Genomic DNA, 57,671 nt, shown 5'->3' on the forward strand with positions numbered 1-57,671 from the left:
CAGGAAGAAATATCAGCAAAAGGCATAATCTTCAGCGAAAACCGCATGATTCACGGACCACCAGCGCGGGCGGTAAAATAATGCGTTTCGCCGGCTCCCGGTTCCCCTGTATCCGGCTGAAAAGCAGCTCGCCGGCCTTACGCCCTATCTCCTTCGCGGCAACGGAGACGGTAGTCAGTGCAGGCTGTACCAGCCCGGCCTCGGTAATATCGTCAAAGCCCACCAGGGCAAAATGACGTCCCGGCTCGCGTCCCATTTTGCGTAAACACTGCATAACGCCAAGGGCAACAATGTCCTGGTAACACACTGCCGCGGTAATCTGCGGATGGTTCATCAACAACGCTTCCGCCACGCGTGCGCCATCACTCTGGCTTGCCTGTGAGGTGACGATCCATTCGGGATTCGGCGTCACACCATACTCCAGTAATTTACTGGTAAATCCGCCGATACGCTGAGCGCGAGACCCCGAATTCAGGCTACCGCCGATAAAGGCAATCTGACGATGCCCCATCCTCAGTAGATGCTCTGTCGCCATTTGGGTGCCAAGGAAGTTATCGGTTCCCACAAAATCAAAGTCCGGATCGTTTAGCGGTCGCACGACCATAATTGCCGGAATATTGCGTCGCTTAAGACCATCGAAAAAGGCCTGCGGGGTTTCTCGCGCGGCACACAGCACCATGCCACAGACGTTGTTACGCATCAGCGAATCCACAAACTTTTGCTGTCGCTCGGACGACTCTTCGCTGTTTGCCAGAAACAGCAGAAGGTCGTGGCGTTCCATCTCATGGCTTAGACCTGCCGTCATTTCGCCATAAAAAGGGTTCGTGATGTCATGCAACAGGAGCCCCACCTGATTACTGCTGCGGTTTCGCAGGTTGGCTGCCGTCTGATTGTAAACATAGCCCGATTCATCCAGCGCCTGAAGTACGCGCTCCCGGGTCCGTTGCGAGATCCGCCCTTTATTACACAGCACCATTGATACGGTGGCGGTTGAAACCCCGGCGCGTTTTGCCACATCAGCCAGCGTGATACCCGTCATGATCGCTCCTTGTCGTTCACATCAGATTAATCGAATAACCTCAATTTTGCACTTTTGCGCGTGAGCCTCTTCACATAATGGCCGCCTTTTCGCCACTTATCGCCAGAACTGGCGGGTTAATCGCGTTAATCATCCTTCCCAAACAAGGTTAATCGAATAACCTTAAGCAACGAAGACGGAGAGAAAAGATGGCAACTTACGATAAATTCCCGGAAGTCGCAGTAGAGGGGTATGACGATTGTGCCTGGCAGGGCTGGGACGCGATTGTGCGCGAGCTTACCCGCAGAGCGGGTCAATATACACGCACCGTGCTGGTCATTGACTGCTACCCCGGCGTCAGGCTGGAGGAACTGGAGACAAAACTGCTGCCAGCATTGGGGGCCACGCTGACGCTCAATGCCGAACGGATGCGTCTCGACGAACACGCTTTAAGCCGGTTGCTGGCCCGACATCTCACTGACGACCGCGTCTTCGGCGTGCTCTCCTGCCACCAGCTCGAGGAATTCATCGACCCGGTGAAACGCGAGGCGTTGCAGGCGCAGGTCGAACGGTGCCGCGAAGGGATAATCGTTATTTACGGGCCGGGTGCCGCGCTGGTTAATGCAGGCGATATTCTGGTCTACGCCGATTTACCGCGCTGGGAGATCCAGCAGCGCATGCGCAGCGGTGAACTGGCTAACTGGGGCGCGGCGAACCAACACGAGGATATTCTGCGTCGCTACAAACGCGCCTTTTTCATTGAATGGCGCGTATTCGATCGTCACAAAACCCCGCTGCTACGGCGTACTGATTATCTCCTGGATACCACCCAGGCGGATAATCCGGCCATGGTCGGCGGCGATGCACTGCGCGCCGGGTTGCAACACACCACCCAACGTCCTTTTCGTGTAGTGCCCTTTTTCGACCCCGGCGTCTGGGGCGGACAATGGATGAAACAGAAATTCGATCTCGATCCCTCTGCGCCTAACTACGCATGGTGTTTTGACTGCGTGCCCGAGGAAAACAGCCTGTTGCTTCGTTACGGCGCGGTGCGGATCGAGATCCCCTCTCAGGATTTGGTGCTGCTGCATCCCCGGGCGCTGCTGGGTGAAAAAGTGCATGCCCGTTTTGGCGCGGAATTTCCCATCCGCTTTGACCTGCTTGATACCCTCGGCGGGCAGAACCTGAGTTTTCAGGTGCATCCGACCACGGAGTACATACAGCAGCATTTTGGTATGCATTACACCCAGGATGAGAGCTATTACATCCTTGAGGCAGAGCCAGGGGCTCAGGTGTATCTGGGTACCCGAACGGGTACCCGGCCCGAAGAGATGCTGGACGACCTCAGACGGGCCAGCCGCGGTGAAAAGCCGTTCGACGACGCCCGCTTCGTCAATCATCTTGCGGCGAACAAGCACGATCATTTTTTGATCCCCGCCGGTACGGTTCACTGTTCTGGAGCAGGAACCGTGGTACTTGAGATCAGCGCCACGCCTTACATTTTCACCTTCAAGCTCTGGGACTGGGGACGGCTGGGGATGGATGGGCAGCCCCGCCCGGTTCATCTGGCGCATGGCGAAAAGGTGATCGACTGGCAACGCGATACGCAGTGGGTCGAACAGCATCTTGTGAATCAGTGTGAACCCCTCGGCGAAGGCACCGGCTGGCGCGAAGAGCGGACCGGGCTTCACGAACGTGAATTCATCGAAACGCGTCGCCACTGGTTCAGTGAACCGGTGACGCACTCCCCCCACGGAGGCGTGAATGTCCTTAATCTTGTTGAAGGTGAAGAGGCGACGGTAGACAGCCCCGGCGGCGCATTCGCCCCGTTCGTCGTGCACTACGCAGAAACGTTTATCGTCCCCGCTGACGCAGGCGAATACCGTATTTCTCCGTCAGGGCCGAGCTGCGGTAAATCCATTGCCACCATTAAAGCCTGGGTAAGAGGTTAACCATGATTCACATTATTGTGGCGACACACGGCCCGCTGGCCACCGCCCTGCTGGAAAGCGGAAAAATGGTGTATGGCGATCTTCCTCATCGACAGGCGGTATGTCTGAACGCACAGGCTGGCATAGCGGGGTTTCGCCGTGATTTCGCTGCGGCATACCACCGCGCAGATGCGGGCGCAGACGGCATCGTCGTCCTGTGCGATATGCAGAGCGGAACGCCCTGGAATGTGGCCTGCGAATACGCGTTTAATCCCCAGACGCACCCGCCGGTCGCCGTGGTGGCAGGAGTCAACTTCCCCATGCTCTTGCTCACCGACGACATCCTGATGGCCCGGGATGTCCATGCCGCCGCCGCGCAGCTCATCGCATTAACGCAGCCCACCCTGGTTCAGGCAAAACGGGTGGAATCCGCCCAGAACGACGATTTCTAAGGAGCTTATATGAGCATTTCGTTTGTACGTATTGACGACCGGGTGATCCACGGGCAGCTCGTCACACGCTGGGCCAAAGAGCTGCCCTGTGATGGCATCGTGGCAATTGACGATGCCGTCGCGGCCGATCCGCTGCTCTCGTCGGTAATGAAAGGCGCGGTGTCAGATACCAGAGTGTGGCTGTTCGATACCCTGACCGCCATCGAAAAGCTGCCGAAAGTGATTGCCAGCGATAAGCGTTACTTCGTGATTGGCAAATCGCCTGTCACCTTGCAACGTCTTGAACAGGCTGGCATAAGCCTGAAGAGCGGCAATGGCAAAATTAACGTCGGGCCAATGAGTGCCCGCGCCAACACCATCACCATTGGCCCTAATCAGTCCGTAACGCCAGAGGAGGCAGCAGCCTTTGACTGGCTGACTGAACAGGGGCATGCCATCGAGTTTCGTCTGGTGCCCGATGCCAGTTTTTACAGCTGGCAGGACGCCCGGCAAAAACTGAAATAAGGAGCGCATGATGATTTTCGAAGCTTCTCTCATCGGTCTGCTTTGCTATCTCGGTGCACTCAGTAGTCCCTGGCTGTTTGGCCTGACGGGAGGCTGGTATCTCATCTCCCGCCCGCTGGTTTCGGGGATGCTGGTGGGCCTGATTCTGGGCGACGTTAAAACCGGGATCATGATTGGTGTGGCGGTGCAGGCCGTTTATATCGCGATGGTCACCCCCGGCGGTTCAATGCCTGCCGATCTCAATTTTGTCGCTTATCCTGCTATCGCGTTGGGGATTCTGTCGGGCAAAGGGCCAGAGGTGGCCGTGGCGCTGGCGGCGACCATTGGCATTGCCGGAACGATACTGTTTAACGCCATGATGGTATTGAACTCGTTCTGGAACCACCGCGCCGACGTGGCGCTTGAGCTCGGGGATGAGCGCGGAATTTATCTTAACAGCGCGGTCTGGCCGCAGGTGATGAACTTTGTTCTGCGCTTTGTGCCGACGTTTATCGCCGTCTATTTTGGCGCGCAGTACATCAGCGGGTTTATGGACAGTCTGCCCGGCATCGTGCTTTCGACCATGAACGTGCTGGGGGGCATCTTACCGGCCGTTGGGATCGCCATCCTGCTTAAGCAGATCATCAAAAGCTACAGCATGCTGATCTACTTCCTGGTGGGCTTCATATGCATTGTGTTCCTGAAGCTCAACATGGTGGCGCTGGTGATTGTGGGCGCCCTGCTGGCGTTAATTCATTACAACTACAAGCCGGAAGCGCCGCAGGCTGTCACGCCGGGTAGGCCCGCCGACGATGAGGATGAATTCTGATGGAAGACCGTAAACTGACCCGAAAAGATCTGCGCCGCTGCTGGCGAGCGTGGATGATGCATAACCTCTCTTCGATGAGCTTCGAGCGTCTGGAATCGTTCGGCTTCTGTCTGAGCATGTTACCGGTCGCCCAAAAACTCTACCCGGATGCCGCCCAGCGCACCGAGATGCTGCGCCGCCACGCCTCGTTTTACAACACGGAGCCGCAGATCGGTGCCATCGTAAACGGTATGGCGCTTGGGCTGGAAGAGAAAAAAGCCAACGGCGAGCCCATTGATGGCGAAACGATCAATACCCTGAAGGTGGGGCTGATGGGACCAATCGCGGGGATTGGTGACTCAATGATCCCCGGCATGCTGATCCCCATTTTGCTGAGCATCGGTATGGCGCTTGCCGCCGGAGGAAATGTTCTTGGCCCGTTGTTCTACACCGTCGCCTGGCTGGCCATCATTATCCCGGGATCCTGGTTTCTGTTTCTGAAAGGCTATCAGATGGGCTCAGGGTCGGTCGAGATGCTGGTGAGCAGCAAGTCAACGCGACTGCGCGAAGCTTTGTCTCTGCTGGGTGTATTTGTGATGGGCGGCGTGGCGGCAAGCTACGTTAAGCTGGGCACCGGACTGGAATTTATCACCCGTGACGGGGTTAACATCCATGTTCAGCAGATGCTTGACGGTATCTTCCCGCAGCTATTACCGCTTCTGGTGGTTCTGGGCACCTGGTATCTGATGGCGAAACGTGGCGTCTCCCCGGTCAGGGCCATGATTGTGCTGCTTGCGCTGGCGGCGCTGGGCGTCGCATCAGGTCTGTTTGCCGGATAAGACAGCCGGGGCAATGCCCCGGTTTTTTATGGGTGGAAGTTATGCCACAGTTCGGCCACTTTATCCGGGCGAGAGATAAACTGAAAGCGAGCAGGATCGGCAATAAATTGAGTATAGACAGGCTCATCCGTCAGGCCGAATTCGCTGTAGCGACGCGGTGTGATCATCTGTAGCCGCCCCGGCAGATAATGCGTGTTGTGCTGCCAGATGATATGGCTCCCCTGCAGCAGCGGATACCAGGCCAGTCCTTTACGCGCCCGCACGGCATCATATTCAAAACCATATTCCCTGTCGCACCACGCACCGAAAGTCAGCGGTTCATCCGGCGAGGCAGAGATAGTGGCATGCCCCCAGCCAGGCGGAACCAGCACCTTTTCGCCCGGCCCGGCCAGTACGGCGAAACAGCGCCCGGGATCGTCCGCAACATACTCCTGCATATAGATAATGGCGCGCCCCTGCCAGATTTCATACAGCTCGGGCGGAGACCATCCGCTGTGACGGCTTTTACGGTGAACATGCCCCTGGCTGCGGATCGGCTCTTCACCCAGCGTTCCCGTCGCGTAGGTCACGACCCCAAACAGCAGCATGCGTTTTTTCAGCTCCTGCCGGTCTGCCAGACGGGCGACATCCATCGCAATAGCATAAACGTCTTCCGGCCCTGAGCAGTCAGGGTCCCGTAACGACGCGCGAATCTCATTAAGCGTACGGATCTCTGGCATCGGGCCAGTGACGTCCTCACCGTAGCTGAACCCCAGCGGGTGTCGGGTGATGGTCATGTCGAGCCCAAAGTTATCCATTCTGAACCTCCCAGCCACCGTCAGTGGCCAATACCCGCACGGCAAAACCGTGGGGTAACGCGGCATAGTCGTGTCCGGCGACGGCGGGCCAGACCGCGAGTGAAGAGAGCGTGGTCTCACCGGTATTGATTAAACGGTGGGCGGTAAAAGGCGCAATAATATGGACGGATCCCGGCATCACGCACTCCAGACGGGTTTCGCCGGATGTCGTCTGGAGTAAAAGCAGGCCACTTCCCCGCAGTCCAAAATAGACTTCGCCCTGTTCACGACGTTGATGAAAATGGCCGCGGGTCATAAAGAATTCCCGGCCGATTTTACCTGCATGTAAATGGGTAACGCCGACAAACAACGCCCCTTCCTGTGCAGGCGATTCCAGCATTTCGACGTCATACACCGTCTGATGCGGATCGCATTGTGCCCAGGCGTCTCGATCGGCAAACAAACCATTGAGATCGGCAAGGCGTGTGGATTTAAGAATAAGTGCGCCGCGGGCAAGTGTACCACTGGCCCAGGCCACCAGAGGCGGCAGGATAATATCTGAAGTCATCGTCTTCTCCGGCCCGAGGAGAACAACCCGCCCAGCATAACAATTTAAACGATTAACCTGCGCATCAAAGGCGCAATGTGTCAGGTGAATCACAGTTAATCAGCAATAAAAATGCCGGCCACTGACGTGGCCGGCATTCGGGTCATGCGCGAGGAAACTTACTCGACTTCGCGTGCGTCGATACGCAGCTCTTTCGGGACCTCGAAAACAATATTCTCTTCGCGTCCTTCCAGCGGGACCGCTTCGCCGCCGCCCAGTTCCTGCAGACGGGAAATCACGTTCTGCACCAGGATATCAGGTGCCGAGGCGCCGGCGGTTACCCCGACACAGGCCATGTTTTTCACCCACGCTTCCTGGATATCGCTGGAATCATCAATCAGATAGGCCGCTTTCCCCATTCGCTGCGCAAGTTCAGCCAGACGGTTGGAGTTAGAGGAGTTTTTCGAACCGACAACCAGCACCACGTCCGCCTGTTCAGCCAGAGCACGCACCGCTTCCTGGCGATTGGTGGTGGCGTAGCAAATGTCGTCCTTACGCGGGCCGACGATTTTCGGGAAGCGCTGACGCAGGGCGTCAATCACGTCCGACGTATCGTCAACGGAGAGCGTCGTCTGGGTCATAAACGAGAGACGCGTTTCATTTTTGACGTTCAGCGTAAACACATCTTCCGGCGACTCCACCAGGTACATCCCCCCTTCCGGGTTGCTGTACTGGCCCATGGTACCTTCGACTTCCGGGTGGCCGGCATGGCCAATCAGGATCGACTCTTCACCACGACGGCTGGCGCGCGCCACTTCCATATGCACTTTGGTCACTAATGGGCAGGTGGCGTCGAACACGGTCAGATCGCGGCTTTTCGCTTCGTTACGCACCGCTTGAGAAACCCCGTGTGCGGAGAAAATCAGGATCGCGCCGTCAGGCACTTCGCTGATCTGCTCAATGAAGATCGCGCCACGCTCGCGCAGGCTGTCGACGACATAACGGTTATGCACCACTTCGTGACGCACATAAATCGGCGCGCCGTAAATCTCGAGCGCGTTTTCAACAATGCTGATAGCGCGGTCTACACCGGCGCAAAAGCCGCGCGGGTTAGCCAACAGGATCTGCATTTCAGGCCTCCAGTACCGGATCGATCTCCAGCACTTCAATATCAAAATGGACGGTGCGCCCGGCAAGCGGATGGTTGAAGTCAACGGTGATGGAGTCACCATTGATTTCGCGGATCACGCCAGGCATTTCGCTGCCATCCATAGCGGTAAAGAGCATGATCGCCCCGATTTCCGGCTCACCTGCATCCATAAACTCGCGGCGCGAGAAGTACTGAACAAGGTCCGGGCTTGGCACGCCAAACGCGGCATCCGGCTCCAGCGAAAATGCCTTTTTCTCGCCTTCTTTCAGGCCAAGCAGCTGTTGCTCAAGACCTTCAGACAGGGAGGTGTCGCCGAGACGAAACAGGGCGGGTTTGCCGTTATTGCGGGTGGATTCAGCCGTGGAGCCATCATCCAGTTTCAGCGTGAAATGAACGAGAACCGCGCTGTTGCTCTGTACGGATTTAGACATGCAAATTGCTCGCTTGTTTTGACCCACCGGTAAGAGACGGCAGGCCAGACATTCTGTAGGCCGGGGGCGCATGCGCCACCCGGCATTTACATTTAAGCCTGTTTCTTCGCGGCCGCGTTCGGCAAGAAGCCTTCCAGCACGATTAACGCCGCGCCGATGCAAATTGCGCTGTCGGCGAGGTTAAAGGTCGCGAAGTGCCAGTCGCCGACATAGAAGTCGATCATATCGACCACAAAGCCGTGCCACAGGCGATCAAACAGGTTGCCCAGCGCGCCACCGATAATCAGCGCATAGGCGATGTTATTTAGCTTTTGTGTTGCCTTCGAACGGTACATCAGCAGCGATAGCACCACACAGATACCGATAGCGATACCTGCAAAGAACCAGCGCTGCCAGCCACCGCTGTCAGCAAGGAAACTAAACGCCGCACCGTAGTTACGTGCGTAATGCAGGTTAAGCGACGGGAACAGCGACACCGTCTCCCCCAGAGCAAAATTCTGGAGGATCAGGAACTTGCTGCCCAGATCGATAATCAGCACTACCACCACCAGCCACAGCCAGCGCAGTCCTGTTGAACAGAGAGTTTTACTCATCAGGCAAACTTACGTTTCTCGCCGTCACCGGCGACGTTGCTGACACAGCGTCCGCAGATATCTGCGTGTTCCGCCACCTGGCCGACATCAGTGGTGTAATGCCAGCAACGCGGGCATTTATCACCTTCGGCTTTGCTCAGTGCGACTTTCAGTCCTTTGAGCAGTTCGCTCTGCTGTGCATCAGCAGACGCCTGGGCATAATCCGCAACTTTCGCACCGGAGGTCAACAGGACAAATCGTAATTCATCGCCCAGCGCCGTCAGTTTCGCCGCCAGCTCTGGCTCGGCGTACAGGGTAACTGCCGCTTCCAGCGAGCCGCCGACTTTCTTGTCAGCACGCGCCTGCTCGATAACCTTGTTCACTTCGCCACGCACTTTCAGCAGATCGTCCCAGAAGGCATCGTTCATCGCTTCGGTGCTGGAGAGATCGAACAGACCTTCATACCACTCGCCGGTGAAGACATACTTCTCACGGTCGCCTGGCAGGTAACCCCAGATTTCATCTGCGGTGAAGGACATGATCGGTGCCATCCAGCGAACCAGCGCTTCTGCGATGTGGAACAGCGCAGTCTGGCAGCTACGACGCGCCACGCTGTCCGCTTTCGCGGTGTACTGGCGGTCTTTGATGATGTCGAGGTAGAACGAGCCCATCTCGATGGAGCAGAAGCGCATCAGGCGCTGCACCACTTCGTGGAAATCGTAAGATTCGTAAGCCTTCAGGATATCTTCCTGTGCCGCTTTCGCGCAGCCTACCGCCCAGCGATCCAGCACCACCATCTCTTCCGGTTTCACCATATCTTTTACCGGATCGAACCCGTTCAGGTTCGCCAGCAGGAAGCGCGCGGTGTTACGGATACGACGATAGCTGTCGGCAGCACGTTTCAGGATCTCGTCCGACACCGCCATTTCGCCGGTATAGTCGGTAGAAGCAACCCACAGACGCAGAATGTCCGCGCCCAGTTTGTTCATCACATCCTGCGGAGAGACGGTGTTACCGATCGATTTAGACATCTTACGGCCCTGACCATCCACGGTGAAACCGTGGGTCAGCACCTGGCGATACGGTGCTTTACCTTTCATGGCGGTGGAAATCATCAGCGATGACATGAACCAGCCGCGGTGTTGGTCAGAACCTTCCAGGTACATATCTGCCGCGTGGCCGGCAAATTCCGGACGCACGTCAACAACAGACGCGTGCGTTGAACCGGAGTCAAACCACACGTCCAGGGTATCAGGCACTTTCTCGTAGTTGTCTGCATCAGCGCCCAGGATGTCGCGGGAATCGAGATCCCACCATGCCTGAATGCCGTCAACTTCTACACGCTTCGCGACTTCTTCCATCAGTGCCAGAGTGTTCGGGTGCAGTTCCTGTGTCTCTTTGTGCACGAACAGAGACATTGGTACGCCCCAGGTACGCTGACGGGAGATACACCAGTCAGGACGGTTAGCGACCATGGATTCAATACGCGCCTGACCCCAGTCCGGGATCCACTGCACGCCTTTGATCTCTTTCAGGGACTGCTCGCGCAGGCCTTTCTGATCCATGCTGATGAACCACTGTGGGGTCGCACGGAAGATGATCGGTGATTTGTGACGCCAGCAGCACGGATAGCTGTGCTGCATTTTCTCAACGTGCAGCAGCGCGCCGCTGGTGCGCAGCATGTCAACGATGATGTCGTTCGCTTTGAAGACGTTGATACCGTCCAGCGCCGGGTAGGTGCCTGGCAGGTAAGAACCGTCAGGACCCACCGGGTTAGCGATTTCAAGACCGTATTTCAGGCTGATGCTGTAGTCGTCAGGACCGTGACCACCGGCGGTATGAACCGCACCGGTACCGGCTTCCAGGGTTACGTGATCGCCCAGAATCGCAGGCACATCGAAATCCAGGAACGGGTGTTTGAAGCGCATCAGCTCCAGCGCGTCACCTTTCACGGTGCCCAGCACGGTGTAGTCGGCGATGTTCGCGCGTTTCAGCACGCTTTCAACCAGATCTTTCGCCAGGATCAGCGCCTGACCGTCAACCTGCACCAGCGCGTACTCGAACTCACCGGACAGGGAGATCGCGCGGTTTGCTGGCAGCGTCCACGGGGTGGTGGTCCAGATAACCAGCGAGATGGGGCCATTGACAGAGGTCACGCCAAATTTGGCTTTCACCGCCTCCTGATCGACCGTGTGGAAGGCCACGTCGATAGACGGAGAGGTTTTGTCGTAATACTCCACTTCCGCTTCTGCCAGCGCAGAACGGCAGTCCACGCACCAGTGCACCGGCTTCGCGCCTTTGTGCAGATGGCCGTTACCGATGATTTTACCCAGCGCACGGATGATGTTGGCTTCGGTTTTGAAGTCCATGGTCAGGTACGGACGTGACCAGTCACCCAGCACGCCCAGGCGGATAAAGTCCTGACGCTGACCGTCAACCTGCGTGGCAGCGTATTCGCGACATTTTGTGCGGAATTCTGCCGCGGTGAACTTCTCACCCGGCTTACCAAACTCTTGCTCAACTTTCAGTTCGATTGGCAGACCATGGCAGTCCCAGCCCGGAACGTAAGGCGAGTCATATCCCGCGAGGCCTTTGGACTTCACGATAATGTCTTTCAGAATCTTGTTTACAGAGTGACCAATATGAATGCTGCCATTCGCATATGGAGGGCCATCATGCAGAATGAAGGTTTTTTTGCCTTTTTTGGCTGCACGGATGATGCCGTACAGGTCATCATCGGTCCAACGCGCCAGCATTCCCGGTTCGCGCTTGGCGAGATCGCCGCGCATCGGGAACCCTGTTTCCGGCAAATTCAGGGTTGATTTATAGTCACTCATCAGATTCTCGGTTCCGTATTTTTCACGTAGGCATTTAAGCCGGGTTTACTCGCCCAAAAAACTCGCGGGCCGTTAATTCATCTCGCGCGATTTGCGCCTTTAGTTCATCCAGCGAAGCAAATCGCTGCTCATTGCGTATTTTTTTACGCAGTATCACATCTATATGGCGACCATAAAGGTCCATTACAACGTCCAGCAGGTGCACTTCTAATTGTTGACGAACACCGGCGACTGTAGGACGTGTGCCAATATTGGCGACACCGAAATACGGTTTATCGCCAAGACCAGCCACTTCCACCGCATATACCCCTTTAACCGGGGAGACCTGACGACGTAGCGGTATATTCGCCGTCGGGAAACCTATGGTGCGGCCCAGCGCATCGCCATGGACCACACGACCTGAAATGCTAAACGGATGTCCCAGCAGCGTTTCCGCCGTATCCAGTTCATCGTTGGCCAGCGCCTGACGCACCGCAGTGCTGCTAACCCGGACGCCGCCTTCGCAAAAGGTCATTGCGCTGGTGACATCAAAGCCGTACTCGAGGCCAGCCTTCTGTAATAGCAAGAAATCGCCCTGACGACCAGCGCCAAAGCGGAAATCATCACCCACGGCCAGAAACTGCACGCCAAGGCGCCTGACCAGCAGGTCACTGACGAAATTTTGTGCTGTGAGCGCGGCAAAGCGGCGATCGAAACGCACGCACAATACGTAGTCCACCCCGGACTCTGCCAGGTAGCGCAACTTCTCGCGCAGGCGAGTGAGGCGAGCCGGTGATTTATCGCCGGCAAACAGCTCCAGCGGCTGCGGCTCAAAAATCATCACTACAACGGGCAGGCCACGCGCCTCCCCTTCTTTACGCAATCCCTGCAGCAGCGCCTGATGACCACGATGCACGCCGTCGAAATTACCAATGGTCAGCACGCACCCGTGCGGTGCTCTGCTGAGATTATGTATGCCGCGTATCAGCTTCATGTCTGGCTCAAAACAGTGAAAATCGCCAAAGTATACCTTGTACAGCGGTTAAGGTTAACCGGCGATTGTTCGCGCAAAACAGAAAGCCGTAATGATTTCATCAGGCTGACCTTTCACAGCAAAAAAATCTGCCCGTGAACTGCGTTTTTTGTGCCGAAAAGCTGTATTCACGAGCGACAAGCTGGTAGAATCCTGCGCCATCACTACGTAACGTAGCGTCGCCAATCAACGGCGCTTATTTGCACAAATCCATTGACAAAAGAAGGTATAGAGGGCATATTCCTCGGCCTTTGAATTGTCCACATAGATCATATTTGGGAGTTGGACCTTGGCTAATATCAAATCAGCTAAGAAACGTGCTATCCAGTCTGAAAAGGCTCGTAAGCACAATGCAAGCCGTCGCTCTATGATGCGTACTTTCATCAAGAAAGTATACGCAGCTATCGAAGCTGGCGACAAAGCTGCTGCGCAGAACGCATTTAATGAAATGCAACCAATCGTGGATCGTCAGGCTGCTAAAGGTCTGATCCACAAAAACAAAGCAGCGCGTCATAAAGCAAACCTGACCGCGCAGATCAACAAACTGGCTTAATCGCCACTTGTTGTTGCTTGTTTTAAAAGAACCCGCTTAACGCGGGTTTTTTTATATCTTCAGATTGCCGGTGGCGTAAACAGCGCCGAGTAGTCGCGGTTACAGATGCGCTGTACTGCCGGATGTTGAATCATCCTTTCTGCAAATATCGCGTGATACTCCTCCATCACGTTATCGACCCGGCCAATCTCCGTAATCTTGTTATCTGAATAGAGATCGTGCACGTACAGCGTCGGTGCAACGAAGATGGCGTTATGCGCCTCACCAAAGGCTTTCATTAGCGCAGCATCGTCAAACTCGCCGAGGATCTCCACCTTCAGTCCCTGAGAGTTAAACCAGTTCAGCAGTTTGCGCCCAAGCATGGAGCGCCGGCCTGGCACCAGCAAACGACGCTCCTCCAGACAGGCAGGAAACGGTTTTTCCGGCGGCGGGTTAATGCACCAGAAGCTGACCCCGCATTCGCCAATCTTCACCGAGAACAGCCCTTCCTGCTGCGTAGAGTCGATCGGGCAGTCCGAGATAATCATATCCAGCTTATGCTGGCTCAGCTGCTCCAGCAGCATCTCGTGCGTGGACTCAAAACAGCGCAGATGGATTTGCTCATCTTCGACCACCGCCGCATCCAGCACGCCGCTGACCAGCCGTTTTGACAACGCATCCGCCACGCCGACGTCAAAGAGCAGGTTTGACTCTTTGCGGTAGTTAACGATATCCAGCATCTCCTGACTTAAGGTAAACATCTTATCCGCGTAGCGGAAAACCAGTTCGCCCAGCTCACTTGGCTCAATCCCACGGCCCTTGCGCTTAAAGAGCTTGCCCTGCAGCCGCTCTTCCAGCGCTTTGATTTGCCCGGTGATGGTCTGCGGCGTCAGGTAGAGCGCCTCTGCCGCCCCCACGACCGAGCCCTGCTTATAGACGTGCCAGAAGTAGTAAAGGTGGTTGTAATTCAAATGAGACATCGTGTCTTCGCTCCCTGATCGTGTAGCGGGAGAAGGTGTTCTTCTCCCGGTTTCCTGTTATGCCTGAACGACCGGTCCGGACAGTTTGACCTTCAATAAGGTATAGCCAGTGACTGCGGCCAGTAACGATCCGATAAGGATGCCCAGCTTCGCCCAGACGATAAGCTCAGGCGCATGGGCACCAAAAGCCAGCGTTGAGATAAAGATCGACATGGTAAACCCAATGCCGCACAGCACGCCCACCGCCATGATCTGCTTAAACGTGGTACCGTGCGGCAGTGACGCCAGATTCAGCTTCAGCGCCAGCCAGCAGAACAGGCTAATGCCCAGCGGTTTACCAATAAACAGTCCGGCAATAATGCCCAGCGGCAACATTGAGGTCAGTCCCTCAAGGGTTACCCCTTCCAGCGAAACGCCTGCATTAGCGAAAGCAAACAGCGGCAGGATCATAAAGGCGACCCACGGGTGCAGTACATGCTCCAGCTGTTTAGCAGGCGATTTCCCCTCCTGCGGCTTAAGCGGAACGAAGAAGCCGACGATGACCCCGGCGAGCGTAGCGTGCACGCCTGATTTCAGTACCGCGGTCCACAGCACCATCCCCACCAGCACGTAGATCCCGATGCGGCGCACGTTGCAAATGTTCAACAGCGCCAGTACCGCAATCGCTCCTGCGGCAACGCTCAACGACAGGATCGACAGGTCGCTGGTGTAGAACAGCGCAATAATGACAATCGCGCCCAGGTCATCAATGATCGCCAGCGCCATCAGGAAGATTTTCAGTGCCACCGGCACGCGGCTTCCCAGCAAGGCCAGCACACCCAGGGCAAACGCGATATCCGTTGCTGCCGGAATGGCCCAGCCATGACGCGATACCGGATCCTGCCAGGTGAACGCCAGGAAGAGCAACGCCGGAATGACCATCCCCCCGAATGCGGCAATCACCGGGAACGCGGCACGCTGACGGCTGGCAAGCGAACCCAGGACCAGCTCACGCTTAACCTCCAGCCCTACCAGCAGGAAAAACACGGCCATCAGTGCATCGTTGATCCACAGCAGCATGTTCTTGTTAATTTCCAGCGCCCCGACTTTCAGCTCAACGGGAGTTTCCAGAAACGCGTGGTAAAAGTCGCGTGTGAAACCCATATTGGCCAGCGCCATCGCGGCCGCAGCGGCAATAATCAGGATGATGCCGCCTGATGCTTCACTGCTAAAAAAACGGTGTATTAATTTCACGTAGGCTCTCTCTTACAGCAATACTTCGGTAAAATCATAATACTAGGCCAAACAGATCGGCAAAAGCAGATTAATGTTGAGTATATATTCAGTTTTACCGAATGATAGCCATGAGGACAGCTACAAAAGAAAAAGCCCGAAATCGCTTCCGGGCTTTTTGAGATGAACACCAGCTAACGGATCAGCGGGTCAAATCGTCGAAGAATTTTTTGACGCCATCGAAGAAGCTTTTGGAGCGCGGGCTGTTTTTCTCACCCGTCGGGCCGCCAAAACTTTCCTGCAGCTCTTTCAGCAGCTGTTTCTGCTTGTCGTTCAGGCCAACCGGGGTTTCAACCACCACGCGGCACAGCAGGTCGCCCTGCGCACCACCGCGAACGGATTTAACACCTTTACCACGCATGCGGAACAGCTTGCCGGTCTGGGTTTCACCTGGAACCTTCAGATTGACGCGACCATCAAGCGTTGGCACTTCAATTTCGCCACCGAGTGCCGCCATGGCGAAGTTGATGGGCACTTCACAGTACAGGTTGTTGCCTTCACGCTCGAAGATGGCGTGCTGCTTGACCTGAACCTGAACGTACAGATCGCCTGCCGGTGCGCCGTGCTCGCCGGCCTCACCTTCACCTGCCAGACGGATACGGTCGCCCGTGTCCACGCCTGCCGGGATTTTAACGGACAGCGTCTTGGTTTTCTCAACGCGACCATGACCGTGGCATTTTGTGCAGGGGTCTTTAATCAGCGTACCGCGACCATGACAGTGCGGACACGCCTGCTGCACGGCGAAGAAGCCCTGACGCATCTGCACCTGACCGGAACCGTGACAGGTTGGACAGGTTTGCGGCTGGGTGCCTGCTTTCGCGCCGCTGCCGTGGCAAACGTCACACTCTTCCAGCGTCGGAATACGGATCTCTTTGGTGACGCCACGTACGGCCTCTTCCAGCGTCAGATCCATGTTGTAGCGCAGGTCGGCGCCGCGCGCCGCGCGCTGACGGCCACGACCGCCGCCAAAAATGTCGCCGAAAACATCGCCAAAGATATCGCTGAAGTCAGCGCCGCCGCCAAAGCCGCCGCCACCGAATCCACCGCCGCCCATGCCGCCTTGTTCGAAGGCTGCGTGGCCGTACTGGTCATAGGCCGCACGTTTCTGTGCATCGGTCAGGACTTCGTAGGCTTCTTTGATCTCTTTAAATTTGGCTTCAGCCTCTTTGTCACCCTGGTTGCGATCCGGGTGGAATTTCATGGCCAGGCGCTTATACGCCTTTTTGATTTCACGCTCTTCCGCAGTTTTCGGAACGCCTAAAATCTCGTAATAGTCTTGCTTTGCCATTGGTTTTTTTAAGCCCCTTAACATGCGAGCACGGGCGTGGAGAGTTCTCCTACGCCCGTGCCGATTAATTACCCTGCATCAGGGCGATTATTTTTTGTCTTTCACTTCTTCGAACTCAGCGTCGACAACGTCGTCGTCTTTCGCGTTGTTCTGAGAAGCGTCAGCGCCAGCCTGCTGTTGGGCGTGCTGCTGCTGAGCGATTTCCATCAGCTTCTGTGAAGCCTGTGCCAGCTCCTGCATCTTCGCTTCGATATCCGCTTTATCTTCGCCTTTCAGAGACGTTTCCAGCGCGCTCAGTGCAGCTTCGATAGCCGTTTTGTCTTCAGCTGGCAGTTTATCGCCGGCTTCTTCAACCTGCTTACGGGTGCTGTGCAGCAGATGGTCGCCCTGGTTGCGGGTCTGAACCAGCTCTTCAAACTTACGGTCAGATTCCGCGTTCGCTTCTGCTTCACGAACCATTTTCTGGATCTCTTCTTCGTTCAGACCGGAAGAGGCCTTAATGGTGATCTTCTGCTCTTTACCGCTGTTTTTGTCTTTCGCGGAAACGTGCAGGATACCATCAGCATCGATATCGAAGGTTACTTCGATCTGCGGCATACCGCGTGGCGCCGGGTTGATGCCATCCAGGTTGAACTGACCCAGTGACTTGTTATCCGCCGCACGCTTACGCTCACCCTGCAGCACATGGATGGTTACTGCAGACTGGTTGTCTTCAGCAGTAGAGAACACCTGGCTGTGCTTAGTAGGGATAGTGGTGTTTTTGGTGATAAGCGCCGTCATCACACCGCCCATGGTTTCGATACCCAGAGACAGCGGGGTAACGTCCAGCAGCAGAACGTCTTTCACATCACCCGTCAACACACCCCCCTGAACGGCAGCACCGATAGCCACTGCTTCGTCCGGGTTAACGTCTTTACGTGGCTCTTTACCAAAGAATTCAGCCACTTTCTTCTGAACCATTGGCATACGGGTCTGGCCACCGACGAGGATAACGTCGTTGATATCAGACACGGACAGGCCAGCATCCTGCAGAGCGACTTTCAGTGGCTCGATGGAACGGTTTACCAGGTCTTCTACCAGGCTTTCCAGTTTCGCACGGGTCACTTTAATGTTCATGTGTTTAGGACCGGTCGCGTCTGCAGTGATATACGGCAGGTTCACGTCGGTCTGCTGAGCGGAAGAAAGTTCGATCTTCGCTTTCTCAGCGGCTTCTTTCAGGCGCTGCATTGCCAGCGGGTCGTTACGCAGGTCAATGCCCTGATCTTTCTTAAACTCGTCAACGAGGTAGTTGATCAGACGGGTATCGAAGTCTTCACCACCCAGGTGGGTATCACCGTTGGTTGCCAGAACTTCGAAGGTTTTTTCGCCATCAACTTCGTCGATTTCGATAATAGAGATATCGAAAGTACCACCACCCAGGTCGTAAACCGCGATAGTACGGTTGCCAACTTCTTTATCCAGACCGTAAGCCAGTGCCGCTGCGGTTGGTTCGTTGATGATACGTTTTACTTCCAGACCTGCGATACGGCCAGCATCTTTCGTTGCCTGACGCTGAGCATCGTTGAAGTAAGCAGGAACGGTGATAACAGCTTCAGTTACCGGTTCACCCAGGTAATCTTCTGCGGTTTTCTTCATTTTTTTCAGCACTTCAGCAGAGATCTGCGGTGGTGCCGTTTTGGTGCCTTTCACATCAAGCCATGCATCGCCGTTATCTGCTGCGATGATTTTGTAAGGCATGATAGAAACGTCACGCTGAACTTCTTCGTCCTGGAAGCGGCGGCCAATCAGGCGTTTAATCGCAAACAGGGTATTTTGCGGGTTTGTCACTGCCTGACGTTTAGCCGGCTGACCAACCAGAGTTTCACCATCCTGGGTATAAGCAATGATAGAAGGCGTGGTGCGATCGCCCTCGGCGTTCTCCAGCACGCGTGCGGTAGTGCCATCCATAATCGCTACACAAGAGTTGGTAGTACCCAGGTCGATACCAATAATTTTACCCATCTAAACGTCTCCACTTAAAATTCAGTCAACATGTGGTTGTGTACCTGTAATAAGGGCAGAACGTGCTTTTTCAACTGCCCACAATTGATTTTTTTCAGGTCCACACACTGCGGTTGACTACAAGATGGGGTCGCGCCAGCGTCCATCAAGGGGGAACGGTAAAAAAAATTTTTAATTTCACCCTGATGAGATCATAGACGGCATTGATTGCGCCCATTATGATGCCGCGCCCCGTCAGGGAGAACTGACGCGGGTTTAACCATTTCACCATATTAATGATGATTTTTTTGAGGACTTATGGGCAACACTAAGTTGGCTAATCCGGCTCCGCTGGGCCTGATGGGTTTTGGCATGACCACTATCCTGCTGAACCTGCACAACATCGGGATGTTCCCGATGGATGGCATTATCCTGGCGATGGGCATTTTTTACGGCGGTATCGCGCAAATCTTCGCGGGCCTGCTGGAATATAAGAAAGGCAACACCTTCGGCTTAACCGCATTTACCTCTTATGGTTCTTTCTGGCTAACCCTGGTCGCGATCCTGCTGATGCCTAAAATGGGCCTGGCAGACGCGGCAAACGCACATTTCCTGGGCGTTTACCTTGGTCTGTGGGGCGTCTTCACGCTGTTTATGTTCTTCGGCACCCTGAAAGGCAACCGCGCACTGCAGTTTGTTTTCCTGAGCCTGACCGTGCTGTTCGCCCTGCTGGCGATCGGCCACCTCGTGGATAACGAAAGCATCGTGCATATTGCCGGCTGGATTGGTCTGGTGTGCGGCGCAAGCGCTATCTACCTGGCAATGGGTGAAGTGCTGAACGAGCAGTTTGACCGCACCATCCTACCGATTGGTGAAAAACACTGATCCATCTGTCGTGTCCGCCTCGCGGGCACGACATCCCTGTTTCTGCCGAAGCCAAATGCCTAACACCAGCCCCATCACCGACAACGCGAGCACATACCAGGCAGGTGCCATCGGGGATACTCCCATCAACACCGTGACCGCAATCGGCGTCAGCCCGCCAAAGATGGCGTAAGAGACGTTATAGGAGAAAGAGATCCCGGTGAAGCGGACCTCTGGCGGAAAAGCTCGCACCATCACATACGGCACAGCACCGACAACCCCCACGCACAGCCCGACCGTACCGTAGAGCAGGAAAAGCTGTTCAGGATGGCTGCCTGCCAGGTGGTAAAACGCCCAGCTCGACGCAGCCAGCAGCAGACTGCCGATGATGAAAGTCAGGCCGGCACCGATACGGTCGACGGCCAGCCCCGCGGCCAGACAGCCAAAGCAGAGCATAATGGTGGCGATACTGTTTGCCTGCAACGTTACCGCCGGCGCAAAACCGTACTGCTTTTGCAGCCATACCGGAGACATCAAGATAACGACCACGATGCCCGCCGACAGCAGCCAGGTGAGCAGCATCGACACCACAACCGCGCTTCGGTGGCGCACCACCACGGCTTTTACCGGCAACTCCTGCGCCAGCGCCTTGCGCTGCTGCATCTCAAGGAAAATGGGTGTCTCCTGCAGCCAGCGGCGAAGATACATCGCCACCAGGCCAAACGCCCCGCCGAGCAGGAACGGTACGCGCCATCCCCAGTCGTGAACCGCTTGTTGCGTCATGCTGGTATTCACGATAGTGGCCACCACTGAACCGAGGAGGATACCGACAGTCAGCCCCGCCGTTAAGGTCCCACAGGCGATGCCGATGCGGTGCGCCGGCACATGCTCCGCCACGAACACCCAGGCCCCCGGCACTTCGCCGCCAATTGCCGCCCCCTGAAGAATGCGCATCAGCAACAGCAGCAGCGGAGCAACAATGCCCAATGAGGCGTAAGTGGGCAGCAGGCCAATGGCCAGCGTCGGCACGGCCATCAGTAAAATGCTGAGCGTGAACATCTTCTTACGCCCGACCAGGTCACCAAAGTGGGCCATCACAATGCCACCCAGCGGTCGCGCCAGATACCCGGCGGCAAAAATGCCGAAGGTTTGCACCTGGCGCAACCACTCCGGGATATCTGCCGGGAAGAAAAGCTCCCCCACCACGGCGGCGAAGAAGACGAAGATGATAAAGTCGTAAAACTCCAGCGCACCGCCTAAGGCCGCGAGCGTGAGGGTTTTATAGTCCTGTCGATTCAGAGGTCGGGGGTTATGTGACATAGCGAACCATTTGGCTTGTGTTGTGGATTTATTTTTACAGCAAACGTAAAGAAAAAATTACTATACCGTAAAACCCTTACCACGCCACCGTCGCTTCAGCTAATGTCACATATTGATTAATTTCAGGAGATTGTCTCGCGACGGGCGTTTTTCGGACGAAAAGCTGCTACCACTTTCTCATCGGTTTCTACATACGGACCGTCAAGTAACTGTATACAATACGGTACACTTGCAAAAATCCCGTGCACGATCACGCTGCCATCTTCCGCTTTCAGTCCTTCAAGCGTCTCTTTGATGGACTTCGGCTGACCCGGCAAATTCAGAATCAATGCCTGCTTGCGGATCACCCCGACCTGACGGGAGAGGATCGCCGTCGGGACAAAGTGTAGACTGATCTGGCGCATCTGCTCACCGAAGCCAGGCATCTCACGATCGGCAACCGCCAGCGTGGCATCCGGAGTGACGTCCCGGCGCGCAGGTCCGGTGCCTCCCGTGGTCAATACCAGGTGGCAGCTCATCTCATCCACCAGCTCACAGAGTGTCTGTTCGATAATTGGCTGCTCGTCAGGGATCAGGCGGGTCTGGATCTCAAAGGGGGTTGTCAACGCACTGCCCAGCCATTCTTCCAGCGCGGGGATGCCTTTATCCTGATAAACACCGCTGGAGGCGCGGTCAGAAATCGACACTAAGCCGATGCGTAAGGTATTCATATCCATTCCATTCAAAAAAGTACTGATTAAAGGGAATGATACACGCAGAGGGGAAATTCAGACAGAGTACGAAAGAAGTAGCGTGACCGGGGACCCGGTCACGCAGAATGATTACAGCAGGTCGCCGATCATTTTTTCCAGTTTTTCCTGGTCGATAGCAAACTTACGGATACCGTCCGCCAGTTTATCTACAGCCATTGGATCCTGGTTATGCTGCCACAGGAACTCAGATTCAGTGATGCGCTCCGGACGCGCTTTCACTTCACCGGTGTAGGACAGTTTACGCTCGATAGCACCTTCGCTTTCAGCCAGCTCTTTCAGCAGTGCCGGGGCGATGGTCAGGCGGTCACAGCCAGCCAGTTCGATGATTTCACCTACGTTACGGAAGCTTGCGCCCATCACCACAGTCTCATAACCGTGCTGTTTGTAGTATTCGTAGATTTCGGTCACGGAAACGACGCCTGGATCTTCAGATGCCGCGTACTCTTTCTTATCCGTGTTGGCTTTGTACCAGTCCAGAATACGGCCAACGAATGGAGAAATCAGGTATACGCCGGCTTCCGCACATGCACGCGCCTGTGCGAAGGAGAACAGCAGCGTCAGGTTACAGTTGATACCGTCTTTTTCCAGCTGTTCAGCTGCACGAATACCCTGCCAGGTTGACGCCAGTTTGATCAGGATGCGGTCATTGCTGATGCCGGCATCGTTGTACATTTTGATCAGACGTTTTGCTTTGGCGATAGACGCTTCGGTGTCGTAGGAGAGACGTGCGTCAACTTCGGTAGAGATGCGGCCAGGAACCAGTTTCAGAATTTCCAGACCAATGTTCACGGCCAGTTTATCAGTGGCATCAACAACCTGCTGCGCACGGTCGTTGCTCTGTGCTTTCGCCCAGGTCACTGCGTCGTCAATCAGTTTGCGATACTCAGGGATCTGTGCGGCGTTAAGGATCAGAGAAGGGTTGGTGGTGGCATCCTGCGGCTGGTACAGCTTCATTGCCGCGATATCTCCGGTGTCAGCTACGACAGTGGTGAACTGACGAAGGGAGGTCAATTTATCCGTCATGATAGTGTTTCTCTTTTAACGTGCCCTGGATAATTCACGCTACCGACAGCATGCCTGCAGCGGAAAAATGACAGGTTTACTTGTTAGGGGGATGTAACCGGTCTGCCCTGATGATAACACGACGGAGGGGTAGCGCAACCGCAGACAGTGCGCTTAGACAGAGTATGATAAACTCAGAATATTAACAGGCTGCTAAGTAACAGCATGTCCAATCAGTGGTAGCGCTTACATATTCATTTTGGCATCAACAAGAGGGACGTTAATGCCTGATTTCCTTTTCTTTATTAATGAAGTCCTTTGGGGTTCGATAATGATATACCTGCTACTGGGTGCAGGTATTTGGTTTACGCTACGCAGCGGGTTTATCCAGTTTCGTTATATTCGCAAATTTGGCAGAAGTCTGAAAAACAGCGTCACGCCCCAGCCGGGCGGATTAACCTCTTTCCAGGCCCTCTGCACCAGCATTGCCGCACGCCTCGGCAGCGGTAATATGGCAGGGGTGGCACTGGCCATCAGCGCCGGTGGCCCGGGCGCCGTTTTCTGGATGTGGGTCACGGCGCTTATCGGGATGGCCACCTCCTTTGCCGAAAGCGCCCTCGCCCAACTCTACAAAGAAAAAGATAAAAACGGACAGTTTCGCGGCGGCCCGGCCTGGTACATGGCGCGTGGCTTAGGAATGCGCTGGATGGGCGTGCTGTTTTCGCTGTTTTTACTGCTCGCGTACGGTCTGATTTTTAATACCGTTCAGGCGAATTCTGTCGCCCATGCCTTGCGCTATGCCTTTGCGTGTCCGGAGTGGATCACCGGGCTTGTTTTAGCCCTCTGTATCCTGCTGACCATTTCGACCGGCCTAAAAGGTGTCGCCCGCCTGATGCAGTGGTTGGTGCCGGTCATGGCGCTGCTGTGGGTTGCCGCCAGCCTGTTCGTCGCCGCACGGCATATCGAGCAGGTGCCGGAAGTGATTGCAACCATCTTCAAAAGCGCATTTGGCTGGCGCGAGGCGGCATCGGGCGCACTGGGTTATACCTTCAGCCAGGCGCTGATGTCGGGCTTTCAGCGCGGAATGTTCTCCAATGAAGCCGGTATGGGGTCAACCCCCAATGCCGCAGCCGCCGCCGCGTCCTGGCCGCCCCACCCGGCGGCACAAGGCATTGTTCAGATGATTGGCGTTTTTACGGACACCATTATTATCTGTTCCGCCAGCGCCATGATCCTGCTGCTGGCCGGTCCGGTACCTCACTCATCGGAAACAGCCGGCATACAACTGCTTCAGCAGGCACTGGTGAATCTGACGGGCGGCTGGGGAGCCGGGTTTGTCTCGCTCATCCTGCTGTTATTCGCCTTCAGCTCGATTGTTGTGAATTACCTCTACGCCGAAAATAACCTTATTTTCCTGAAAGTGGACTCCCGCCGTATGATCACGCTGCTGCGCCTCGGGGTGATACTGATGGTGTTAGCAGGTTCGCTGCTCAGCATGCCGCTGGTCTGGCAACTGGCGGATGTCTTTATGGCGCTCATGGCCATCACTAACCTGACGGCGATCCTGCTGCTCTCACCCGTGGTTACGCTTATCGCACGGGACTATCTTCGTCAGCGCAAACTGGGCGTACCGCCGGTCTTTGATGCCTCGCGCTATCCCGACATCCAGGCGCAAATTGCGCCCGGCACCTGGGATGATTTGCCACGGCAATAACAGCTATCGATCAAATGAGGGCGATTTTTTGCTAAAGTCGCTCTAAATTTCCTGCAAGGACTGGATATGCTGATTCTGATTTCACCTGCTAAAACGCTCGATTACCAGAGCCCGCTCGCCACCGAGCGCTATACCCAGCCTGAACTGCTGGACTATTCGCAACAGCTGATTCACGTCGCGCGTAAGCTCTCTGCGCCACAAATTGCCTCGCTGATGAGCATCAGCGACAAACTGGCGGATCTTAACGCGACCCGTTTCCACGAGTGGCACCCGGACTTCACGCCGAACAACGCCCGCCAGGCGCTTCTGGCGTTTAAAGGTGATGTGTATACCGGCCTGCAGGCGGAAGATTTTAGCGAAGCCGATTTCGACTTCGCCCAGCAGCATCTGCGCATGTTGTCAGGTCTGTACGGCGTGCTGCGCCCGTTGGACCTGATGCAGCCATATCGTCTGGAGATGGGTATCCGCCTGGAAAACCCTAAAGGCAAAGATCTGTACCATTTCTGGGGCGATATCATCACCGACAAACTGAACGCTGCGCTGCGTGCTCAGGGCGATAATGTGGTCATCAATCTGGCCTCCGATGAATACTACAAATCGGTGAAGCCGAAAAAGCTGGATGCGGAAATTATCAAGCCCGTTTTCCTCGATGAGAAAAACGGCAAGTTCAAGGTCATCAGCTTCTACGCCAAAAAAGCGCGTGGGTTGATGAGCCGCTACATCATTCAGAACCGCCTGACGAAACCGGAGCAACTGACCGGCTTCAACAGCGAAGGCTACTTCTTCGATGAAGAAGCGTCAGGGAAAGGCGAACTGGTGTTTAAGCGCCACGAGCAGTAAAACAAACCCCGCCAGATGGCGGGGTTTTGCATTAATGGTGTTTCCAGTCCGGGCCAGGACGCGGGTCGTCGTGACGATCGTGATGGTGGTCATCATGATGACGATCGTGATGCTCGTCATGTGGGCGCCAGTGATTATCGCGCCAGTCATAGTGAGCCTTCCACCAGTCATGGTCGCGCCAGCGGCCACCATCCCAGTAGTGACCACGATTATCCTGATCGCCAATCTGCAGTTTTACCGCAGGGACGAGGGTGATTTCAGAGGCCTGAACCGCCATCGGAGCGACCAGCATCATTGAAAGCACCAGCAGAGCAGGTTTCAGTTTAGACATAGGTGACTCCTTATTCATTTACCCGATGTGGGCCGATGTAAGGAGAATACGTGAGGAGGACGGGGGATGTTATTCTCTGCAATCCTAATCGCTAAGTGACCGCATTTATTGGGAATTTCTGCTTTTTTACTGCTATTTTTCTCCTTAATTTCTCCATAAAAAAAGCCGGGTAAGTTTCACCTTACCCGGCCTGCATAGGAGGACAGAACCGTTATCCGCGCGTCATCATCAACTTACGCAGCGCGGCGAAATCCGCGGGCAGTTCATGCGAAAGCAGCGGCAGGTCCGCACGCTCGGCCAGCTCTTTTGGCAGCGGCAGCGTTTCACCCAGAATCACTTCCACGCTCTCTTTGAACTTCGCCGGATGAGCCGTTCCCAGGAACAGGCCATACTCCCCCGGATTCAGCTGATCGCGCAGCGCACGGTAAGCGATCGCCGCATGCGGTTCAGAGGTGTACCCCGCCGCTTTCAGCTCACGCATAGTGGCTTTGGTGGTCTCATCCGTCACCGCGGCGTAACCCAGATCGCCCAGACGCCAGACCTTACGGCGGAACAGCTCTTCCACACGCGGCCAGTTGTTCGGCTGGCTTACGTCCATCGCATTCGAAAGCGTCGCCTGCGTGGCGTTCGGTGCCCATTTACCGTCTTTCAGGAAGCGCGGCACGGTGTCGTTGGCGTTGGTGGCGGCGATAAAGCGTTTTACCGGCAGGCCGAGCGATTTCGCCAGCAGGCCCGCCGTCAGGTCACCAAAGTTGCCGCTTGGTACTGAGACGACCAGCTGATTGCGCGCCTCCTGTGGCAGCTGTGCAACCGCTTCGAAGTAGTAGCAAATCTGCGCCAGCAGACGGCTGATGTTAATGGAGTTCGCCGAGTTCAGACCCAGCGCCACTTTCAGCTCTTCGTCATCGAAGGCCTGCTTGACCAGCGCCTGACAGGCATCGAAATCGCCGTCAATCGCCACGGTTTCAATGTTGCCCCCGAGCGTACAGAACAGTTTTTCCTGCAGCGGACTGATTTTGCCTTTCGGGTAGAGGATCACCACGCGAACGTTCTTCAGACCGTAGAACGCATGGGCAACGGCCGCACCGGTATCGCCGGAGGTCGCCGTCAGAATCGTTACCGGTTTGTCGCCGCTGATGTGGGTCAGCATCTGCGCCATAAAGCGGCCACCGAAGTCTTTAAACGCCAGGGTTGGACCGTGGAACAGCTCAAGGCAGCCGACATCCGGCTCAACCTGCTTAACCGGTGCCGGGAAAGCGAACGCTGCACGCACGCGCTCTTCCAGCAGCTCCTGCGGGATTTCATCGCCGATAAAGGCAGAGAGAATTTTAGTGCTGCGGGTGACAAAGTCCTGCTTCAGCAGTTCATCAATGTCGGTCAGCTGAAATTCCGGCAGGTCATGGGGGAAGAACAGCCCCTGATTTTTGCCCAGTCCCTGAGTCACTGCCTGCGCGAAGCTGACCTGCTCGTTATGATCTTTAAGGTTGTAGAGTTTCATTCGTTATCCCAGTACTCGTGCGCCAGCCGTGTCCAGACGGCAAATATGAACAAAGCCTTCCTGATTTTGCAGGTAGTGTTTAGAGAGCCAGTCCGCCACGCGCTGCGCCGTGTCTGGCTTATCGCACAGGGCGAACAGCGTCGGGCCGGAGCCGGAGATACCGCACGCCAGTGCGCCGGTATCCATTGACGCCTGTCGCGCCTCGTTAAAGCCAGGCAACAGCTTAGTGCGGTACGGCTCGGCGATAACGTCTTTCATTAATTTTGCTGCCAGCTGCGGCTGACGGGTGTAGCAGGCGTGAATAAAGCCGGCCAGATGACGTCCGTGAGCGATACAGTCCTGACGACGATACTGCGCAGGCAGGATCGCACGCGCTTCAGCGGTAGATACCTTAATGCCGGGATAGGCCAGCACCCACAGCCACTCATCAAACCCTGGCACCTGCTGGCTGATGATGCCATTTTCTTCAATCATCAGCTGCATACCACCGAGGAAGCAGGGGGCGACGTTGTCATAATGAATGCTGCCGGAGATGCGCCCTTCCAGCTCGCCCATTAACCCGAGCAGACGGTTATTATTCAGTGGTTTGCCGCAGTGCTCATTCATGGCCACCAGTCCGGCGACCACGGAGCAAGCGCTGGAACCCAGACCAGAGCCAATCGGCATACTTTTTTCCAGCGTCATGGCGACCGGCACATTTTTGCCAATCTCCTGACAGAACCGCTCCCAGCACTGATAAACGATATTCTCGCGCGGGTCTGTCGGCAATTTGCTGGCGAAGCGGCCCACGTTATTCAGGCTAAAGCTCTCTGCCGCTTCAACCGTTACCGTATCGCCCAGCAGCGAACCATCCACCGGCGTCACCGCCGCACCCAGCACATCAAATCCGACGCTCATATTGGCGCTGGAAGCCGGGGCATAAACTTTCACCATGTTAAACTCCTAACTTCCATGACAGGGTACGCAGCAAATCGGCAAATACACCCGCCGCGGTAACATCATTCCCTGCGCCATAGCCGCGAAGCACCAGCGGCAGTGGCTGATAATAGTGGCTGTAAAACGCGAGGGCGTTTTCGCCGTTTTTTACTTTGAACAGCGGGTCGTTGCCATCCACTTCAGCAATCTTCACGCGGCACATACCATCGTCTTCAATATTGCCAACATAGCGCAATACCTTACCTTCATCACGGGCTTTCGCAACGCGTGCGGCAAAGGCGTCGTCTAGCTGCGCTAAATTGGCCATAAAGGTGTTCACGTCACCGCTGTCGTCAAACCCGGCAGGCAGAACAGGCTCAATCACGATATCGGAAAGCTCCAGCTCACGGCCCGTTTCACGCACCAGTATGAGCAACTTACGCGCCACATCCATACCGGAGAGATCGTCTCGCGGATCCGGCTCGGTGTACCCCAGTTCACGCGCGGCACGGGTCGCTTCCGACAGGCTCATGCCCTCATCCAGCTTGCCGAAGATAAACGACAGCGAGCCGGAAAGAATGCCGGAGAAACGCTGCAGTTCATCCCCCGCGTTCAGCAGGTTTTGCAGGTTCTCGATCACCGGCAGGCCCGCGCCCACGTTGGTGTCGTAGAGGAACTTACGCCGTGACTTGCTCGCCGCCAGACGCAGCTGGTGATAGTAATCCATCGACGAGGTGTTGGCCTTTTTGTTTGGCGTCACCACGTGGAAACCTTCGCGCAGGAAATCGGCGTACTGATCGGCCACCGCCTGGTTCGAGGTACAGTCGACAATGACCGGGTTAAGCAGGTGATACTCTTTCACCAGGCGGATCAACCGGCCCAGATTAAAGGGCTCTTTGGCATCATTCAGCTCAGCCTGCCAGTTTTCCAGGTTCAGGCCATGAACGTTGGTCAGCAGCGCTTTTGAGTTCGCGATACCGCACACGCGCAGATCAATGTGCTTTTTCTTCAACCACTCCTGCTGACGCTTCACCTGCTCCAGCAGCGCGCCACCCACACCGCCCACGCCAATCAGGAACAGCTCGATCACCTGATCGGTGTTGAAGAGCATCTGATGAACCACGCGAACGCCGGTTGTCGCATCGTCGTTGTCAACGACCACCGAGATTGAACGCTCAGATGACCCCTGGGCAATGGCCACAATGTTGATGTTGGCCCTGGCCAGCGCGGCAAAGAATTTGGCCGAGATACCGCGCAGCGTACGCATACCGTCGCCCACCACCGAGATAACCGCCAGGCGTTCCTGGATAGAAAGCGGCTCGAGCAGCTCTTCTTTCAGCTCAAGGTAAAACTCTTCTTCCAGCGCACGACGGGCGCGCAGGCAATCCCCCTGCGGTACGCAGAAGCTGATGCTGTATTCAGAAGAGGACTGAGTGATCAGCACAACCGAGATACCGTTGCGGGACATGGCCGCGAAAACGCGGGCCGCCATACCGACCATGCCTTTCATTCCCGGGCCGGAAACGCTGAACATGGCCATATTGTTCAGGTTAGAAATGCCTTTCACCGGCAGGCCGTCTTCATCAGTACTGGCGCCAATCAGCGTGCCCGGCGCTTGCGGGTTACCGGTGTTTTTAATCAGGCAAGGGATCTGGAACTGGGCAATGGGAGAGATGGTGCGAGGGTGAAGAACTTTAGCGCCGAAGTAGGACAGCTCCATCGCTTCCTGGTATGACATCGACTTCAGCAGCCTGGCGTCCGGTACCTGGCGCGGATCGCAGGTGTATACACCGTCGACGTCCGTCCAGATCTCACAACAGTCGGCGCGCAAACAGGCTGCCAGCACGGCAGCAGAGTAGTCGGAGCCGTTGCGGCCCAGTACGACGAGTTCACCCTTCTCGTTTCCGGCGGTGAAGCCCGCCATCAGGATCATATGGTCAGACGGAATTTTGCTCGCGGCAATGCGGCGGGTTGATTCGGCTATATCAACGGTAGACTCGAGGTAGTGACCCACTGCCAGCAGTTTTTCAACGGGATCGATAACCGACACATTGTGGCCACGCGCTTCCAGCAGGCCCGCCATGATGGCAATCGACAATTTTTCACCACGGCAGATTAACGCCGCGTTGATGCTGTCCGGGCACTGACCTAAAAGGCTGATACCGTGCAGCACGTGTTTGATTTGGGCGAACTCTTGCTCAACAAACGATTTCAGCTGTGCGAGCGGGAAATCCGGCTGCGCCTCCGCCAGTCCCTGCAGCAGCTCAGCGAAGATACGCTCGGCGTCGCTCAAGTTCGGGAGTGCATCCTGGCCACCGATGGTCTTTTCAATCATCGCCACCAGGTGGTTGGTGATTTTTGCCGGGGCAGAGAGCACGGTCGCGACCTGCCCCTGCCTGGCGTTGCTCTCCAGGATATCGGCAACACGCAGAAAACGTTCTGCATTTGCCACTGATGTACCGCCGAACTTCAACACTCGCATGGTTCTACCTCGTTTCCTTTAGCCGAAAAAAAAGCCCGCACTGTTTGGGTGCGGGCTTTTTTCTGTTTTTCCTGTACGCGTCAGCCCGCATCATTTCCTGTGGTAATGATGATGGTTGTTGTAATGGTGGTGATGCTGATGCGTTTCATGGATGTTGTGTACTCTGTCATTATTATCTGTCTGTGCTGTATTCTTTTAGGGTTAAAGGATTGGGCACCTTAAGTCAATGAATTTTTAATTTGATCACAATTCGGGACGCTCTCACGTCCCGCTGCTTGCAGATTTATTTTCATCCGATTCTCCCAGACGCAACCCATCCGCACAGACGGATACGCCATAGTAAAAACTTATGACAGCATTTTACTCGGCCAATTTTTTTTCAATATCATGCAGCAAACGATGCAACATTGCCGTGTCTCGCTGCTCAAGACGCCCAAGTCGCTGATGCAACCAGTCCGCCATTTTTTGATCTTCCGCGACACTGAGTTGTAATAACAGATGGTCAACGCGAGCGCGCAACGCGGCCAGCTGGTTTTCATCTGCCCCTTCAGCCTGGGGTTGAGGAATTTGTATTAGGGAGGCTAATTGATAGCAATACACCATTACCGCCTGGCCTAAATTCAGCGACGGATAATCCGCCACCATCGGCGCACCGGTCAGGACGTCCGCCAACGCCAGCTCCTCATTCGTCAGACCGGAATCTTCCCGCCCAAAGACCAGCGCGGCCTTCGTCAGCCACTGGCTTTTCTCCGTTAACATCGGCACCAGTTCCGCCGGCGTGGCGTAATAGTGGAACTTTGCCCGGCTGCGTGCCGTGGTCGCCACGGTAAAAGAAATGTCGTGCAGCGCAGCGGCGAGCGTGTCGTAAGTAGTTATATTATCGAGAATATCCCCTGAACCGTGCGCCACCCAACGGGCCGCGGGCTCGAGGTGCGCCTGGCTGTCCACGATGCGAAGATCGGTAAACCCCATGGTCTTCATGGCACGCGCCGCAGCGCCTATATTTTCGGCTCTGGCTGGGGCGACCAGTACAATCGACAGATGCATTTATGCTCTCTTTTTAATCAGTTAGCGGGTGAAAATGTGATGCACTTCAACATATTACGCGGCGCGAATTTACAAAAATGCAACACAAATCACCGAAATAGCGTTTCAGAACAAATTAAAAACGCTAAACTATTTTGTGGCTGAACAATCAGTTAGAATGTTAACAGAAGGCTATTATCCTTATGTTTTATAATGGTAATGACCTCATGAATACTCTTTTCTGATTGGATTCGTATCGTTTATAAATCAAGGTACGCAACTAGTTGGTTTATTGAAAAATTGTGACAAAGGCTAGCATTCGGCTACGATGATTTCATCAAACTGTTAACGTGCTACAATTGAACTTGATATATGTCAACGAAGCGTAGTTTTATTGGGTGTCTGGTGTCACTTAGCCTGTTATGTTGCTGTTAAAATGGTTAGGATGACAGCCGTTTTTGACACTGTCGGGTCCAAAGGGAAAGTACCCACGACCAAGCTAATGATGTTGTTGACGTTGATGGAAAGTGCATCAAGAACGCAATTACGTACTTTAGTCACGTTAGGCCGGTCATGTTAATTTGCGACATGCATCAGGCAGGTCAGGGACTTTTGTACTTCCTGTTTCGATTTAGTTGGCAATTTAGGTAGCAAACATGCAGACCCCGCACATTCTTATCGTTGAAGACGAGTTGGTAACACGCAACACGTTAAAGAGCATTTTCGAAGCAGAAGGCTACGATGTCTTTGAAGCGACCGATGGCGCAGAGATGCATCAGATCCTTTCTGAAAATGATATCAACCTGGTGATCATGGATATCAACCTGCCGGGCAAAAACGGCCTTCTTCTGGCGCGCGAACTGCGTGAACAGGCGAATGTCGCGTTAATGTTCCTGACAGGTCGTGATAACGAAGTTGATAAAATCCTTGGCCTGGAAATCGGTGCGGATGACTACATCACTAAACCGTTTAATCCACGCGAGTTAACCATTCGTGCACGCAACCTGCTGTCCCGCACCATGAACCTGGGCACGGTCAGCGAAGAGCGTCGTAGCGTAGACAGCTACAAGTTCAACGGCTGGGAACTTGATATCAATAGCCGTTCACTGATTAGTCCGAACGGTGAGCAGTATAAACTGCCGCGCAGTGAATTCCGCGCAATGCTGCACTTCTGTGAAAATCCGGGCAAAATTCAGTCCCGTGCAGAACTGCTGAAGAAAATGACCGGCCGTGAGCTGAAGCCGCACGACCGTACCGTAGACGTGACCATCCGTCGTATCCGTAAACATTTCGAATCTACGCCTGATACGCCGGAAATTATCGCCACTATTCACGGTGAAGGTTATCGTTTCTGCGGCGACCTGCAGGAGTAATCCGGCAACTGAAGTAAAAAAAACGGCGCTTTCGCGCCGTTTTTTATTTCCAGACTCGCATCGTATCCGCATCAGGTTCAACGGGGGGGACGGGACGCTTCGGCTGAGAGAGTGAATACCAGTCAAGGTGACGCGTCAGGTACATGACCGCAAACAGTGCCATCGCCAGTACGGCAGCTCCCAGCAGCAACGCGCTGTCCTCCGAACGCAGCAGGAACCACATCACGACATCCAGCCCCAGCAGCGCCAGAATAAACACCCCGCTTCGCCTCCAGCTTTTCAGTACCGCCTGCAGGTACACACCATTCATCATCGCGCCGACAAGGCTTGCAATAATCCAGGCCGGCGTAAACCCAACATGCTCAGACAGGGCAAGTAAGACGAGATAGAAGAGGACCAGCGACAACCCCACCAGCAGATACTGCATTGGGTGCAGACGCAATCCGGTGAGGGTTTCGAACACGAAGAAGGCCATAAACGTCAGGGCAATCAGTAAAATAGCGTACTTGATCGCGCGGTCTGTCAGCTGGTACTGATCCGCTGGCGTGGCAACCGTCACGCTAAAGGCCGGGATAGAGCCCCACTCCGGTGACTCGCCCTCGACGAACCAGCTTTGCATGTTGTTAGCAAACCAGCTGCTCTGCCAGTTTGCCTGGAAACCAGACTCGCTAATCTGATGTTTAACAGGCAAGTAGTATCCCATAAATCCCGGGTGCGGCCAGTTACTGCTCAGCGTCATTTCGCTATTACGCCCGACAGGCACCACCGCAAAACTGCCCGTCCCCGCCAGGTTAAACGACATATCAAGGGCGAGCGTTTTCGGCTCAAGGGCTTTATCACTCAGCGGAATATGAATACCGGCAAGTGTGCCATACACGCCGGTTCCCGGTTCTACGCTGAGCGCCTCACCGTTGATTTTTGCGACCTTCACCGTACCAATGCCCCGGGCATCACCCACGCCAATCACCAGGAATGGCTGCCCCAGCGTCATGGTTTCGCCCTTCAGCTGCGCCATTTTCTCCGTCGAAAACTGCGCTTTTATTTTGAGATCGGTGTTCCAGATTTGCCCGTCATAGATACCGATGCTTCTGGACTCCACGCGCTGATTTCCCTCAACGAGCAGAGATTCCGGCAGGATAAAGTGCAGGTAGCTTTTTTTGTATTCGACCTTTTTCTCATCCTCAAGTTTGTAAAAAACCTCGGTGACAGGAATGGCAATCAGCGGTCCTACCAGCTTTTGCGGCCCGCTGGTGCTTTGGCGAAGCGAGTGTTCAACATCGTTACGGTAGCTCTCACGCTCCGAAATCAGGTTACTGACCATAAAGAGCGGGACTAACAACAGCAGAATGCACCCCAGCAGGGTGCTTACTTTCCAGAACAGGGGGGATTTCATCATTACGTCTCCTTTGTGATGAGGAGAGCGTACCGGGGCTATGTGGGGCCAGTTTGAAGTTATGTGAAGTGACGGTGAAGTGTCAGCGTGGCTTTCACGCCGCCTTCTGGTTGGTTATGCAGAGCAATGTCCCCCTGATGCAGACGCGCCACCTCCTGCACGAATGCCAGACCCAGCCCGCTGCTTTTCAACCCGTTCTCACGGGGGAGCGAGTAAAAACGTTCAAAAATACGCGCCATGGCATAGTCCGGTATCCCGCTTCCGCTGTCGCTTACGGTAAGCCGGATCTCGGTTGGCGTCTCCTCGGCAGCCAGCTGAAGCGTCCCGCCCTGCGGGGTAAAATCGATGGCATTATCCAGCAAATTACCCAGCGCCTGTTCAAGCAGCTCGGGGTCGCCCTGCACCTGCAGCGAAGTGGGCTGGCAGGTCAGGATGATATTTTTCGCCGTGATAACGGCGGAGCGTGAATCCGCAAGCCGTGAAAACAGCGTGCTGACACTCACGCTCACCGGCTCTATCTCTACCCGGTTTTCAAGACGCGCCTGAGAGAGCAGTTTTTCCACCAGCGACTGCATACGCGCGTTTTGCACCAGAATATTATCGATAAACCGCGCGGCCACCGCCGGCGGCGGCTGCTCATTAAGGATCTCTGCCGCGCCGCGGATTGCCGCCAGCGGGCTTTTGAGTTCGTGAGTAAGCGCATGCACATAATGCTCGATGTAATTCTTACCCTCGAGGCGAATGCGCATATTTTCCAGCGCCTGCGCCAGCTTTCGTAACTCACTGCTGCCGGGGTTAGGCAGCGGGAGAGGCGTGTCCGTGGTCACCGCATCGGCGTAGCGCGACAATCTGCCAATGGAACGATTGATCCATCCCGCCACCAGCAGACCAATCAGCAGGGCAATGCCGAGCAGCGCCCCACCCGCCCACAGGATCCGCCGCTCGCTACGGTGAATAACCGGCGCCATGGCGCTGTTAGGTTTTCCGACCGACAGCACGCCGATAATGTTGCCCCTGTCCATGACCGGTGCGGCAACATACATCACCGTACTTTCCGGATCGTCAGGATTGCTCTGGGTGCTGCGCGCGCCATATTCCCCGCGAAGCGTCAGCCAGACGTCATTCCAGCGGGAGTAGTCTTTCCCTACCGCCAGGCCCGCCGAATCAAACACCACCTTGCCCGTGGCGTCGGTCATGTAGACGTGGTACTCGTTGCGGACTTTATGAATGCCGCCAATGTTGGCGCGAAACGGCCGCTGATGGAGCCGAGAAAAAGCCTGAGCCAGCTGGCCCTGCTGCGGATTGCCAGCGAGCAGGTCGTCTCGCCCCACTTCCGCCAGCAGGGTCGCGGTGTCAATCAGCGTGCCTTCGGTGGCTCTGCGCACGCCGGGCTTGACCTCCTGCACGAAGATAGACAGCACAAACCACGCGGCGATAGCGACAATCAGGAAATAGCCCAGCAGCAGACGCATGCCAATACGCATTAATAAAGCCCCAGACTGTAACCCATCCCGCGATGGGTACTGATGGGCGAAAGCCCGTCATTGACCGCGCGCAGCTTGGCGCGCAAGGTTTTGATATGCGTATCCACGGTACGATCGAAGCTATCGCCGTCTTCGCCCCACACTTTGTCCATAAGCTGCTGGCGAGAAAAGACCCGGCCCGGCGCCTGCAACAATGTTTTGAGCAGCAGGAATTCATAGCGCGTGAGCGGTAAAGGCTCCCCATACCAGCTGATTCTGGCGGCGGGTTCGTTCAGTTCAAACTGCCCGATACGCACGATCTCGGCGGGGGCGGTAGATTTTTGTAACCGCCGTAGAATAGTCCTCACCCGGGCACAGACTTCACGCGGGGAGAAGGGTTTAGCGACATAATCATCCGCGCCCATCTCCAGTCCGAGCAGCTTATCCACCTCGTCACTTCGCGCCGTCAGAAACAGGATCGGCAGTGACGGATGCTGCGCCAGAAGCTGGCGGCAGAGTTCAAAGCCGCTGATGTCAGGCAACCCGACATCCAGAATCGCCAGCGCGGGAACCTGCCGCCGCGCCTCTTCCAGTACCGGTAACCCACGCCCGAAAGCCTTCACCGCAAACCCCTCCTGCTGAAGCATGTAGAGTAGCGTGTCGGCAATACTGATTTCGTCCTCAACCAGCCAGACCAGAGGTTGCTGCATGATTCATCCCTGAATTAGTGCCATGGCATGATCGGCACGGCGCTGATGGCGTTTTTCGGTGAGCCTTCAACCACTTTGTCGGAATAGGCCAGATAGGCGAGCGTGTTGCGTTTGGCGTCATAAAAACGCACCACCTGCAGCTTTTTAAACACCAGCGAGGTCCGTTTCTGGAACACAACGTCGCCCTGCGCTTTGCCGTTTTTGATTTTGTCACTCAGCTCCACAGGACCGACCTGCTGGCAGGAGATTGCCGCATCGGAGGTATCTTCAGCCAGCCCAAGCCCGCCTTTAATGCCCCCGGTTTTCGCCCGACTAACGTAGCAGGTGACGTTTTTCACGTCCGGATCGTCAAACGCCTCCACCACAATCTTGTGGTCCGGGCCGAACACTTTGAAAACGGTATCGACAGAACCAATCTGTTCCGCCTGCGCGGCGTGCCCCACCGTCAACATCAGGGCAGTGAAGATCAAAGTCTTGTATTTCATATTGTTACCATTTTTAAGAATTACGCTGAGCGATTATTCAACACTGTAGACAAAAATGTAGCAAGATCACAGGATTAGAATATATTCACCCAAAACGAGGAACAAAAGGCATTAATGAGCAAAAAAAACACTGAATGCTAAAACATCAAAAAATGCTATTATCCGCTAACCTGTTATCAGGCACCTGCTGTTTTAAGGATGAGGATAGTATATGGATCAGGCTGGAATTATTCGCGACCTGCTCACCTGGCTGGAAGGTCACCTCGACCAGCCTTTGTCACTGGATAATGTGGCGGCTAAAGCAGGCTATTCCAAGTGGCATCTGCAAAGGATGTTCAAGGATGTCACCGGTCATGCTATCGGGGCCTATATCCGCGCACGTCGTCTGTCAAAATCAGCGGTGGCATTACGCCTGACCGCGCGGCCGATTCTGGATATTGCACTGCAATATCGTTTCGACTCGCAGCAAACCTTTACCCGCGCCTTTAAAAAACAGTTCTCGTTAACGCCAGCGCTCTATCGCCGCTCGCCTGACTGGAGCTCGTTTGGCATGCGTCCGCCGCTGCGTCTGGGTGAGTTTGCAATGCCGAAATATGAATTTATCACCCTGCCAGAAACGCACCTGATTGGTACGACGCAAAGCTACTCCTGTTCGCTGGAGCAGATTTCCGAATTCCGTCATCAGATGCGCGTTCAGTTCTGGCGCGACTTCCTGAGCCATGCACCGGCGATCCCGCCCATCCTGTATGGTCTCAACGAAACGCACCCAAGCCAGGAAAAAGACGACGAGCAGGAGGTGTTCTACACCACCGCGTTAACGCCAGAGCTGGCGAATGGCTATATTCAGGGTTCAAAGCCCGTGGTGCTGGAAGGCGGCGAATACGTGATGTTCGCTTATGAAGGGCTGGGAACGGGTGTACAGGAATTTATCCTGACCGTTTACGGAACCTGCATGCCAATGCTGAACCTGAATCGCCGTAAAGGTCAGGATATTGAGCGCTACTATCCGGCAAGCGATGCTAAACCGGAAGAAGGCCCAATCAATCTGCGTATGGAATTCTTAATTCCGATACGTCGTTAACGCTGAAGTTCGTCAAGTGCAGGGGCATCAAGATGCGAAATGTCCCCTGCCATCTCTACGACCCAACCTGACGCCAGCCACGCGCTTTCCTGATAGTCGATACGGGAAATAGAGCAGTTGCGCAGACGCAAACGGCGCTCTGCATACGCAGGTAACCCCAGAATCGTGCTCACCAGGCAGCCCAGCGCAATACCGTGACTCACCAGCAGCGGACGGCTCCCGGCCGGAAGCTTCAGGCATTCCGCCAGCGCGGCATGCATGCGCACGCTCAGCTCCTGCATGGATTCGCCTTCCGGAATACGGCCATCTTCGGTGCCGTTGACCAGCGTGCGACGCCAGCCCTCTTCCGTTTCCGTCAGCGTATCGATATGCCGTTTTTCCAGCACGCCCATATCCAGCTCGCGCAGACGCGGCTCGATCATGACATCACAACCACAGGCATCGGCAATGATGCGCGCCGTCTGCTGTGTGCGACCTAAGTCGCTGGTGATAACATGCGTAATGCCCAGCGTTCTGGCGCGTTCTGCCACCTGCCACGCCTGCTGCACACCCTTTTCAGTAAGAGGACTGTCTGACTGGCCTTGAATACGTCGCTCGGCGTTCCACTGCGTCTCACCGTGGCGAACAAGGTATACCTGTAACATGCTTTTTTTCCGTTATACTGCGATGAGTTTTTTTTGAATCGAGCTTAATTATGCACCATGTTGTCTCTGCTACCACCAATCCTGCCAAAATTCAGGCAATTCTAAGGGCATTCGAAGAGATTTTCGGCGAAGGATCCTGCCATATTGATGCCATCGGCGTCGAGAGCGGCGTGCCTGAACAGCCGTTTGGCAGCGAGGAAACGCGCGCTGGCGCACGAAATCGCGTGGCAAACGCCAGGGCTGCCGCACCGGATGCTGACTTCTGGGTGGCAATTGAAGCGGGTATCGACGAAGGCGCGACGTTCAGCTGGGTGGTCATCGAGAACCGTGAACAGCGTGGAGAAGCGCGTTCAGCAACTCTGCCGCTGCCAAAAATCATTCTGGAAAAAGTGTCCGCGGGTGAAGCGCTCGGGCCGGTGATGTCTCAGTACACCGGCATCGATGAAATTGGCCGCAAAGAAGGCGCGATTGGCGTCTTTACCGCTGGCGCACTAACGCGTTCAGGCGTTTACCACCAGGCGGTGATTCTGGCCCTGAGCCCGTTCCATAACGCGATTTATCGCTGAGCGCCCAGCAGTACAGACTCCAGCCACTGACGCAACTCCACCGGCGCGGATTTCAGGCTGTTCGATCCGCGGGTGATCGTCGCGATACCCGCGCCCAGCTCATTTTTAAGCTCACGCTGGCTCATCTCACCGCGCAACAGCTCTTCGATGATCCGCACGCGTGTGCCCAGAGCTTCACGCTCATCCGGCGTCAGCATCAGCTGCAATAAAGGCAAATGCAGATCCTGGTCGTAAGACTGGCGGAGCAACTCCACAAAACGAAGCCACTCCTGATGACGTTGTTCGGCCATTGCCGAGGAATACGGGGAATGCTGGGTCATGTTATGCCGCCTGTTGTACTCATTAACGAGTACAGCATAACACAACCCACCCCATCAGTAACGTCTCTGCCACTCAGCATCGCTCATCAGGGTATCTTTTTGTCCCATGAAATAGCGATAGTAGGCGTCATAAGCCAATACGTTCTTCACATAGCCGCGGGTTTCCGAGAACGGAATACTTTCCACAAACGCGACGGCGTCAATGCGCCCGGCGCTGTTGCCAAGCCAGGTGCGCACGCGGCCCGGGCCTGCGTTATACGCCGCTGAGGAGAAGATGCGGTTATTGCCGAACTGCTGATAAACATACTGCAGGTAGCTGGTACCGATATTGATGTTGGTCTCCGGATCCAGCAGCTGTGACGGGCTGCTGTATCCCGGGATGTTAAACATCTTCACCGTGTGCGTCGCGGTTCCCGGCATCACCTGCATCAGGCCGCTGGCCCCGACCGGGGAACGGACTTTCGGGTTCCACGCACTCTCCTGACGGGCAATGGCCATGGCGTAGCTTTGCGGAATGTCTTTACCGCTGGTGTAGCGCTCAAACAGATCTTTATAGGCCAGCGGGAAACGCTCTTCGAGATGATCCCACAGCTTGCCGGCGATCGTTGCCTGCACGCTCAGATCCCACCAGTGGTTATCAAAGGCATAGCGTGCAAGCTGTGCCTTCTCATCGGTCGTACGGCTGGTCACCAGATTCGCCCATTCGCTACGGGCGGTATTGTCCATGTTCCAGTACATCAGCTCGCGAACACGCGCCATTTCTGGCCCCTGAGTCAACGCCGGGTTGGCGTTAGCAGGGGCTTTATCAATGCGGAACGTGTACTCCTCACCCAAACGCTGTGCGGCCGCCATCGGATAGAACCCACGCAGCTGCATCAGCGCATGAAGGATCTCTTTCGCTTCATCGTCACGCCCGCGCTCCATCAGCAGATCCGCCTGCCAGTAACGCCATTCGTCTTTCTCTTTGGCGTCCATTGGCAGACGCGCAAGCCAGGTGTTCAGCCCCCGCCGATCGCCCGTCCCCAGCGCCATACGCACGCGGCGCTCCACCAGCGACGTGGAGTTCGAACGCATAATCGCATCGTCTCGCCAGCGCGCCTGCTCGTCGGTTACATCGGTGCTCATCAGTCGCCACGCCACAATGTCGCGCAGCTCCTGAGTTTGATCTTCATTGAGCTGCTGCGCCTGCACCAGCTGCGGGATCATCAGCCGCGCATTTTCCACGTCGTCACGCGCCACGCTGGCAAAAGCCACCGCGGCCATCTGGCGGGTAAAATCGGTCGCGCCGGTGCTGCGGGCAAAGGTCAGTACGCTGTTCGGATCGTTCGCCAGGGCGATGACGGCGGTTGAGATCGTCTGATAATCAGACGGCATTTGTCCCGCAAGCGTGGTAACCAGCCGCGTGTTTCCGGCTTTCATCGCCAGGCGAATACGTTCAAGGTACGCCAGCGGATCCTGCTTACCTGACGCACGCCATGCGCCAAAGAGGGAATCACAGGCATTTGGCTGGCTTTTTCCGGTCAACCACAGATCTTTCGCGCCCGCCCAGGCCTCTTCCTGCTGTCCGGTAACCCACTTCGCATAGTAATAGTTACACTGGGCTTCGGTGGTGTTCGGTTTTTCCGGGCTAAACGCCAGCAGCCCACGCCAGTCTTCACGACGTGCCAGTTCGTTCACAAAACGAGACTGCAGCGTCCGCGCGGGCGGCAGCGTCGGGTTCGCCTGAATAAAGTTATTCACGGTGACCGTGGGTTGATTTATGAGATCGTCAGTGATCTGCCGATACTCCAGATACGGATAGAGAGGATACGCTTTTAAGGTCGGCATCAGTGCCTGCACGGTATCCATCTGCTTATTGTCCCACGCCTGTTTAATCTGGGCGTAGCGATTACGTTGTTCATCCAGTGAATCGGCATGCACCGCCTGGCTTGCCGCCATCACGCATACGCTGGCAGCCAGCAGACGCCAGACCACCTGTTTGGCTTTTCCCACAAGCTCTTCCTCATTGTTTTTTCGTCAATTGCAGCGTCTTGCCACGTCAAAGTCTAATTAACTTATGCTAACCAGGCATCCTGCAACGCGCCACGTCGCGGACACTTTTTTACCTTTCTTGCGCGTTTTAACACTCCCGACGTTCCTGGCTGGGATTAGGACGGGAAAAAGGCTACACTTCGAGGCTGATATTCTTTCTCATCACGATAAAAGAGGCGAAGTCCAACGTGGCTCAATTCGTTTATACCATGCATCGTGTCGGCAAAGTTGTCCCGCCGAAACGTCATATTCTTAAAAATATCTCGCTGAGCTTCTTCCCGGGCGCAAAAATCGGTGTTCTGGGTCTCAACGGTGCCGGTAAGTCCACCCTGCTGCGCATCATGGCCGGCATCGATACAGACATCGAAGGTGAAGCCCGTCCGCAGCCTGGCATCAAAATTGGCTACCTGCCGCAGGAGCCTCAGCTCAACCCGGAACACACCGTTCGTGAATCCGTTGAAGAGGCGGTTTCTGACGTCGTTAACGCACTGAAAGGTCTGGATGAAGTGTATGCCAAATACGCTGAACCGGATGCGGACTTCGATAAACTGGCCGCTCAGCAAGGCAAGTTTGAAGAGATTATCCAGGCGCATGACGGCCACAACCTGAACGTGCAGCTCGAGCGCGCCGCTGACGCCCTGCGTCTGCCAGACTGGGATGCGAAAATCGCGAACCTCTCCGGGGGTGAACGCCGCCGCGTGGCGCTGTGCCGTCTGCTGCTGGAAAAGCCAGACATGCTGCTGCTCGACGAACCGACCAACCACCTGGATGCGGAATCCGTGGCATGGCTGGAGCGTTTCCTGCACGACTTCGAAGGCACCGTTGTGGCGATCACCCACGACCGTTACTTCCTCGACAACGTTGCAGGCTGGATCCTGGAGCTTGACCGTGGTGAAGGCATTCCATGGGAAGGCAACTACTCCTCCTGGCTGGAGCAAAAAGACCAGCGTCTGGCGCAGGAAGCCTCTCAGGAAGCCGCGCGTCGTAAGTCTATCGAGAAAGAGCTGGAATGGGTTCGTCAGGGCGCTAAAGGCCGTCAGTCTAAGGGCAAAGCCCGTCTGGCACGCTTTGAAGAGCTGAACAACACCGAATACCAGAAACGTAACGAGACCAACGAACTGTTTATTCCGCCTGGCGCACGTCTGGGGGATAAAGTGGTTGAAGTCACCAATCTGCGTAAGTCTTATGGCGATCGCCTGCTGATTGACGACCTGACCTTCTCCGTACCGAAAGGTGCCATCGTGGGGATCATCGGTCCGAACGGCGCGGGTAAATCCACCCTGTTCCGCATGATGTCAGGTCAGGAACAGCCAGACAGTGGTTCAATCACTCTGGGTGAAACCGTGAAACTGGCTTCCGTTGACCAGTTCCGTGACGCCATGGATAACAGCAAAACCGTGTGGGAAGAAGTCTCCGGCGGCCTGGATATCATGCGTATCGGTAACACCGAAATGCCAAGCCGCGCTTACGTTGGCCGCTTTAACTTCAAAGGTACCGACCAGGGTAAACGCGTGGGCGAGCTCTCCGGTGGTGAACGTGGTCGTCTGCACCTGGCCAAACTGCTGCAGGTTGGCGGTAACGTGCTGCTGCTCGATGAACCGACCAACGACCTGGACATTGAAACCCTGCGCGCGCTCGAAAACGCCCTGCTGGAGTTCCCGGGCTGTGCAATGGTTATCTCGCACGACCGTTGGTTCCTTGACCGTATCGCAACCCACATCCTGGACTACCAGGACGAAGGTAAAGTGGAGTTCTTCGAAGGTAACTTCACCGAATACGAAGAGTACAAGAAACGTACGCTGGGCGCGGATGCGCTGGAGCCGAAACGTATTAAGTACAAACGTATCGCGAAATAAATGTAAAACGGCAACGTCAGTTGCCGTTTTTTTTGTTTGTTCCTACACCCTGTGAGTGACGCACCGTTCACCCCCCCACGTAAAACCGCTTCACCTCATCACACTGCATCGCAAAGTCGATATAACGCATCAGCGCCGGCGAGTTCAGCTTGCGGCTCGGGTAAGCCAGCCACAAATCGTTCCCCTCGACGTTCCACTCCGGCAGCACCTTCACCAGCGCGCCCTTTTCAACCTTATCCTCAAGCAAAAAAGCGGGAAGCAGCGTGATCCCGGCGCCGGCGATGGCACATTCGCGCGCATACACCAGATTATCCGTCAGATGGGCGTTATCCGGCAGATAACGGTAATCCTCACTTTCGCTTTGCAGCAGCCATTCAGACCACGCCTTGTGGGTAATACAGCGGTGTTCCACCAGCTGCCGGGGATGCGTCAGCGGCTCCCGGCGCGCCAGGTAAGTCGGTGAGGCCAGCATATAACGCGGGCAATGACCGATCATACGGCCAATCAGAGAGGAGTCCTGCGGCTTACCGGTACGCAGCGCCACGTCAAAACCTGACTCGACCAGGTCGAGCACGTCGTCAGAAATGGACACGTCAAGCGAAACGTCCGGATAGCGGAGCTGGAACTCCGCATTCAAATGCGCCAGCAGCGTCGCGCCGATCCCGGCCGGGCAGGTGATGCGCAGTCGACCGCTGGGGTTTTCACGCAGCCGCTGAATGGCGTACTCCGCCCGTTCACTTGCCGCCAGCATCTCGCGGCAGTGAACCAGATAGTGCTCGCCGGCGAACGTCAGGTTCAGCCTGCGCGTAGTACGATTGAGCAAGCGGATCCCCACCTGCTGCTCAAGCTGGCTGATTCGCTGACTGACGCTGGATTTCGGCAGCTCAGCTTTCTGTGCCGCCGCGGTAAAACTGCCCAGCTCTGCCACCAGCGCAAACAGCGCCATATCCTGAAGCTGTTTAAACATGATTGTTCATCCTGTACGAACACTTCGTTCTCAATTGTCCATCTTATCACGCGACTGAGCACTTAATAGACTAGTCTCAACAACACGCTTTCCATAAAGGAGCTCACCATGTCAGTTAAAGCCATTGCCGTTAATCCAGACAGTCCTGCTGATTTCATTGATATTACCCAACCGATGCCGCAGCCCGGCGAGCACGATCTGCTGGTTGAGGTAAAAGCCGTTTCCATCAACCCGGTCGATACCAAAGTTCACGCGGGCATCGTCAGAAGCGGCCTGACAGAACCACGCGTTCTCGGCTGGGACGCCAGCGGCATTGTGAAAGCCGTGGGTGCAGGCGTTAGCGGTTTTAAACCGGGGGATGAAGTGTGGTACGCGGGCGATATTACCCGCCCGGGCAGCAATACCACCCATCAGCTGATCGATGCGCGCATTGTCGGGCATAAGCCGGTAAGCCTCGGCTGGGCAGCCGCAGCCGCCTTGCCGTTAACCGCCCTCACCGCCTGGGAAGGATTGTTTGAACGGCTGAATATCCAGGATGCCGGCCCGGACAAAACGCTGCTCATTATTGGCGGCGCGGGCGGCGTAGGATCGCTGGCGATCCCGTTTGCGAAACATCGCAGCAACGTGAAGATCGTCGCGACCGCCTCGCGGGAAGATTCTGCTCAGTGGTGTCGCGATCGCGGTGCCGATCACGTGGTGAATTACCGTGACCTGAAAGGTGAACTGGCTAAACAGGGCCTGACGTTTGTGGATTACATTTTCATTCTCAATGATACCGACGGCCACTGGGATGCCGTCAGTGAACTGATCGCACCACAGGGGCATATCTGCTCCATCGTTGAGAACGCACACCCGCTGAACCAGGATAAACTGAAATCCAAATCTGCCGCGCTGCACTGGGAGTTTATGTACACCCGCAGCATGTACCAGACCGCCGACATGGCGCGTCAGGGCGAGATCTTAAACGAGGTTGCGAAGCTGGTGGATAACGGCGTGGTGGAAAGCTCACTGAGCGAAACGCTGCACGGGCTGAGCGTCGAAAGCATCACCGAAGCGCACCGAAAAGTGCTGGACGGGCATATGCGTGGCAAAGTGGTGGTTGAGTATTGAGGGGGGGGGTCCCCCTCACACCGGCCCTCTCCGTCAGGAGAGGGTTAGGATGAGGGAATTACCCCTGCTCCCCCATCATCTCTTTCACCAGCTCTACGCAGCGCAGGAAACGGCTGTCGTAATCTGACTCCTCCACATGCACAAACTCCACGTTATTTTCGTGCAGCATGTCGATGAGCATGCTCTGGAACTCTTTTCTGTCGACGGAACTGCCGAGGCTGCGGATCCCGTCGGCAACCCACGGGGTGTTGTTTTCGAGCAAAATCACCAGGTCAAAACGGTATTCGTCTATCAGCGCCTGCACAAACGGATGCTCGCGTCCCTCGTATTTTTTGCAAAACGCCTGGGTGGTGACGAAATCGGTATCAATGAAGGCCACTTTATTGGCGTATTTCACCGCGAAATCAATGTACTGCGCATGACCGAGCGCGATTTTATCGTAGTCGGAGTACTGCAACGCCATCTCGTCACCGCCCAGATGTGAGAAGACGTAATCACGCCCGTACTCCCACGCACTGGTGGTGTTAAAGATGTTGGCCAGCTTGTTGACCAGCGTCGATTTCCCGCTCGACTCGCCGCCCAGAATCGCAACGGTGCGTACAAAGAACGGTTTTACCTCGGTTGGGATGTAATCCCAGTAGCGGAACGGGTTTTCGCGGATCAGCGCCCCGCTGATGTTCATAAAGGTACGCTTTGGATCGATCAGCACGGTTTCAATGCCCAGATGCTCGCGGAACTGCGGCGCATCGGACTCTTCAGAGGTGTAGATCCAGTTCGGGGTGATCCCCTTTTCGTCCATGAACGCTTTGACGCCATTGCTCCACACATCCCAGCCGTGCGGATACGGCTCCATGCCCTCTTCATTAAAAGCATGAATACGAATGTTTTTCTGGTACTTAAAGGTCTGCAGCAGCCAGCGCAGGCGGTCCGGTACGGTCGGCTGCTGCGACATGGCGCTGTCCTCGAACAGCTGACGGTCGCGGGTTTCATCGTAACCCATGATGATATGCAGCTCGTCCACCTGGCTACAGGCACGCTGGATAAGATAGATGTGCCCGGTATGCAGCGGGTAAAACTTGCCAAATACCACGCCGACGTTCTTTTGCATACGCGGGAATTCAAGCCCCAGAAAGCGGTGCAACGCTTCCAGCTTTTGTGCGCTGGGGCTTTTGATTTTGGCGTTCAGCAGTTGGCTCAGATAGCCTTTGGTCATGCCGCTGGCATCCGCCACCTGCTGCAGCGTGCAGCCTTTCTGGCGGATTGCGGTCTTGATGTAGTCAAATGATGACATAAATTACGGTGCCTCCTGCAAAATCGAATACGTAATTATAAGTCGTCAAAGACATTTAACGCATCTGCGAGTTTCTTCACGCCAAAGACCTGCATCCCTTCCGGGATTTTTTTCGGCACGTTGGCGGCGGGCACAATGGCGCGGCGAAAGCCGTGCTTCGCCGCCTCGGAGATGCGCTCCTGGCCGCTTGGCACCGGGCGGATCTCCCCGGCCAGACCCACTTCACCAAACACCACCAGGTCCTGCGGCAGCGGTCTGTCACGCAGGCTGGAGACCATTGCCAGCAGCAGCGCCAGATCCGCACTGGTCTCAGTGACTTTGACCCCGCCGACCACGTTGACGAACACGTCCTGATCCGCCATCTGCAGGCCGCCGTGGCGGTGCAGTACGGCCAACAGGATCGCCAGGCGGTTTTGTTCCAGGCCAACGGCCACACGCCGTGGGTTACCCATCATTGAGTGATCCACCAGCGCCTGAATTTCCACGAGCAGCGGACGCGTCCCTTCCCAGAGCACCATCACCGAGCTACCGGAGGTCACTTCATCGCCCCGGCTGAGGAAGATGGCAGACGGGTTGCTGACTTCACGCAGCCCCTGCTCGGTCATGGCAAACACGCCCAACTCGTTCACCGCACCAAAACGGTTTTTGTGGCTGCGCAACGTGCGGAAACGGGAATCGGCATCGCCGTCGAGCATAACGGAGCAGTCGATACAGTGCTCCAGCACTTTCGGCCCCGCCAGGGAACCATCTTTCGTGACGTGGCCGACCATCACAATCGCCACACCGCGCGTTTTGGCAAAGCGCGTGAGATAGGCGGCGGTTTCACGCACCTGCGCCACGCTCCCCGGTGAAGACTGGATATCCGCCATGTGCATCACCTGAATGGAGTCGATAACCATCAGCTTCGGCTGCTCTTCTTCGGCAATCATGCAGATTTGCTCGATGCTGGTTTCCGAAAGCATGTTGAGGTTGCCGGTTGGCAGGCCAAGACGGTGCGCACGCATCGCCACCTGCTGCAGGGACTCTTCACCGGTGACGTACAGGGTTTTCATCTGTTCGGCGAGCTTGCAGAGCGTTTGCAACAGCAGTGTTGATTTACCCGCTCCCGGGTTACCACCGATCAGGATCGCACTGCCCGGCACTACTCCCCCGCCGAGCACACGGTCAAACTCTTTGAATCCGGTCGAGAAACGCGGCAGCTCTTCGAGGCTGATATCCGAGAGCTTTTGCACTTTCGCAACACCGGCGTTGCCGGCATAACCGCTCAGGCGTTCATTGCGGGCCACGCTCGGCGAAGCCGCCACACCACGCACTTCGGTGATGGTGTTCCAGGCATGACAGGCGCTACATTGCCCCTGCCAGCGCGGATAATCCGCACCACATTCATTACAGACAAATGCGCGTTTTGGAGCTTTCGCCACGGTTTACCTCGTTATTTCTGATTCACGCTGCCGGAGAGAATGCAAAACACCCCCATCAGGTCAGCATGACGGATGGTGACTTCCGTCTTTTCATTCACTTTAGGCTTGGCATGGTAGGCAATGCCAAGGCCTGCCGCTTTGATCATCGGCAGGTCGTTCGCGCCATCACCGATGGCAACGGTCTGGACGACAGGAATTTCATATTTTTCCGCCAGACGGGTCAGGGTATTGGCTTTGTACTGGGCATCCACGATATCGCCGATCACCTGGCCGGTCAGCTTGCCGTCCATGATTTCCAGCTCATTTGCCACCACGGTGGTCAGGCGCAACGTGTCGCGAAGGTAGTCGGCGAAGAAGGTGAACCCGCCCGAGGCGATAGCCACTTTCCAGCCCAGCGTTTCTAACTTCAGCACCAACTGCGTCAGCCCCGGCATTAACGGCAGCTCATCACGCACCTGGCGCAGGATGTTCGCATCCGCCCCTTTCAGGGTCGCCACGCGCTGTCTCAGACTGGCGGTGAAATCCAGCTCGCCGCGCATCGCGCGTTCGGTCACATCGGCCACCAGCTCGCCGCTGCCGGCAAGCCTGGCGATCTCGTCGATGCACTCGATCTGGATGGCGGTGGAATCCATGTCCATCACCAGCAGACCCGGCGTTTTCAGGTGTGGAATTTTGCCGAGAGGCGCCACGTCCAGGCCGGCATCATGCGCCAGGCGGGTCGCGCGCTGCGTCAGGGAACCTGCCAGGCGGATGACCTGATAATCCTCTACGCACCAGGCCGCCACGATGACCATCGCTGCACCCAGTTTGGTTTGATATTGGGTCAGGCGTTGCTTGTCCAGGCCGCGTCCGTACAGCAGCCAGCCGCTACGGCCAGCGTGGTAATCCAGAGGCATCACCTCATCACCACTTAAAGAGAGCGGCAATCCTGGCCATAAAGAGACATCCGTAGGCAGGTCGCACCAGGTAATGTTCGGCATTGAAGCTCCTGTGAATTCGTTCGCGCCGGAAGGTTCCAGAGGGAAAATAACGCATGAGGCTACCTTGTAACCATCACTTCTGGCAACATTAAGCCGTAAATTTTCAGCAGGTGGAATATGGCTCGCGCAAAACTGAAATTCCGACTTCATCGTGCCGTGATTGTCCTGATATGTCTCGCACTCTTGGTCGCGCTGATGCAAGGAGCATCGTGGTTCAGCCAGAATCACCAGCGGCAACGTAACCCGCAGTTTGAGGAACTGGCGCGTACTCTGGCGCGTCAGGTCACGCTCAACATCGCCCCGGCGATGCGCACCGAAACGCCGGACGAGAAGCGCATAGGTCAGATATTACGCCAGTTAACCGAAAACAGCCGCATTCTTGATGCCGGTGTCTACGATGAACAGGGCGACTTGATCGCCCGTGCCGGTGAGCACGTTGACGTCCGTGACAGACTGGCGCTGGACGGCAAAAAAGCCGGCGGCTATTTCAATCAGCAGATCGTCGAACCCGTGCAGGGGAAAAATGGTCCGCTCGGCTATTTGCGCCTGACGCTCGACACCCACACCCTGCCCACCGAAGCAAAACAGGTGGACAACACCACCAATATTTTGCGCCTGATGCTGCTGCTCTCGCTGGCCATCGGTGTGGTGCTGGCACGCACGCTGCTGCAGGGTAAACGCACCCGCTGGCAGCAATCGCCTTTCCTCCTGACCGCCAGTAAATCGGTGCCCGAAGAGGACGAGGGCGATAAGAAAGAATAGTGATAAAGTAGGCTTACGATTCGGAAAAGGAACTTTGCCATGACGACGTTACGCCTGCTTATCTCTGACTCTCACGATCCCTGGTTCAATCTCGCGGTAGAAGAGTGCATCTTCCGTCAGATGCCAGCCACTCAACGGGTGTTATTTTTATGGCGCAACGCCGATACGGTGGTGATTGGCCGTGCGCAGAATCCCTGGAAAGAGTGTAATACCCGGCGTATGGAAGAGGATAACGTCCGCCTGGCGCGACGCAGCAGCGGCGGCGGCGCGGTATTTCACGACCTCGGCAATACCTGCTTTACCTTTATGGCGGGCAAACCTGAATACGATAAAACCATTTCCACCGCGATTGTGCTTAACGCCCTGACATCGCTGGGCGTGACTGCCGAAGCGTCAGGCCGCAACGATCTGGTCGTCAAAACCCCCGACGGGGATCGCAAAGTCTCCGGCTCCGCCTACCGTGAAACCCTGGACCGGGGATTCCATCACGGTACATTGTTGCTGAATGCCGACCTCAGCCGTCTTGCGAATTACCTTAATCCCGATAAGAAAAAACTGCAGGCCAAAGGTATCACCTCCGTGCGTGGCCGCGTCGCCAACCTGATCGAATTACTGCCGGGCATCACCCACGAACAGATCTGCGATGCCATCCGCGAAGCGTTTTTCGATCACTACGGCGAGCGGGTCGAAGCCGAAGTGATCTCCCCGGATAACACCCCTGACCTGCCAAACTTTGCTGAAACCTTTGCCCGTCAGAGCAGCTGGGAGTGGAACTTTGGTCAGGCGCCGGCCTTCTCGCACCTGCTGGACGAGCGCTTCACCTGGGGCGGCGTGGAGCTTCATTTTGACGTGGAAAAAGGCCACATTACCCGGGCGCAGGTCTTTACGGACAGCCTGAACCCTGCGCCGCTGGAGGCGCTGGCCAGCCGCTTACAGGGCTGCCTGTATCGTGCCGACACGGTGCAGCTGACATGTGAGGCGTTACGTGGCGAGTTCCCCGATCAGGCAATCGAGCTGGGCGAGCTTTCTGCCTGGCTTTCGCAGGCCGTACGCTAAACCATGTTGCCCGGCGTGCTTCGCCGGGTGAGTGATGTAACCTGTTTACGCGATAACCTCTTATTCTTATTTTTTAAGCAGGCTTCAGGGATCCAGCCTGCCCCATCTTATTAAAAAATATTATATTATCGTCGGGAAGGGCATTGAATGCTTCCCGGCCTTACGAAAACCGCTAATAACTTTCAATAATAAATTGAACAATAAAAGCGGAAATATGCCCGTAAAAAGCGTGAAAATATTCACACCATCTATGCTTTTATATTTTCATTACTGCCCGTTTAGAAATTCTAAATACACCATTTAGAGCAGCCACAATATACTACTGCCCGTGGTTACACCCATATATAAAACCTATTGATTACATTACTAGTCGACAGATCTATAATTTCTCTTCGTTAAGGAACAACAATGAAAAAAATTCTTCTTGTCGCGGCCATCGCTGCGGCAACGTCCATGACCGCAGCCCATGCGGCTAACACCGCCGTCATGAAAGTGCAAGGCAAACTGACCAACGCGTCATGTACTCCTACAATGAGCAACGGCGGTGCAGTAGATTATGGCAAAATATCAATGGGCTCACTGAGCGCGACTGAGGATAACCAGCTCGGCCAGCGTGATATCACCATGACAATTACCTGTAATTCTGCGACCAAAGTCGGCTGGACAATGTACGACAACCGCAAAGACAGTCTGGCTGACGGCCATTATATTGAAGTCGATGATTCTGCCGTTGATGGCAGCTCGACATTCAGCCCTCAGTACACAAGCGGTTTAGGTTTTACCAAAGAGGGCCAGAAGATTGGCGGATGGGCAGTGTATACCAACCTGCCATATGTCACGGTAGACGGCGCACCTGCTGATGCGATTACCGCGGGAGGCACTAATCTGACTAAATGGAATAAAAATACGACGGGTCGTCTTGTTCTGGATGACTACGAAACCATGTCCGTCGCCAAACCGGGTGAACTCGTGCCGATGGCCTTTACCGAAGCCGTATTCCCAATGAAAGTCTCCATGGCAATCAGGAATACCAACAGACTGAGCATTACCGAAGATACCGAACTGGATGGTCAGGCGACCATTACGCTGAAATACCTCTAATTAAATTATCGCTCAGGCGATAACGTATCTCTGACGGCGAATTTAATTCGCCGTTTTTTATTCCTTTATTCATACTGCATCCATCATATTATTCGCAAGACGTAAATACATACATGATTGTATTTACAGCCCTTAATTAAACTCACAACCGAGTGTAGAATTTCTCATTTCACAAATAACTCTGACCATTAATAGAATTCCCGCGCTTGTGAATCAATACGTTAATTACACGCACACAAGAAAATGTCCACTTTTTGGTTAAGGAATAACAGTGAAAAAACTTCTTCTCGCCACTCTGATTGCCGTGGCTTCTCACGCTGCGCTCGCCGACTCTACCGTTGTGATGAAGGTGAAAGGCAAAATGAATAATGCGTCCTGTACGCCTGAATTAAGCAATGGCGGTTCAATCGATTTTGGCACCATCGCCCTGGATCAACTTTCGCCTACCCAGACGAATCAGATGGGTCAAAAGGACATGTCGTTAACCATTACCTGCCCTTCAGCGACCAAAGTGGCCTGGAGCATCGCGGACAATAAAGAAGATACCAATGCGGCAAATGACCTGACGTCCAGCCAGTTCTACATCCGCGATGCGGCGGATAACGGGGGTGATGCCTGGGGCGCTGGTACGACCTATGGCGTTGGCACCACGGCGGCGGGCGAAAAGATTGGGGCGTATGCCATCGCAACACGCGTGAATGAAGTTACCGCCAATGGTCTTCCGGCTCAGGCCATTTATGCCCCGGCGTACGTCAACAGCAATGGCGAATACATGTGGCGTAACCTGAGTACCGGTATTATTGCCAACGGTAACGCAGAAATTATGACGGCGACCACCCCAGGCAAATCTTCTCCGCTGGCGATTACCAACGTCGTCTTCCCGTTTAAAGTCTCGATGGCCATTGTGAATACCGATCGCCTGACCACGACCGATGAAGCTCAACTGAGCGGCGAAACCACCATTACGCTGGTTTATCTCTGATACGTTAAGGTCATGTTTTCTTTTCTCCGGCGGAGATATTCCGCCGTTTTAAAGCAGAATATAAATCCATTCATATCTGATTGTAATGACTTAATAAAATCTCAATGTGCTCGTTAGAAAATCTAATTATTGCATTCTGTGAATCATTAATAGAATCAGCGGCGCTTGTTATTTAACACGTGTATTCATGCAAGCACTTTGCGGACTAAAAATATCTTTTTTAGTCACTCTCTTTCAGGTTAAGGAATAACAATGAAAAAGCTTCTTCTCGCCACCGTGCTATCCATGGCGGCAACAGCCGTTTGCGCAGAACCGACCGCCATGCTCAAAGTACAGGGCTCACTGACCAGCGCAGGCTGCGTGCCGGAAATCAGTAACGGGGGTCTGGCCAACTTCGGTGAAATCGGTCTGGACTCCCTCTCCTCCAGCGTGCCATATCAGGCAGGCCATAAAGATGTCACCCTGACCATCAAGTGCCAGTCCGCCACACGCGTGGGCTGGACGCTTCACGACGATCGCGCGGACTCCAACGCCGGTGCCAGCCTGCCAGCCAACCAGTTCCACGTGGATAACGCTACCGCAAACGGTGGCCAGGCATCTGGCTCCAGCCAACTGAACGGCGTAGGTAAAACCAGCGCCGGCGAGAACATCGGTGCGTATGCCATTTCTACCTACCTGACCTCCGTTACCGCAGACGGCGCGGCGGTACAGCCTATCGCGGCTACCCTGTATACCGGCGGCACGATCAGCAGCAGAAGCTGGATGAACATGTGGACCAGCGGCATCCTCTCCAACGATGGCACCGACGTCATGACCGTATCCAAAAGCGGCCAGCGTGCGCCTTTAGCCTTCATGAGCGCGGCATTCCCGCTGAAGATTGCGCTGGCCGTAGCCCCAAGCGACAAGCTGACCCTGACCGACAAAACCGAGCTTGAAGGCCAGTCAACGATCACCCTGGTTTACCTCTAATCCAGCCCCCTGACGCAAAACTCTCCAGTTACATGGGGAGTTTTTTTCCTGACCAGCGAATGAAACCCACTATGTCTACGATCCACACATCAACACGTTTGATCTGCTCACTGTGCCTCGCCCTTCCGGCTTCGCTTTTTGCCGCCGGAATGGTGCCTGAAACCACCCTGCTGCTGATTGACGAAGCGAACCACGGCGGCGTCATGAGCGTGAAAAACACCGACAGCATTCCCACCCTGCTTTACACCTCCATCCGGGATATCGGGGGCGACCAGGGGGTAAAACTCAACGTCACCCAGCCGGTGGTGCGCCTCGAGCCAGGCCAGGAGCAACAGGTTCGCTTTATTCTTGAAACCGACAAACCGCTTAGCGTTGAACAGTACAAACGCGTGGTGTTCGAAGGTATTCCGCCCAAGAGCACGGATAAAAACGTGAAGGTCGGGATCAACCTGCGTCAGGATTTACCGGTTCTGATCCATCCCAAAGATCTGCCGGTGGTCACCGACGCCTGGAAATTACTGACCTGGTCAGTCACCGGGAAAGAGGTCAAGGTGCAGAATCCGTCCGCCTACGTGGTCCGTTTCTCCACCTCTGTCACCTTACTGCCTTCGCATACGGAAGGTCTGGTCAACAAGACGTTTATCCTGCCGGGAGAGACCATGACGGTGCAGACCGACACCCCGGTTAACGGCACCGATAACGCCATTGAGTTCAATCCGGCCAGCCGCTACGGGATTGAAGTTGAGAGCTTTACCGCTTCCCTGACGCGCCAGTAAGACAGGGATGTTTTGGTGATTGAGTTCTCTTTGCGTAATCAGACGCTTCGCGCCGCCATACTGGGGGCTTTGACATTGCCCGCCCAGTCGGTATCGGCGGCCGGTATGGATTTTAATACCGATATTCTGGCGACCCGCGGTATCAGCACCAACCTCGCCCACTACTTCTCCCAGGCCCAGCGATACCTGCCGGGGCCGCATGCCGTGCAGGTAAAAATTAACGGCGTCGATAAAGGCACGCTTGCGATCCGCGTGGGAGAGGAAGGGCAACTGTGTCTGGATGATGACTTTACCCGTGCGGCAGGTCTTCTTCCGCTGAATATCGATGCAAAAGAGCCCTGCCATAGTCTTCTGCAAGATTACCCGACGGCCACCGTCACGCTGCTACCCAACGCGGAGTCGCTTGAGATTTATGTTCCCGCAGAGGCGATGGACAATGGTTTCTATGCCGCGAAATACTACGCGCACGGCGGTGCGGCGGGTCTTATCAATTACAGTGCGTTCAGCAACTACAACGAGTACGGCAGCGGCGGAAACAGTACCTTTTCCCAGGGCAATATTGGCGCCGGTCTCAACGTGGCGAACTGGACGCTGCGCAGCAACTTTATCCTGACCGACGATAACGGAACCCGCAGCACAGAGAATCTCTATTCCTACGCGGAACACGTCTTCGAAGAACGGAAACTTCGCATTCAGGCGGGGCAGATTAACGTCAACTCGGCGCTGTTCAGTGGCGCACAAATTAATGGCGTTCAGTTCCTGCCGGAAACGGGCCTGCAACCGAATATTCCGGCGACGACTATTTCCGGCATCGCCCGCACCAACCAGGCGCGCGTTGACGTTCGTCAGTCCGGGCAGGTTATCTACTCTTCGCTGGTGAATGCCGGTCCGTTTACTCTGACCGATGTCCCGGTGGTGCGTGGCAACGTGGATTTGGACATCAGCGTGGTCGAAACCGACGGTTCCACCACGACGTTTACGGTTCCTTCCTCCTCACTGAACGTGAGCGGGATGACGCGCACCGAAGGGCTCAGCGTCTCGTTGGGTAAAGTTCGCGATACCGGGGATGAACAGGGGTCGCCCTGGGTATTTAATTTTTCTGACGGAACCCGGTTTACGCCCCAGCTCACCGGCGTCACGGCGGGCGTGCTGGCAGAGCAGTATCAGGCCCTCGGGGCGATGCTGGAATGGTCGCCAGCCGAGTACTGGCTCCTTTCTCCCAGCGTTCAGATGAGCCGCGCGCAGTTCTACGGTCAACAAAATGGCCGCAAGATAGAATTGCAAAGTCACCTTTCCCTGCCCGAGCAGCTCACGCTTGGGGTCAGCGCATCAACCTACAGCACCGGCTACCGGGAGTTAAACGAGGCGATGGACGCTGAATCCCAACGCTATCAAAGCGCCTGGAATACCAGCCTCAACTGGAACAATGCATGGGTTGGCTCGCTTTCATTCCAGTACAGCGAGAATGCCGGGGATGAAGAGAGCAGTAGCTCCCGCTACCTGATGGTCTCCTGGGGCAAGAGTCTGGGGCACACGTCGCTCTCAGTGAACTGGCAGCACGCCCTCAGCAGCAGTGAGACGGAGAAGGGCGGCACAAGTGATGGCGACCTGCTCTATCTTAATCTGGTCATTCCGTTTGGTACTGAGCGCATCAGTACCTATATGCGCAGCCAGGGTGAAAAACAAAACCTCGGTATTCAGGACAGCGGATCGTGGGGTCAAAACACCAATTACAACCTCTCGGTCGATCGCGACAATCAGGACAAGACCCAGTCGTTTAACGGCAATGTCAGCACCAACCTGCACTACACACAGTTGGGCATGGCCGCAGGGCTGAACGACGGGAACCAGCATAATTACAGCACCTCCCTCAGTGGCGGCATCGCCCTGCATGGTCATGGCATTACGTTTGCACCCTACCCGATTAAAGACACCTTTGGCATTGCGCGATTAAGCGAGCCGGAAAGCGGTATTCAAATCGCCACGCCTGATGGAACCGTCTGGACCGATGCGTGGGGACAAGCCGTGGTGCCGGGTCTGCGCGAGTGGCAAACCTCTCAGATTGTCATTGATGCCAGCTCCCTGCCACAGGGAATGGATTTATCGAACGGGATACAGACCGTTTCCGCAGCTTACGGCTCATTCGCGCAGGTGGATTTCCTCGTGCTGAACACGCGTCGTCTAATGCTGAGCGTGAAACGCCCTGACGGGTCATGGCTCGCCAGAGGGCTTAGCGTGGTGGATAAAGATAGCCGTTATATCGTCAGCGTAATGGATAACGGCAGCGTGTTTATTCCCGACGCCACGGATGCGCCCGCCCTGTATGTGGTGGACGACAACATGGCAAAAATTTGCCACATCACGTATTCGCTCAGCGAAGACAAAAATACCGAGTCCTATTACGAAAAAGCAGAAGGAATGTGCCAGTGAAAACCTGTTATTCCCTTTTATTCGCGGCGTTTGCCAGCATGATTTTGCTCTTCTCCGCACGCGCGTCCAGTGAAGAGTGTCAGGTTACGTTTTCGCAGCCTGTTGTCTCGTTTGGAAAACTCAAACCGTCGGATATCGCCGCCTCGCAGAAGAACTGGAACCGGATGCCGGCCAAAGAAATCACGGCCAACGTCTTCTGCCCGGAGCCGAAAGTGATGGCGCTGTTTCTGCAGTCCACTGCCGGCGTCAACG

General features: G+C 55.4%; 55 protein-coding genes, 1 pseudogene and 1 other annotated feature (1 of these 57 cut by a window edge). Of the genes and pseudogenes, 22 read left to right on the forward strand and 34 right to left on the reverse strand.

What is annotated here, in order from left to right:
* Nucleotides 1–31: 31 nt before the first annotated feature.
* Entirely contained in the window at nt 32–1,039 is a 1,008-nt protein-coding gene (locus tag QRN24_RS12385) for a LacI family DNA-binding transcriptional regulator (protein ID WP_020882554.1), read from the reverse strand.
* Nucleotides 1,040–1,227: 188 nt separating this feature from the next.
* Between QRN24_RS12385 and QRN24_RS12390 the strand changes: the two genes are divergently transcribed.
* Genes QRN24_RS12390 through QRN24_RS12410 form a run of 5 tightly spaced genes read left to right on the forward strand, consistent with a single transcriptional unit; the run spans nt 1,228 to nt 5,531 of the window.
* Nucleotides 1,228–2,970 (forward strand): class I mannose-6-phosphate isomerase, encoded by a 1,743-nt coding sequence (locus QRN24_RS12390; protein ID WP_284942755.1) that lies wholly within the window; start codon nt 1,228–1,230, stop codon nt 2,968–2,970.
* Nucleotides 2,971–2,972: 2 nt separating this feature from the next.
* On the forward strand, nt 2,973–3,401 hold the full coding sequence (locus QRN24_RS12395) for a PTS sugar transporter subunit IIA (protein ID WP_284942756.1): 429 nt from the start codon (nt 2,973–2,975) through the stop codon (nt 3,399–3,401).
* Nucleotides 3,402–3,410: 9 nt separating this feature from the next.
* Nucleotides 3,411–3,905, forward strand: a complete 495-nt coding sequence (locus tag QRN24_RS12400) for a PTS sugar transporter subunit IIB (protein ID WP_047955032.1) — start codon at nt 3,411–3,413, stop codon at nt 3,903–3,905.
* A 10-nt stretch (nt 3,906–3,915) separates the two neighbouring features.
* A complete protein-coding gene (locus QRN24_RS12405) occupies nt 3,916–4,713 on the forward strand; it encodes a PTS mannose/fructose/sorbose/N-acetylgalactosamine transporter subunit IIC (protein WP_025205460.1) in 798 nt (265 codons plus the stop codon).
* On the forward strand, nt 4,713–5,531 hold the full coding sequence (locus QRN24_RS12410) for a PTS system mannose/fructose/sorbose family transporter subunit IID (RefSeq protein WP_059306837.1): 819 nt from the start codon (nt 4,713–4,715) through the stop codon (nt 5,529–5,531). The genes QRN24_RS12405 and QRN24_RS12410 overlap by 1 nt, the downstream gene beginning before the upstream one ends.
* 26 nt (nt 5,532–5,557) lie before the next feature.
* Here the strand turns inward: QRN24_RS12410 and QRN24_RS12415 are convergent, their stop codons facing one another.
* The 8 genes and pseudogenes from QRN24_RS12415 to QRN24_RS12450 all read right to left on the reverse strand — a co-directional run bounded on the left by QRN24_RS12415 (nt 5,558) and on the right by QRN24_RS12450 (nt 13,043).
* On the reverse strand, nt 5,558–6,328 hold the full coding sequence (locus QRN24_RS12415) for a glucose-6-phosphate isomerase family protein (protein WP_284942757.1): 771 nt from the start codon (nt 6,326–6,328) through the stop codon (nt 5,558–5,560).
* Complete coding sequence (locus QRN24_RS12420; RefSeq protein ID WP_032681684.1) at nt 6,321–6,875, reverse strand: glucose-6-phosphate isomerase family protein; 555 nt, start codon at nt 6,873–6,875, stop codon at nt 6,321–6,323. Before QRN24_RS12420 ends, QRN24_RS12415 begins: the two co-directional genes overlap by 8 nt.
* A 158-nt stretch (nt 6,876–7,033) precedes the next feature.
* Entirely contained in the window at nt 7,034–7,984 is a 951-nt protein-coding gene (ispH, locus tag QRN24_RS12425; protein WP_025205467.1) for a 4-hydroxy-3-methylbut-2-enyl diphosphate reductase, read from the reverse strand.
* A gap of 1 nt (nt 7,985) precedes the next feature.
* Nucleotides 7,986–8,435 (reverse strand): FKBP-type peptidyl-prolyl cis-trans isomerase, encoded by a 450-nt coding sequence (gene fkpB, locus QRN24_RS12430; RefSeq protein WP_020882546.1) that lies wholly within the window; start codon nt 8,433–8,435, stop codon nt 7,986–7,988.
* Between the two features lie 92 nt (nt 8,436–8,527).
* Nucleotides 8,528–9,028 (reverse strand): signal peptidase II, encoded by a 501-nt coding sequence (gene lspA, locus QRN24_RS12435; protein ID WP_020882545.1) that lies wholly within the window; start codon nt 9,026–9,028, stop codon nt 8,528–8,530.
* The gene (gene ileS, locus QRN24_RS12440) at nt 9,028–11,844 is read right to left on the reverse strand and encodes an isoleucine--tRNA ligase (protein ID WP_284942758.1); all 2,817 of its coding nucleotides are present in this window, start codon (nt 11,842–11,844) and stop codon (nt 9,028–9,030) included. Before ileS ends, lspA begins: the two co-directional genes overlap by 1 nt.
* Before the next feature lie 34 nt (nt 11,845–11,878).
* Entirely contained in the window at nt 11,879–12,817 is a 939-nt protein-coding gene (ribF, locus tag QRN24_RS12445; RefSeq protein WP_014168574.1) for a bifunctional riboflavin kinase/FAD synthetase, read from the reverse strand.
* A 7-nt stretch (nt 12,818–12,824) separates the two neighbouring features.
* Nucleotides 12,825–13,043, reverse strand: a pseudogene (locus tag QRN24_RS12450) (DUF2575 domain-containing protein).
* 102 nt (nt 13,044–13,145) lie between these two features.
* On the opposite strand from QRN24_RS12450, the gene rpsT reads away from it, so the two are divergent.
* The gene (gene rpsT / locus QRN24_RS12455) at nt 13,146–13,409 is read left to right on the forward strand and encodes a 30S ribosomal protein S20 (protein ID WP_008502037.1); all 264 of its coding nucleotides are present in this window, start codon (nt 13,146–13,148) and stop codon (nt 13,407–13,409) included.
* A gap of 59 nt (nt 13,410–13,468) precedes the next feature.
* On the opposite strand, the gene nhaR is transcribed toward rpsT, so the two are convergent.
* The 4 genes from nhaR to dnaK all read right to left on the reverse strand — a co-directional run bounded on the left by nhaR (nt 13,469) and on the right by dnaK (nt 18,929).
* Nucleotides 13,469–14,368 carry a transcriptional activator NhaR gene (gene nhaR, locus QRN24_RS12460; RefSeq protein ID WP_014168572.1) on the reverse strand — a complete coding sequence of 300 codons (900 nt, stop codon included), beginning with the start codon at nt 14,366–14,368 and terminating at the stop codon, nt 13,469–13,471.
* Between the two features lie 57 nt (nt 14,369–14,425).
* Nucleotides 14,426–15,601, reverse strand: coding sequence for a Na+/H+ antiporter NhaA (nhaA, locus tag QRN24_RS12465; RefSeq protein ID WP_284942759.1), 1,176 nt, complete (start codon nt 15,599–15,601; stop codon nt 14,426–14,428).
* 181 nt (nt 15,602–15,782) lie between these two features.
* Nucleotides 15,783–16,928 (reverse strand): molecular chaperone DnaJ, encoded by a 1,146-nt coding sequence (gene dnaJ / locus QRN24_RS12470; RefSeq protein ID WP_020882543.1) that lies wholly within the window; start codon nt 16,926–16,928, stop codon nt 15,783–15,785.
* 87 nt (nt 16,929–17,015) lie between these two features.
* Nucleotides 17,016–18,929: a molecular chaperone DnaK gene (gene dnaK / locus QRN24_RS12475; protein ID WP_014168568.1), complete on the reverse strand. Its 1,914-nt coding sequence runs from the start codon at nt 18,927–18,929 to the stop codon at nt 17,016–17,018.
* Between the two features lie 297 nt (nt 18,930–19,226).
* Between dnaK and satP the strand changes: the two genes are divergently transcribed.
* Entirely contained in the window at nt 19,227–19,793 is a 567-nt protein-coding gene (gene satP / locus QRN24_RS12480) for an acetate uptake transporter (protein ID WP_020882542.1), read from the forward strand.
* On the opposite strand, the gene QRN24_RS12485 is transcribed toward satP, so the two are convergent.
* From QRN24_RS12485 to tal, 3 genes are all read right to left on the reverse strand, one after another.
* Nucleotides 19,770–21,092, reverse strand: coding sequence for an MFS transporter (locus QRN24_RS12485; RefSeq protein WP_284942760.1), 1,323 nt, complete (start codon nt 21,090–21,092; stop codon nt 19,770–19,772). The genes satP and QRN24_RS12485 overlap by 24 nt on opposite strands.
* 122 nt (nt 21,093–21,214) lie before the next feature.
* On the reverse strand, nt 21,215–21,802 hold the full coding sequence (gene mog, locus QRN24_RS12490) for a molybdopterin adenylyltransferase (protein WP_020882540.1): 588 nt from the start codon (nt 21,800–21,802) through the stop codon (nt 21,215–21,217).
* 111 nt (nt 21,803–21,913) lie between these two features.
* Nucleotides 21,914–22,867: a transaldolase gene (tal, locus tag QRN24_RS12495; protein WP_014168563.1), complete on the reverse strand. Its 954-nt coding sequence runs from the start codon at nt 22,865–22,867 to the stop codon at nt 21,914–21,916.
* A gap of 262 nt (nt 22,868–23,129) precedes the next feature.
* On the opposite strand from tal, the gene QRN24_RS12500 reads away from it, so the two are divergent.
* Together QRN24_RS12500 and yaaA are read left to right on the forward strand one after the other, a co-directional pair.
* Nucleotides 23,130–24,560, forward strand: coding sequence for an alanine/glycine:cation symporter family protein (locus QRN24_RS12500; protein WP_032681687.1), 1,431 nt, complete (start codon nt 23,130–23,132; stop codon nt 24,558–24,560).
* A gap of 66 nt (nt 24,561–24,626) precedes the next feature.
* Nucleotides 24,627–25,400 (forward strand): peroxide stress protein YaaA, encoded by a 774-nt coding sequence (gene yaaA, locus QRN24_RS12505; RefSeq protein WP_025205476.1) that lies wholly within the window; start codon nt 24,627–24,629, stop codon nt 25,398–25,400.
* Nucleotides 25,401–25,431: 31 nt separating this feature from the next.
* Here yaaA and QRN24_RS12510 read toward each other — a convergent pair whose 3' ends face one another.
* The 7 genes from QRN24_RS12510 to yjjY form a co-directional block, all read right to left on the reverse strand.
* Nucleotides 25,432–25,731, reverse strand: coding sequence for a DUF2502 domain-containing protein (locus tag QRN24_RS12510; protein WP_020882537.1), 300 nt, complete (start codon nt 25,729–25,731; stop codon nt 25,432–25,434).
* 211 nt (nt 25,732–25,942) lie between these two features.
* Nucleotides 25,943–27,229: a threonine synthase gene (gene thrC, locus QRN24_RS12515; protein ID WP_032679598.1), complete on the reverse strand. Its 1,287-nt coding sequence runs from the start codon at nt 27,227–27,229 to the stop codon at nt 25,943–25,945.
* A 3-nt stretch (nt 27,230–27,232) separates the two neighbouring features.
* Complete coding sequence (thrB, locus tag QRN24_RS12520) at nt 27,233–28,162, reverse strand: homoserine kinase (protein WP_014168558.1); 930 nt, start codon at nt 28,160–28,162, stop codon at nt 27,233–27,235.
* A 1-nt stretch (nt 28,163) separates the two neighbouring features.
* Nucleotides 28,164–30,626, reverse strand: a complete 2,463-nt coding sequence (gene thrA, locus QRN24_RS12525) for a bifunctional aspartate kinase/homoserine dehydrogenase I (RefSeq protein ID WP_284942761.1) — start codon at nt 30,624–30,626, stop codon at nt 28,164–28,166.
* A 24-nt stretch (nt 30,627–30,650) separates the two neighbouring features.
* Nucleotides 30,651–30,768: a sequence feature (Thr leader region), on the reverse strand.
* Nucleotides 30,707–30,775 carry a thr operon leader peptide gene (gene thrL / locus QRN24_RS12530; protein ID WP_015572623.1) on the reverse strand — a complete coding sequence of 23 codons (69 nt, stop codon included), beginning with the start codon at nt 30,773–30,775 and terminating at the stop codon, nt 30,707–30,709. (Overlaps the previous feature by 62 nt.)
* A 211-nt stretch (nt 30,776–30,986) precedes the next feature.
* Nucleotides 30,987–31,673: a tRNA/rRNA methyltransferase gene (locus QRN24_RS12535; RefSeq protein WP_086533230.1), complete on the reverse strand. Its 687-nt coding sequence runs from the start codon at nt 31,671–31,673 to the stop codon at nt 30,987–30,989.
* 399 nt (nt 31,674–32,072) lie between these two features.
* Nucleotides 32,073–32,213: a YjjY family protein gene (gene yjjY / locus QRN24_RS12540; RefSeq protein ID WP_001541509.1), complete on the reverse strand. Its 141-nt coding sequence runs from the start codon at nt 32,211–32,213 to the stop codon at nt 32,073–32,075.
* A 95-nt stretch (nt 32,214–32,308) separates the two neighbouring features.
* Between yjjY and arcA the strand changes: the two genes are divergently transcribed.
* Entirely contained in the window at nt 32,309–33,025 is a 717-nt protein-coding gene (gene arcA / locus QRN24_RS12545; protein ID WP_003856501.1) for a two-component system response regulator ArcA, read from the forward strand.
* A 43-nt stretch (nt 33,026–33,068) separates the two neighbouring features.
* On the opposite strand, the gene creD is transcribed toward arcA, so the two are convergent.
* Genes creD through creA form a run of 4 tightly spaced genes read right to left on the reverse strand, consistent with a single transcriptional unit; the run spans nt 33,069 to nt 37,076 of the window.
* Entirely contained in the window at nt 33,069–34,421 is a 1,353-nt protein-coding gene (gene creD, locus QRN24_RS12550) for a cell envelope integrity protein CreD (protein ID WP_284942762.1), read from the reverse strand.
* A 56-nt stretch (nt 34,422–34,477) separates the two neighbouring features.
* Nucleotides 34,478–35,902, reverse strand: coding sequence for a two-component system sensor histidine kinase CreC (creC, locus tag QRN24_RS12555; RefSeq protein WP_049023052.1), 1,425 nt, complete (start codon nt 35,900–35,902; stop codon nt 34,478–34,480).
* A complete protein-coding gene (creB, locus tag QRN24_RS12560; protein WP_014168553.1) occupies nt 35,902–36,591 on the reverse strand; it encodes a two-component system response regulator CreB in 690 nt (229 codons plus the stop codon). The genes creC and creB overlap by 1 nt, the downstream gene beginning before the upstream one ends.
* A 14-nt stretch (nt 36,592–36,605) precedes the next feature.
* Nucleotides 36,606–37,076 carry a protein CreA gene (gene creA / locus QRN24_RS12565; protein ID WP_014168552.1) on the reverse strand — a complete coding sequence of 157 codons (471 nt, stop codon included), beginning with the start codon at nt 37,074–37,076 and terminating at the stop codon, nt 36,606–36,608.
* A gap of 211 nt (nt 37,077–37,287) precedes the next feature.
* On the opposite strand from creA, the gene robA reads away from it, so the two are divergent.
* Nucleotides 37,288–38,157 (forward strand): MDR efflux pump AcrAB transcriptional activator RobA, encoded by an 870-nt coding sequence (robA, locus tag QRN24_RS12570; RefSeq protein ID WP_014168551.1) that lies wholly within the window; start codon nt 37,288–37,290, stop codon nt 38,155–38,157.
* Here the strand turns inward: robA and gpmB are convergent.
* On the reverse strand, nt 38,154–38,801 hold the full coding sequence (gene gpmB, locus QRN24_RS12575; RefSeq protein ID WP_014168550.1) for a 2,3-diphosphoglycerate-dependent phosphoglycerate mutase GpmB: 648 nt from the start codon (nt 38,799–38,801) through the stop codon (nt 38,154–38,156). The genes robA and gpmB overlap by 4 nt on opposite strands.
* 50 nt (nt 38,802–38,851) lie before the next feature.
* Here gpmB and yjjX point away from each other — a divergent pair, with 50 nt between their 5' ends.
* Nucleotides 38,852–39,367, forward strand: coding sequence for an inosine/xanthosine triphosphatase (gene yjjX / locus QRN24_RS12580; RefSeq protein ID WP_014168549.1), 516 nt, complete (start codon nt 38,852–38,854; stop codon nt 39,365–39,367).
* Here yjjX and trpR read toward each other — a convergent pair.
* On the reverse strand, nt 39,358–39,687 hold the full coding sequence (gene trpR / locus QRN24_RS12585) for a trp operon repressor (protein WP_020885267.1): 330 nt from the start codon (nt 39,685–39,687) through the stop codon (nt 39,358–39,360). The two genes, yjjX and trpR, sit on opposite strands and share 10 nt — an antisense overlap.
* Nucleotides 39,688–39,741: 54 nt before the next feature.
* A complete protein-coding gene (gene sltY / locus QRN24_RS12590) occupies nt 39,742–41,679 on the reverse strand; it encodes a murein transglycosylase (protein ID WP_284942763.1) in 1,938 nt (645 codons plus the stop codon).
* Between the two features lie 227 nt (nt 41,680–41,906).
* On the opposite strand from sltY, the gene ettA reads away from it, so the two are divergent.
* A complete protein-coding gene (gene ettA, locus QRN24_RS12595; protein WP_014168546.1) occupies nt 41,907–43,574 on the forward strand; it encodes an energy-dependent translational throttle protein EttA in 1,668 nt (555 codons plus the stop codon).
* Between the two features lie 67 nt (nt 43,575–43,641).
* On the opposite strand, the gene QRN24_RS12600 is transcribed toward ettA, so the two are convergent.
* Nucleotides 43,642–44,541, reverse strand: coding sequence for a LysR family transcriptional regulator (locus tag QRN24_RS12600; protein WP_014168545.1), 900 nt, complete (start codon nt 44,539–44,541; stop codon nt 43,642–43,644).
* A 108-nt stretch (nt 44,542–44,649) separates the two neighbouring features.
* On the opposite strand from QRN24_RS12600, the gene QRN24_RS12605 reads away from it, so the two are divergent.
* Nucleotides 44,650–45,651 carry a zinc-binding alcohol dehydrogenase family protein gene (locus tag QRN24_RS12605; RefSeq protein ID WP_151888015.1) on the forward strand — a complete coding sequence of 334 codons (1,002 nt, stop codon included), beginning with the start codon at nt 44,650–44,652 and terminating at the stop codon, nt 45,649–45,651.
* Nucleotides 45,652–45,709: 58 nt separating this feature from the next.
* On the opposite strand, the gene nadR is transcribed toward QRN24_RS12605, so the two are convergent.
* Genes nadR through serB form a run of 3 tightly spaced genes read right to left on the reverse strand, consistent with a single transcriptional unit; the run spans nt 45,710 to nt 49,343 of the window.
* A complete protein-coding gene (gene nadR / locus QRN24_RS12610) occupies nt 45,710–46,942 on the reverse strand; it encodes a multifunctional transcriptional regulator/nicotinamide-nucleotide adenylyltransferase/ribosylnicotinamide kinase NadR (protein ID WP_014168543.1) in 1,233 nt (410 codons plus the stop codon).
* A 35-nt stretch (nt 46,943–46,977) separates the two neighbouring features.
* Nucleotides 46,978–48,363, reverse strand: a complete 1,386-nt coding sequence (radA, locus tag QRN24_RS12615; protein ID WP_014168542.1) for a DNA repair protein RadA — start codon at nt 48,361–48,363, stop codon at nt 46,978–46,980.
* Between the two features lie 11 nt (nt 48,364–48,374).
* Nucleotides 48,375–49,343 (reverse strand): phosphoserine phosphatase, encoded by a 969-nt coding sequence (serB, locus tag QRN24_RS12620; protein WP_020885272.1) that lies wholly within the window; start codon nt 49,341–49,343, stop codon nt 48,375–48,377.
* Between the two features lie 117 nt (nt 49,344–49,460).
* On the opposite strand from serB, the gene QRN24_RS12625 reads away from it, so the two are divergent.
* The 8 genes from QRN24_RS12625 to QRN24_RS12660 form a co-directional block, all read left to right on the forward strand.
* Complete coding sequence (locus QRN24_RS12625; protein ID WP_020885273.1) at nt 49,461–50,105, forward strand: YtjB family periplasmic protein; 645 nt, start codon at nt 49,461–49,463, stop codon at nt 50,103–50,105.
* A gap of 39 nt (nt 50,106–50,144) precedes the next feature.
* A complete protein-coding gene (gene lplA, locus QRN24_RS12630) occupies nt 50,145–51,161 on the forward strand; it encodes a lipoate--protein ligase (protein ID WP_014168539.1) in 1,017 nt (338 codons plus the stop codon).
* 408 nt (nt 51,162–51,569) lie between these two features.
* On the forward strand, nt 51,570–52,262 hold the full coding sequence (locus QRN24_RS12635; RefSeq protein ID WP_020885274.1) for a DUF1120 domain-containing protein: 693 nt from the start codon (nt 51,570–51,572) through the stop codon (nt 52,260–52,262).
* A 271-nt stretch (nt 52,263–52,533) separates the two neighbouring features.
* Entirely contained in the window at nt 52,534–53,244 is a 711-nt protein-coding gene (locus QRN24_RS12640) for a DUF1120 domain-containing protein (RefSeq protein WP_020885275.1), read from the forward strand.
* Nucleotides 53,245–53,496: 252 nt separating this feature from the next.
* Nucleotides 53,497–54,213 carry a DUF1120 domain-containing protein gene (locus QRN24_RS12645; protein ID WP_014168534.1) on the forward strand — a complete coding sequence of 239 codons (717 nt, stop codon included), beginning with the start codon at nt 53,497–53,499 and terminating at the stop codon, nt 54,211–54,213.
* 71 nt (nt 54,214–54,284) lie between these two features.
* Nucleotides 54,285–54,989 (forward strand): fimbria/pilus chaperone family protein, encoded by a 705-nt coding sequence (locus QRN24_RS12650; RefSeq protein WP_044867940.1) that lies wholly within the window; start codon nt 54,285–54,287, stop codon nt 54,987–54,989.
* A gap of 15 nt (nt 54,990–55,004) precedes the next feature.
* Nucleotides 55,005–57,419, forward strand: coding sequence for a fimbrial biogenesis usher protein (locus QRN24_RS12655; RefSeq protein ID WP_284942764.1), 2,415 nt, complete (start codon nt 55,005–55,007; stop codon nt 57,417–57,419).
* Nucleotides 57,416–57,671, forward strand: the 5' portion of a protein-coding gene (locus QRN24_RS12660; protein ID WP_284942765.1) for a DUF1120 domain-containing protein. It continues 314 nt past the right edge of the window; only the first 256 of its 570 coding nucleotides appear in the window; its start codon is at nt 57,416–57,418; its stop codon lies off the right edge, out of view. Before QRN24_RS12655 ends, QRN24_RS12660 begins: the two co-directional genes overlap by 4 nt.

Source organism: Enterobacter sp. MEB024 (assembly GCF_030209635.1).
Lineage (GTDB): Bacteria > Pseudomonadota > Gammaproteobacteria > Enterobacterales > Enterobacteriaceae > Enterobacter > Enterobacter ludwigii.

Coding starts and splice junctions, on each gene's coding strand:
- QRN24_RS12385 (WP_020882554.1), bottom strand. CDS start 1,039: ATGACGGGTATCACGCTGGCTGATGTGGCAAAACGCGCCGGGGTTTCA.
- QRN24_RS12405 (WP_025205460.1), top strand. CDS start 3,916: ATGATTTTCGAAGCTTCTCTCATCGGTCTGCTTTGCTATCTCGGTGCA.
- trpR (WP_020885267.1), bottom strand. CDS start 39,687: ATGACCCAGCATTCCCCGTATTCCTCGGCAATGGCCGAACAACGTCAT.
- QRN24_RS12535 (WP_086533230.1), bottom strand. CDS start 31,673: ATGCATCTGTCGATTGTACTGGTCGCCCCAGCCAGAGCCGAAAATATA.
- QRN24_RS12600 (WP_014168545.1), bottom strand. CDS start 44,541: ATGTTTAAACAGCTTCAGGATATGGCGCTGTTTGCGCTGGTGGCAGAG.
- thrA (WP_284942761.1), bottom strand. CDS start 30,626: ATGCGAGTGTTGAAGTTCGGCGGTACATCAGTGGCAAATGCAGAACGT.
- QRN24_RS12510 (WP_020882537.1), bottom strand. CDS start 25,731: ATGTCTAAACTGAAACCTGCTCTGCTGGTGCTTTCAATGATGCTGGTC.
- QRN24_RS12420 (WP_032681684.1), bottom strand. CDS start 6,875: ATGACTTCAGATATTATCCTGCCGCCTCTGGTGGCCTGGGCCAGTGGT.
- satP (WP_020882542.1), top strand. CDS start 19,227: ATGGGCAACACTAAGTTGGCTAATCCGGCTCCGCTGGGCCTGATGGGT.
- QRN24_RS12395 (WP_284942756.1), top strand. CDS start 2,973: ATGATTCACATTATTGTGGCGACACACGGCCCGCTGGCCACCGCCCTG.
- ileS (WP_284942758.1), bottom strand. CDS start 11,844: ATGAGTGACTATAAATCAACCCTGAATTTGCCGGAAACAGGGTTCCCG.
- QRN24_RS12625 (WP_020885273.1), top strand. CDS start 49,461: ATGGCTCGCGCAAAACTGAAATTCCGACTTCATCGTGCCGTGATTGTC.
- lplA (WP_014168539.1), top strand. CDS start 50,145: ATGACGACGTTACGCCTGCTTATCTCTGACTCTCACGATCCCTGGTTC.
- QRN24_RS12605 (WP_151888015.1), top strand. CDS start 44,650: ATGTCAGTTAAAGCCATTGCCGTTAATCCAGACAGTCCTGCTGATTTC.
- arcA (WP_003856501.1), top strand. CDS start 32,309: ATGCAGACCCCGCACATTCTTATCGTTGAAGACGAGTTGGTAACACGC.
- yjjX (WP_014168549.1), top strand. CDS start 38,852: ATGCACCATGTTGTCTCTGCTACCACCAATCCTGCCAAAATTCAGGCA.
- gpmB (WP_014168550.1), bottom strand. CDS start 38,801: ATGTTACAGGTATACCTTGTTCGCCACGGTGAGACGCAGTGGAACGCC.
- serB (WP_020885272.1), bottom strand. CDS start 49,343: ATGCCGAACATTACCTGGTGCGACCTGCCTACGGATGTCTCTTTATGG.
- dnaK (WP_014168568.1), bottom strand. CDS start 18,929: ATGGGTAAAATTATTGGTATCGACCTGGGTACTACCAACTCTTGTGTA.
- nhaR (WP_014168572.1), bottom strand. CDS start 14,368: ATGTCTCATTTGAATTACAACCACCTTTACTACTTCTGGCACGTCTAT.
- lspA (WP_020882545.1), bottom strand. CDS start 9,028: ATGAGTAAAACTCTCTGTTCAACAGGACTGCGCTGGCTGTGGCTGGTG.
- thrB (WP_014168558.1), bottom strand. CDS start 28,162: ATGGTGAAAGTTTATGCCCCGGCTTCCAGCGCCAATATGAGCGTCGGA.
- nadR (WP_014168543.1), bottom strand. CDS start 46,942: ATGTCATCATTTGACTACATCAAGACCGCAATCCGCCAGAAAGGCTGC.
- QRN24_RS12410 (WP_059306837.1), top strand. CDS start 4,713: ATGGAAGACCGTAAACTGACCCGAAAAGATCTGCGCCGCTGCTGGCGA.
- thrC (WP_032679598.1), bottom strand. CDS start 27,229: ATGAAACTCTACAACCTTAAAGATCATAACGAGCAGGTCAGCTTCGCG.
- creB (WP_014168553.1), bottom strand. CDS start 36,591: ATGCAGCAACCTCTGGTCTGGCTGGTTGAGGACGAAATCAGTATTGCC.
- QRN24_RS12390 (WP_284942755.1), top strand. CDS start 1,228: ATGGCAACTTACGATAAATTCCCGGAAGTCGCAGTAGAGGGGTATGAC.
- tal (WP_014168563.1), bottom strand. CDS start 22,867: ATGACGGATAAATTGACCTCCCTTCGTCAGTTCACCACTGTCGTAGCT.
- creA (WP_014168552.1), bottom strand. CDS start 37,076: ATGAAATACAAGACTTTGATCTTCACTGCCCTGATGTTGACGGTGGGG.
- creD (WP_284942762.1), bottom strand. CDS start 34,421: ATGATGAAATCCCCCCTGTTCTGGAAAGTAAGCACCCTGCTGGGGTGC.
- ispH (WP_025205467.1), bottom strand. CDS start 7,984: ATGCAGATCCTGTTGGCTAACCCGCGCGGCTTTTGCGCCGGTGTAGAC.
- QRN24_RS12415 (WP_284942757.1), bottom strand. CDS start 6,328: ATGGATAACTTTGGGCTCGACATGACCATCACCCGACACCCGCTGGGG.
- yaaA (WP_025205476.1), top strand. CDS start 24,627: ATGCTGATTCTGATTTCACCTGCTAAAACGCTCGATTACCAGAGCCCG.
- QRN24_RS12400 (WP_047955032.1), top strand. CDS start 3,411: ATGAGCATTTCGTTTGTACGTATTGACGACCGGGTGATCCACGGGCAG.
- fkpB (WP_020882546.1), bottom strand. CDS start 8,435: ATGTCTAAATCCGTACAGAGCAACAGCGCGGTTCTCGTTCATTTCACG.
- QRN24_RS12500 (WP_032681687.1), top strand. CDS start 23,130: ATGCCTGATTTCCTTTTCTTTATTAATGAAGTCCTTTGGGGTTCGATA.
- QRN24_RS12645 (WP_014168534.1), top strand. CDS start 53,497: ATGAAAAAGCTTCTTCTCGCCACCGTGCTATCCATGGCGGCAACAGCC.
- QRN24_RS12650 (WP_044867940.1), top strand. CDS start 54,285: ATGTCTACGATCCACACATCAACACGTTTGATCTGCTCACTGTGCCTC.
- dnaJ (WP_020882543.1), bottom strand. CDS start 16,928: ATGGCAAAGCAAGACTATTACGAGATTTTAGGCGTTCCGAAAACTGCG.
- mog (WP_020882540.1), bottom strand. CDS start 21,802: ATGAATACCTTACGCATCGGCTTAGTGTCGATTTCTGACCGCGCCTCC.
- creC (WP_049023052.1), bottom strand. CDS start 35,902: ATGCGTATTGGCATGCGTCTGCTGCTGGGCTATTTCCTGATTGTCGCT.
- QRN24_RS12485 (WP_284942760.1), bottom strand. CDS start 21,092: ATGTCACATAACCCCCGACCTCTGAATCGACAGGACTATAAAACCCTC.
- QRN24_RS12635 (WP_020885274.1), top strand. CDS start 51,570: ATGAAAAAAATTCTTCTTGTCGCGGCCATCGCTGCGGCAACGTCCATG.
- robA (WP_014168551.1), top strand. CDS start 37,288: ATGGATCAGGCTGGAATTATTCGCGACCTGCTCACCTGGCTGGAAGGT.
- ribF (WP_014168574.1), bottom strand. CDS start 12,817: ATGAAGCTGATACGCGGCATACATAATCTCAGCAGAGCACCGCACGGG.